Source organism: Cetobacterium sp. ZOR0034 (assembly GCF_000799075.1).
Taxonomy (GTDB): Bacteria; Fusobacteriota; Fusobacteriia; order Fusobacteriales; family Fusobacteriaceae; genus Cetobacterium_A.
In genome coordinates this window covers 57,672-115,342 of the sequence record NZ_JTLI01000008.1, presented here as the reverse complement: position 1 = coordinate 115,342, position 57,671 = coordinate 57,672, and the positions used below count along the sequence as shown (strand labels likewise).

Genomic DNA, 57,671 nt, shown 5'->3' with positions numbered 1-57,671 from the left:
GAAAACATTGTTGAAAAATATTCTATCTCTCGTGAAGAACAAGATTCTTTTGCTATATCTTCACAGGAAAAAGCAATCGCTGCAGTTCAAAGTGGTAGATTTAAAGATGAAATTGTTCCAATAGTAATAACTGATCGAAAAGGAACTGTTAGTATAGATACAGATGAGTATCCAAATAAAAATACATCTTTAGAAAAACTTTTACAGCTTAGACCTGCTTTTAAAAAGGAGGGCTCTGTCACTGCTGGAAATTCATCTGGCTTAAATGATGGTTCTGCACTTCTTTTACTAGCTTCTGAATCGGCCATAAAAAAATACAATCTTACACCTCTAGTTCAAATAATAGGTGTTGGACAAGGAGGAGTAGATCCTCTATTTATGGGACTTGGACCTGTTCCAGCTATACAAAATGTTCTACAAAAAACAAATTTAAATTTAAAAGATATGGATCTACTTGAACTTAATGAGGCTTTTGCTGCTCAGGCTCTCGGAGTAATTAAAGAGCTTTCTAAAATTTATTCTGTTGACCCAGAGTGGTTTAAAGATAAAACAAATATAAACGGTGGAGCTATCGCCTTGGGGCATCCTGTTGGAGCTAGTGGAGCTAGAATTTTAACAACTTTGATACATGAGATGAAAAAGAAAAATTCTGAATATGGTCTTGCTAGTCTTTGTATCGGTGGAGGAATGGGAACAGCTATAATCGTTAAAAATATTCAATAAAATATATTAGGAGGAAATAAATGGATTTTACTTTGACTAAATCACAAGAACTTTTTAAGCAGATGATCACAGCTTTTGCTGAAAACGAGGCAAAACCTCTTGCTGCTGAAATTGATGAAGAGGAAAGATTCCCCGAAGAAACTGTAAAAAAAATGTGTGATACTGGACTTATGGGAATTGTTATCCCTACTCAATATGGCGGTGCTGGTGGAGACCAAATCATGTATACTATGGCTGTTGAAGAGCTTTCAAAAGTTTGTGGTACTACTGGTGTTATCCTTTCAGCTCATACATCTTTAGGTGTTGCTCCTATCTTAGAGTTTGGAACTGAAGATCAAAAACAAAAATATCTTCCTAAGATGGCTTCTGGAGAATGGATTGGAGCCTTTGGTTTAACTGAACCAAACGCTGGAACTGATGCTGCTGGACAACAAACTACAGCTATTTTTGATGAGAGCACTAACGAATGGGTTTTAAATGGCTCTAAAATATTCATAACTAACGCTGGATATGCTCATGTATATATAATCTTTGCTATGACAGATAAATCTCTAGGTTTAAAAGGTATCTCAGCTTTTATTGTTGAAGCTGATACTACTGGTTTCTCTATCGGAAAAAAAGAGAAAAAACTTGGAATCAAAGGTTCAGCTACTTGTGAGCTAATATTTGAGAATTGCAGAATTCCAAAAGATAATCTTCTTGGTGCAATTGGTAAAGGATTTAAAATAGCTATGATGACTCTTGATGGTGGTAGAATTGGAATTGCTGCACAAGCTCTTGGAATCGCCGGTGGAGCTTTAGATGAAACTATAAAATATGTAAAAGAAAGAAAACAATTCGGAAGAGCATTAGGACAGTTCCAAAATACACAATTCCAAATAGCTGATATGTATGCGAAAGTTGAAGCTTCAAAACTTCTTGTGTATAAAGCTGCTTGGAAAAAATCTAGAAAAGAAAATTACTCTGTTGATGCAGCTACTGCAAAGCTATTTGCCGCTGAAACAGCTATGGAAGTTACAACAAAAGCTGTTCAACTTCATGGTGGATACGGATACACTAGAGAATATCCTGTTGAAAGAATGATGAGAGATGCTAAAATCACAGAAATATACGAAGGAACATCTGAAGTTCAAAGAATGGTTATTGCTGGTTCATTACTAAAGTAAATTGGGAGGATTAAAGAGAATGAAAATAGTTGTATGTATAAAACAAGTACCTGATACTACAGAGATTAAATTAGATCCAATAAAAGGAACTCTTATTAGAGATGGTGTCCCTAGTATTATAAATCCAGACGATAAAGGTGGTTTAGAGGAAGCATTAAAATTAAAAGATAAGTTTGGGGCTCATATCACAGCTATCACTATGGGACCTCTTCAAGCCGATGCAGCTCTTAGAGAAGCCATCGCTATGGGAGTTGATAGAGCCATTCTTTTAACTGATAGAAAGTTTGCAGGAGCAGATACACTAGCTACATCACATGCAATCTCTTCTGCTCTTAAAGAGTTAGAATATGACCTTATTATCGCAGGAAGACAAGCTATTGATGGAGATACTGCACAAGTTGGTCCACAAATTGCTGAATTTTTAGATATTCCTCAAATCACTTATGTAAAAGATATCGAATTTGATGGAAAAAATAGTTTTACAGTTAAAAGAGCTACAGAGGAAGGATATATGCTACTTGGAGTAGAATCTCCATGTCTAATGACAGTTTTAGCTGAAGCAAATAAACCTAGATATATGAATGTTAAAAATATTGTTGAAGCTTTTAATAAAGAGGTTGAAATCTGGGGTGTAGATAGATTATCTGATGTTGTAGAGGAGAAATTAGGATTAAAAGGTTCGCCAACAAAAGTAAAAAAATCATTTACTAAGGGAGTTAAAGCTGCTGGACAACTTCATGAAGTTGACCCTCAAGAAGCTGCAAAAATTATTGTTGAAAAGCTAAAGGAAAAATTTATAATCTAAAACTTTAAAAAAGGAGAATAGCATGAATTTAAATGAATATAAAGGAATCCTTGTTTTTGCTGAGCAAAGAGAGGGAGTATTACAAAATGTTGGTTTAGAACTAATTGGAAAAGGAAAAGAGTTAGCAGAATCTTTAAATGAGAAAGTTACTGCAGTACTTTTAGGATATAATATTGAAAATCTATCTAAAGAGCTTATCGCCTATGGTGCTGATGAAGTTATTATTGTAGATTCTAAAGAACTAGATATCTACGATACTGAAGCTTATACTCAAGCGTTTTCAAAAATTATAGATACTGTAAAACCTGAAATCGTTTTAATCGGTGCAACAACTTTAGGAAGAGACCTTGGACCTAGAATCTCGTCAAGAGTAGAAACTGGACTTACAGCTGACTGTACAATGCTAGAAATAGGTGAGAATAGAGAACTACTTATGACTAGACCAGCTTTTGGTGGAAATCTAATGGCAACAATCATATGCCCTGATCACAGACCACAGATGTCAACTGTTAGACCAGGTGTTATGACTAGATTATCAAAAGACTTAAATAGAGAAGGGGTTATAACTAATTTTAAAGTTGACTTTAATCATTCAAAAATGAAGGTTAAAGTTTTAAATATAATAAAAGAAGCTAAAGCTAAAGTTGATATAACAGAAGCTAAAATTTTAGTTGCAGGTGGTAGAGGAGCAGCTAATGGATTTGATAATTTAGAACTTTTAGCTAATGAACTTGGAGGAGTGGCTGCGGCTTCTAGAGCTCTTGTTGATGCAGGAATAGTTAACCACGATAGACAAGTAGGGCAAACAGGAAAAACTGTAAGACCTGATGTTTACTTTGCATTTGGAATCTCTGGAGCTATTCAACATTTAGCGGGAATGGAAGAATCTGAATATATTATTGCGATAAATAAAGATAAGGCAGCACCTATTTTTGGAAGTGCTGATTTAGGATTAGTTACTGATCTAGCTAAAACTGCAACATATTTAATAGAAGAGATTAAAAAAGCTAAGGCTGAGAAATAAAAAAAGGTTGCATAGCAACCTTTTTTTATTTATTATCTCTATAAACAAATAATCCTGTTAGTGTTAAAGCCACTGATATAGCCATATATGCTGGATTAGATATTGCTGCATATATAAATATAGAAGCTCCTCCAATTAAGGCTAATATTGGTACCACTGGATAGAAAGGAACCTTGTATGGTCTTTCTAAGTTTGGTTCTTTTTTTCTTAAAATAAATAACCCTAAAAATACTAGACAATAGAATAACCAGAACAATGCTACAGGAACATCTCCAAAAATATCTGGATTTCCAGTTGCTAACATCGCAATTAAGAAAAATATTCCCAATACATACATAACAATCGACGAGTTAACTGGTTGCTTATATTTTTCATCTATCTTAGAGAAGAACTCTTTCTTTGGAAGATGTCCTTCTATTGCTAAAGTATAAGGAATTCTTGTTGAAGCTAAAGTCATTCCATTTAATCCTCCAAAAGCTGAAATCATAATTCCTAAGAATATGAATTTTGCTCCCATAGGTCCAAATAACTTTGTTGCAACTCCAAACATACCTTGCTTTACAATCTCTTCAGCTGTAAATACATTTAAAAGTGCTACGTTCAATGCTACATAGAAAACAGCAATAAATCCTAATCCTAATATAATCGCTTTTGGAAGATCTTTTTTTACATTTTTCAAATCTCCGGCAATTGTTCCTACATATATCCAACCATCAAATGCAAACATTATTGGAACCAAAGATAATCCAAGAAGTACTAACGGCGATGATGATGTTGCCTCTCTTGTAACTTCTGTCATGTAAAATACTCCAGAAGAGTTATCTCCAGATAAGAATCCAAAAATAGTTATTAATAATAATGGAATTATTTTTGCTGCTGTTGCTGCTGTTTGAATTTTTCCACCTATATTTTTTGTAAATATATTTATTCCAAATAAGAATGTTATTGCGACAAAAGCTGTTCCTCCTAAAAATGCTGTGTTACTAGGATCTACATTTAAAAAGTTTCCTGTAAAAACTGCAAAATAATATGCTATTAAAGCTATTAAAGCTGGGAAATATATTATCAACTGAGCCCATCCAACTAAAAATGCAATTCTTTCACCATAAATTCTTTTTATCCAAGCTATCATTCCACCTGTTTCAGGAATTGCCGCTCCAACTTCTGCCGCTGTTAATCCTGATAAGATAGAAATTACTCCTCCAAGAACCCAAGCAGCTATTGCTATTTTAGGATTCATGTTTGCTGCGGTTAAAATCTGTCCTGCTTTAAAGAAGATTCCGATTCCAATAACAATTCCTACAACCATTGAAAATGCTACAGAAAACCCATATCTTTTTTCTAAATTTTCACTCATTTTTTTCTCCTTCATTATTCTGTTCTATTTTTTTAGTATCAACTTACTTATTTAAAAGCACTTTTCAATTAATTATTTTAGCATAAATCAACTTCTAAAACAACTGTTTTTTATTTCTTGCATAAATAGAAAAAGTGGTATATAATGATTTTTGTAAATAAAAGGGGTGAAGAAAAAATAAAATGCTAGACAAAAAAAGAGCTAATAATAACTCTATTGTAGATTATTCAGCAAAGTTCTATCTATTTCCACTACTTTTAATTGGATTACTTCTTAGAACTATAGATAATCTATTTTTAAAGTTAAAATACCAAAGATAAAAAAGAGAGCTTTCGCTCTCTTTTTTTTTATCTTTGATAGATATTAAATCTATCTGTTATTTTTTTCAGTTTATCTAATCTTTCAATACTTTCCTCTTTATTTTGCTTTCCAAACTTCAGAAGTAGCGCATTTAAAATTATTATTCCTGGAACAAAAGTATAAGCTTTTCCTCCATTTTTAGTTGTGATTACTAAGTCAGATATATTACCTAACACAGAATCCTTCTTATCCGTCATAGTAATTATTTTATTACCTTGCTCTTTAAAAAACTCAGTAACTTGACACGTGAAGTTTGTATATGGGTGGAATGATATTGTAAACAGCACATCATCTGGGCTCGAGTATAATAGCTTATCTGTGAAATCAGAAGCTCCTGATATCATCAACTCTACATCTTCTCTTAATTCCTTTAACATAAAGTATAAATAATATGCTAGTGCATAAGAACCTCTAGCTCCTAAAATATATAACTTTCTACTACTTTTTATCATTTCCATTGCTGACTCTAATTGATCTTCAATAGATGTAACATCCATCTCTTCTAAAAGCTCAATGTTTGTAGTTATGATCTCAGAAAGTATTCCATCACCTGACATTGAATCAATCTCTTCTCTAAATTCTTTCATTTGAGAAGTCGAAATTTCAACATCCTTTTGAAAAACTCTTTGGAAATCAGGATACCCTTTAAATCCTAAATTTTTTGAAAATCTTGTTATTGTAGCCGGACTAGTTCCTGTCTCCTTAGCTAACTCATTTATAGAAATAAATGAAACTATGCTCTGGTTATGTTTTATAAAATCTACAATTTTTTTAAAACTTTTACTATACGTTGAATAATTCTGCTCTAAATTAGCTAATACCGCCTTTTTCATCTCACACCTCTATAAACTATACGTTTGGATTTAATACAAACTCCGTTAAATCATTTACAAAATTCATCGTTTTTTCATTTTTGTCATTTACTGGATTAAACTCTACTATATCTACCGATGTGATAGAGTAATTCTTAAATAAGAATCTAAATGTTTTAAACATTTCCTCAGGTGTAAATCCGTTTCTTACTGGTGTACTTACTCCTGGTGCAAACTCAGGATCAACTGAATCTACGTCAAAACTTATATGAATATTATCAATTTTTAAGTAATCTCTAATTTCATCTAAAACATTTTCTAATCCTTTATGTACAACCTCATCGTAAGGAATTACTTTAACTCCTAACTCTTCAATTACTTCTCTCTCTTTTACATCAAGATCTCTAGCACCTAAGATTACAACATTCTTGCTTTCTATTTTAGCACCCTCATAGAAACAGTTAACTAAATCTCTATCTCCAGCTCCTTGTAAAAGTGCAAGAGGCATTCCATGAATATTTCCTGACATTGTTGTTTCATCTGTATTCATATCTCCATGAGCATCAATCCATACTACTCCAACCTCTTTTTCTAATGCAACTCCAGATATTGATCCTAAAGCGATAGAGTGATCTCCACCAACAGTTATTGGTCTATACCCATCTCTTACTGCTGCATTTACTGCTGTAGCTAACTTTTCACAAGTGTTTAATATAGTATTTTTATACTTTAATGACCACTCATTGAAGTTTTCTCTTTGTTTTTCTACATCTATATAAGTCATCTCTCCAAATGTATCTGGGAAATGCTCTTCTAATACTTCTGGTCCAAACTCGATTCCTGCTTTATTAGCTCCTAAGTTCATTGGAACAGCAAACATCTTATTTTTCATTTTCTCTGTATATAGGTATACTGCATCCTCTTCGTCTATAACTTTTATAAACTCTAATTCTGGATCTTCCATTCCTTGAACATGAAGTTTTGCTGCTTTCAGATTTTGAATATAAGTGATTGTATCTTTTGATATTCTTTCTCCTGGAGTGATTACTGGAATTCCTGGTGGATATGCCATTACCATCTCAGCACAAATCTTTCCTTCACTTTCTAAGAATTTAATTCTATTGTTTTCACTGTAGAATGCTTCTCTCGGAATTAAAACTGATTCTGGAATAGCTGGCATCTTTCCAACTGATTCTGCAATAGTTTTTCCCTTTCCAAAGAATCTCTTACTGATATCTTTTAAAGCTTCTAAAAGTCTTCCAGTACTTGTTTCATCATCTCCTAATGTTACTAATCCTAAAACATTATAGAAATCTGATAACTCAACTTGGATGTTGTAATCATCAACTAATAAAGTTTCTAATTCAAATCCTGTTAATCCTAACTCTCTTGCTGATATAGAAAGTTTTGTATCATCAAAGTCATGAATTCCATATCTTCCAACGATTTCTTTTCCAAATGAGAAAATTCCTGGGATTTTATTGATTTCAGCTCTTAAATCTCTCGCTAATTTCAATGTTCTTGTCAATAACTCTCTACCTTCAGTAGCTATCTGTCTTCTAGCACAGTCTAATGATGCCATTAACGGGTATGAAGGAGATGTTGTATGTAATAAACTTAATATTTGTTGAATTCTGTTAACGTCAACTCTTGTTGAGTTTACGTGTAACATTGACATTTGTGTCATCGCTCCAATTATTTTATGTGTACTTTGACAACAAATATCCGCTCCTGCATCTATCGCTGATATTGGTAACTCTTCATGGAAGTGTAAGTGAGCTCCGTGAGCCTCATCAACTATTAAAGGAATATCGTAGCTATGAACTATATCTGCAATCTTTTTAATATCAGTTGCTGCTCCATAGTATGTTGGGTTAATAATTAAAACAGCTTTTGTATCTGGATGCTGTTTCAGCATATTTTCAACAACCTCTGGTCTAACTCCATGAGCTATTCCTAATTCATCATCCACTTCAGGATTCATGTAAACTGGAATTGATCCACTTAATATGATTCCTCCAGAAACCGATTTATGAACGTTTCTCGGGACTAATATCTTCTCTCCTGGCTTTACAACAGACATTATCATAGCTTGAATTGCTCCTGATGTTCCGTTGACAGCGAAGAAGGTCTTCTTTACTCCATAAGCGTCAGCTGCTAATTCTTGTGCTTCTTTTATACAACTTTTTGGATTGTGTAATCCATCAACCATCTTAAAGATAGTTACATCAATTGAAAAGGGATTTGGTCCCATAAACTCGTAAAACTCTTTATCCATTCCCTTTCCTCTCTTATGCCCTGGAACATGGAATGGAACTATGTCTCTTTTCGCATATACGTCCTTCAGTGTTGAGAATATAGGTGTTTGATATTGATTTAATTTAGTCATCTTACCTCCTTGTTTAATAAATTTTGTTCTTAAAAAATGATATTAAAAAGTTACAAAATAATATATAATTTACATTATTAATTTCTTTTAAAATACGAGATATTGTAGAGCTTTTTAGAAATTAAGTCAACTATTTTTTGAAAGGAAATATAATTTTTATGAAAAAAATTTTAATTTTTGTCTCAAATGGCTTTGAAACACTAGAACTAGCACCATTTCTTGATGTCTTCGGTTGGAATAATATTGTAGGAAATAAAAAAATTTTTTCCACGATTTGTGCCCTTCATGATGAACTTAATGCAACTTGGAACTTAAAAATTGTACCTGAGATTAACTTAAGAACTACAGAATTACCTCTCAACGAATTTGATGCTCTTGTTATCCCTGGCGGATTTGGTAAAGCCGGATTCTTTAATGATATTCAATCTCATGAGTTAAAATCCTTGTTAAATCATTTTATTTTAAATAAAAAAGTTGTTATTGGAATCTGTACTGGTTCCCTTGCTATTGCAATTCATGGTTTTTTAAAAAATATTCCCGCAACTACTTATCTATTAGATAATGAAAGATATTTTAAACAGCTAAAGCAATACGGAGCTATTCCTATATCTGAAGATATAGTCATCTCTGACAACATCATTACTTCCTCTGGACCTAGTACAGCAATTGATGTTGCATTTTATCTATTAAAAAAGTTTACGGATGAGGAAAATTGTAAGATTGTCAAAAAAAATATGGGATTTTTTAAATAATTTAAGATTTTTAATGAAATTTATTCTATTTTATGCTATGCTTTAAAGTGTCAAATAACCCTATTATATATAGGGATTTTAGTGAGGTGTTTTATATGAAAATAGAAGAAGGAAAAGTAGTAACACTTGAGTTTAAAGTTTACGACAAAAACAACGGAGAACTTTTAGAGGATACACAAGACGTAGGACCATTTTTCTACATTCACGGATTTGGAAACTTTGTTCCTGCTATCGAAGAAGCTTTAGAAGGTAAAGAAAAAGGATATACTACTACTATTGAATTAACTCCAGAAGAAGGATACGGAGAATACGACGAAGATTTAATCGTTGAAATGGAAAAATCAGAGTTCGTTGAATTCGATGATCTTTATGAAGGGCTTGACTTCATAGCTGATATGGACGACGATACTGAGCAATCATTCATCATCACAAAAATCGAAGATGAAATTGTTACTGCTGATGGAAACCACCCATTTGCAGGTAAAAACTTAAAATTCGATGTTGTAGTTTCTGATGTTAGAGAAGCTACTGAAGAAGAGATTGAGCACGGTCACGCTCACTTCCACGGATTTGAAGACTAATCTAAAAACATTACTATAAGAGTTTAAGGAGTATAAATAAATGAAAATAGCTTTAGGTGCAGATCATGGTGGATTTGCTTTAAAAGAAATTGTTAAGAAACACTTAGAAGGAAAAGGATTTGAAGTTTTAGATAAAGGATGTTATTCAACTGATTCTGTTGATTATCCAACTTATGCAAAATCTGTTGCTAACTCTATTCTAGAAAAAGAAGCTGATTTTGGAATACTTATCTGTGGAACTGGAATTGGAATTTCAATTGCAGCTAATAGATTTAAAGGAATCAGAGCGGCTCTTTGCTCAAATACAACTATGGCTAAACTTACTAGAGAGCACAATGATGCTAATATTTTAGCTCTTGGTGCTAGAATGACTGGAGATATTTTAGCTCTTGAAATTGTAGATGAATTCTTAAGAACTGAATTCGAAGGTGGTAGACACTTAACAAGAATCGAAGCTATAGAACTTTAATTAAAAAAGGAGTGAACTTATGGCTACTATATTTACAAAAATTATAAATAGAGAGATTCCAGCTTCTATCGTTTTTGAAAATGATAAAGTAATTGCTTTTAAAGATATAAATCCTGCAGCACCAATTCATATTTTAGTTGTTCCCAAAAAGGAGATTCCAACTTTAAATGATATTACAGCAGAGGATTCAGAATATCTTACAGCTATGTATTTAGCAATTAAAGATATTACTAAAGATTTAAATATTTCTGAAGATGGGTATAGAGTAATTACTAATTGTAATTCTCATGGTGGGCAAGAGGTGTTTCATTTACACTTCCACATCTTAGGTGGTCAACACCTTGGACCTATGCTATCAATTTAATAGTAATAAGAAAAAGGTTGCCTGAAAGGCAACCTTTATTTTTATCTCACTATTTTATTTCTAACCATCTCTTTATATCATTAGAGTTCTTCTCTACAATCTCTTCAACAGTTAAAGTTGCTGGTAAAACTTTAGGGAAGAATTTAACTTTTACAGTTCCTTTCATCGGAGTTTTTCTATGAGCTGGGAACAGTTCATAAGCACCTTTAATTCCAAACGGAACTATATCTGCGTTTAACTCTTTAGCTAAAATTGCATAGAACTTTTTGAACTCCTTCATCTCTCCATCTCTAGTTCTTGTTCCCTCTGGGAATATAACTATATTCTTTCCTTTTCTTAAAGCTGTCGCTGCACTTTGTAGTGTCTCTGCTAAATTTTTATTTATATCTATTAACATCACATTTGAGTTTTCACCTAAAGATTTCATAAATCCTTTTTGGAAGTGAGCTACTTTCGCTAAATAATATGTATTATCTAATATTTTATTATCTACACTTTGATTAAATATAAATCCATCTAAGAAACTTTGATGATTTCCTATAAAGATAGTCGGCTTATTTACATCTAAGTTTTCCACTGTTTCTTTTTCTATTTTAATATATCCAGAGAATAAAGGTTTTAAAATTGTTTTTACTATTTTTCCGGCACAGTTAGATTTAGGGAATCCTTCTAAACTCTCCTTCTCTAATATTGTTTTCCAATCTATATCCTTTACTTCTAAACCTTTTGAATTTTCTTTTAAATATTCAGATATTGCTATAACCGTTGGATTTTCTGTTAAAATCTCTTCTGTTAAGTTCACTCCAAAACTACTTTGAACAAATGCCATAAATTCAACTAAATCTAGCGAATCCAATCCTAAATCCAATTCTAAATGTGCCTTAGATGTAACTTTTTTACTTTTTAAATTACTTAAATACTCTGAAATTACAACATATTCTTCAAATGTTGGAGCATTCTCCTCTTTTTCTATTTCAACTTTACCCTCTAACAAATCAGTAACCATAAATCTTCTTATTTTTCCGATTTTTGTTTTCGGCAACTCTTGTTGAACTATTTTTAAATCTAAAATCTTTTTATAATTTGGTGCAGTTCCATTATATTTATCAATAACTTCATTTTTTAATGTTTCAGCTATATTTGTAACTCTATGCTCCTTCACCTTTGCAAAGTTAGGATATACAACTGCTGTTAATAAAGCGTTATATTCAGTTACAACCATCTCTTCTATTAAATCAGTATTCGACATTATCCATTGTTCTATCTCAATAGGATTGATATTTTTTCCATTTGATAAAACTATCATCTCTTTTTTTCTTCCAGTTACATACAGATACTCTCCTTTTACCTCTCCTAAATCTCCTGTATGGAACCAACCATCAGTATCTATTACTTCTGCCGTTGCCTCTGGTTTATTATAATATCCTTTCATTAGGTTTCTTCCTCTTGAAAGAATCTCTCCATCTTCAGCTATCTTAACTTCTACTCCATCCATTATTTTTCCAGCTGAACCTGGTACAACTTGATTTATCGGAGTAAATGATATCATCGGTGCCGTCTCTGTAAGTCCATATCCTTCACAGACATCTATTCCTAAAGTTTTAAAATCTCTTGAAACTTCTGGATTTAATTTTGATCCTCCCGATACAAAGAATCTTATATTTCCTCCAAATCCTTCATGAACCTTTTTAAATAATTTCTTACTGAAATCTTTACTATCTACTTTCTCTGCAGCTTTAAACAATGTTTTTATAACTTTATTTGAGTTAATTTTCTCCATTATTTTTTTATGAAGCATCTCCCAAAGTCTAGGAACTCCTATCATCATAGTTATTTTATAGTTTTTTAACGCATCTACCATAGCTTGTGATGATAACTCTTTTAAAAATGCTATAGTTGCTCCTTGTTGTAATGGAACTATTCCAGAACCCAAAAGTGGGAATATATGATGCATCGGTAATAGAGCTAATACTCTATCTGTTGGTTGATACATATTATACTTATTAAGACCTTCTATATTTACTAAAATATTATCAAATGTTAGCATTACTCCTTTTGGACTTCCTGTTGTCCCCGACGTATAAAGGATTAAAGCAACCGCATCCCCATCTGGAGAATAGATTATCCCCTCTTTATTTGCATTTGATAAATCAATTTTATCTACATTTAAAATTGTTGTATCCACGCCAGAAATCTCTACTGCTTCCCTTGCAACCTCATAAGTATTCTCTGATACAAATATGTACTTTGGCCTACAATCCTCTATAAAGTATTGAAACTCAGAAACTTTTGAAGCTGCATCTAAACACACACATGTTCCTTTTTTATCCCAGATTCCTAAAAAAGCATATAGTAATTCTGGCCTATTTTCCATAAATACTACGGCTTTCCCCTCTTTTTCTAAATCTAGCATAGTAGCATATTCTTTTGCTCCAGCTATTAACTCTTTATATGAATATTCTCTACCCTCATAAAATATCGCTGTTTTATTATGATTTTTTACAAATTCCAATTTTTCCTCCCAATTATTACAGGTGTTTTTTTAATCTCAGAATGATTATAACATACTTGTGTTATTATTTCAACTCAATGAAATAAGGAAAGCTGAGAGTATCTTTTTTCTCTCAGCTTTATATTTTATCTCTTATTATGAATTTAAGCTATTCATAATCTCTTGCTTTGTAAGTTTTAAAATCTCTTCAACCGTCTTATTTTCAGAAGATACTTTATCTAATATTGTTACACTCATTTTTCCTGAAGATGGTTTATTCTTTCCATACGGCATTAACTCATAAGCCCCTTTTATTGCAAATGGAACTACTGGAATATTCAACTCTTTTGACAATATTGCAAATGTCTTTTTAAATTCTTGAATCTCTCCATCTCTAGTTCTTGCTCCTTCTGGGAATATAACTAAATTTTTACCCTCTTTTAAAACTTTTGCTGCTATCTTCAATGTTTCTTTTAGATTTTTATTCATATCAACTAATATTACATTTCCATTTTGCGCTAAATATTTTTTCACTTTTCCTTCGAAATGAATATTTATTGCTAAGAAATATGTATTTTTCAGAATATCCTTTGGTAAAGTTTGACTAAAGGCAAATGCATCTAACATACTTTGATGATTTCCAACATATATAACTGGTGAGCTACCTTGAAGTTTACTCGTATCCTTTTCTAATTTTATATAATGAGTAAATAACGGTTTTAAGATATTTGTAATTGGTACGACAACCTTTGAAGTTGGCATATCTAACTCAACTGGTTCATCAAATATCTTTTTCCAATTTACTTCACCCTCTTCAAAATTTCCACCCTTCTCTCTTACGAACTGACATAACGCTTCTACTGTTTTTATTCTTGCAAAATCCTCCTCTGCTATAGTTACTCCAAATGTATTCTGAATATATGTTATAATCTCAACTATATCCAAAGAATCCAACCCTAAATCAATTTCCAAATGAGATTCTGGTATTATATGTGCATCATCGTGCAAAGTATTTATAAATTTAGAAATCTGTTTAAACTCTTCTGTATTTATCTCCTTTGAAGTTGATATTTTTTTCTCAACAGTTTTTGAAGGCGCAATTTCATCTTCTGATCCCTCGATTTTCGCAGTCACTCCAGCTACTAAATCTTTTAACATAAATCTTCTTAATTTACCTAATTTTGTTTTTGGAAGTTCTTCTTTTACTACGACTATATCCAATATTTTTCTGTAAGCTGGAGCTGTTACATTATATTTATCAATAACCTCCCATTTAAGAGCATCTTTTGCATTTGCTATTCCTCTCTCCTCTAAAACTTTAAAGTTAGGATATACAATCGCTACCAAATGTTTATGGTACTCAGTTACTGCAACCTCTTCAATCAAATCTGTTTCTCTTATAATTTCAGCTTCTACATCTGATGGATTTATATTTTTTCCATTTGATAAAACTATCATCTCTTTTTTTCTTCCAATTATTTTTAAATGGTCTCCATCAAATTGCCCTAAATCTCCTGTATGGAACCATCCATCCTCATCTATAGCTTCTGCTGTCGCTTCAGGTTTATTATAATAGCCCTTCATTACGTTTCTACCCTTAACTACAATCTCTCCATCTGTTTCTAACTTTACTTTTACTCCAGGTAATGGCACTCCTACTGTTCCTGGAATAATATTATCTTTTCTATTAAAAGATATAATTGGTGATGTTTCTGTTAACCCATACCCTTCTAACATTTTAAATCCAAAGGCATTGAAGTCCTCGCATATCTCCTTATCTAACTTCGCTCCTCCTGAAACTAAAAAGTTTATATTTCCTCCGAAAGCCTCTTGAATTTTTTTAAATATTATTTTGTTTAATGGAATAATATTTAAAGATTTACAAATATTAAATAGTTTATAAGTAACTGGACTACTTTTTATTTTACCCATTATTCCCTTATGGAACATCTCCCATACTCTAGGGACTCCTATTACAATAGTGATTTTATATTTTTGTAAATTTCTTTTTATAGCTTCTGAAGAAAGTTCATCTAAAATAACAACAAAACATCCAAAATTCAAAGGCATCAATACTGTAAATGATAATGGTAATATGTGGTGAAACGGTAATAAAGCTAATAATCTATCTTCTGCCCCTACCATTTTTATCTCTTTAATTGCTTCAACATTAGACATTATATTATCAAATGTTAACATTACTCCTTTAGGGTTTCCTGTTGTTCCAGATGTATATAACATAACCGCTACTGCCTCTTTTTCCAGACACTCAATTGCTACATTTTCCATTCTTATCTCTTTTTTTATATCAATTTCATCTACATTTAAAATAATTATGTCAGAATTTGAATTTAACTTTGCTATATTTACAACCTCTATATTCTCATTAGACGTTATTATATACTTAGGATGAGAATCATTAAAAACATACTCCAATTGATCTGAATTATAACTAGCATCTAAATTTGTACACGTTCCTTTTTTATCCCATACACCTAAAACAGCAGCCATATATTCAGGTCTATTCTCCATGAACACAACAACCCTATCTTCTTTTTCTATGTTTAATAACTCAGAATATATTTTAGCCATTTTAATAAGTTCATAGTATGAATATTCTTTATCTTTATAAACTACTGCAGTTTTTTTTCTATCATATATAAAATTCATAAATTTCAATCCTCCCTATTTTGCTTAGAAATAATAACCTATTTTATAATAACTTACAGCAATTGTCTACTTTTTCCTCTTAGGATGTTGACTTTTTACTGTTTATGAAGTAGTATTGATTTAAAATGTTAAGGAGGTTTTTTATGTTAGATGAATTACTATTAAAGACTCGTTCTTATAGAACATTTGATTCAACAGAGATTGATTTTGACACTTTAGAAAAGATGATTAATGCTGCTAGATTAGGTGGCTCAGCTAGAAATAGTCAAACATTAAGATATACTCTTGTAAACTCTGCAAGCTTATGTCACAAAATATTTCCACATACAGCTTGGGCAGGAGCAATCCCTTGGAGCCCTACTTTAGAAGAGGGACCTAAAGCCTACATCCTTATTAGTAGCTTAAAGGATTCTCCTTTACCTCCGATTACTTTAGGAATGGATATTGGAATCGCTTCGCAAAATATTCTCTTAAAAGCAACTGAGCTTAATTTAGGAGGATGTTTAATTGGTTCTTTTAATAAGATGGAAATTCCTAAAATCCTTGATTTAGACCTTGAGAAATACTCTCCTCAAATTCTTGTAGCTTTAGGTAAACCTACAGATAGAGTAGTTCTTACTGAAGGAAATGAAGATAATTTAAAATATCATAGAGATTTAGAAAATAATATTCATTATGTTCCTAAATTATCATTAAAAAATTTAATATTAAAAAAATTCTAGGAGGTTTTAATCATGAAAAAGATAGTAACTTCTATTTTCATTTTAGCATCTTCTGTAGTTCTTGCTAATGATACTCCGACAATATCCGTTACAGGAACAGGAACTGTCTCTGGAAAACCAGATACATTTTCACTTATAGCTACCGTTGAAACTTCTGATAAAGAATCTAAAACAGCTATAACTGAAAACACAAATATCATCAACAACACAATAAAGCTTCTAAAGAAAGCTGGACTAAAAGATAGTAACCTAAAAACCGAAAATTATACTTTAAATTATAGAACTGACTACAATACAAACAGCAATTCTAATAACGATATGAAATATTTTGTTAGAAATCAAATAACAATAACAAGCAACGATTTGAAAAACGCAGGTGAAATTTTAACAGCTTTAAATAAAGGCGGAGTAAATAATATTGGAGAAGTAAATTTTTATATTGCAGATAGAAAAGAGCTTGAAAATAACGCTTATAAATTAGCTTATGAGGATGCAAAATCTAAAGCTTCTTTAATTGCAAACTTAGAAAATTTAAAAATAACTCCTAAAAATATCGATTTAAACTTCAATTCACCTAGACCACTTCCATTTATGCTCAATGGAACATTCAAAGGTGATAGTGCTCCAATTCCAGTAACTGTTCCAAGTAACATCGAAGTTACTGCCAGTTTAAACGTCACTTTCTATATGGAGAAATAATTTTAATTCAAATTTAATAAAGCTAGACAAGTTTTAGTCACCTTGTCTAGCTCTTTTTAACTTTGATAATATAAAGTAATCCCCAAATAAAAATCCAATAAAACTTGAAATATTATCCCTAAAAATACTATTAAGGAAACACCCAATAAACTTGTCCCACAATCTTTATCTTCGGGTTCAAACTCACACTTTTCAAGAATTTTTTTTGCTCTGTTATAATATATATCATTTGCTTTAAAACCTAAAAAAATTCTAATTACAAGGGTTAATAACATTCCTCCCATGTAAAACTTAGTTTTTATAAGAACCAAAAATGTCAATAGATTTATTGAAATATTTATTGTCAACAAGACAAATGCCCAATCATACATTTTTCTATAAGCAAACCACAGAGCTTCAAATAAAAATGCAGCGAAATTAAATTTTATTTTGTCACTTCTCCAAGTTTCTAAATAATATTTTGAACTCCCTCTTACAAAATCCTCTAAACTTCCGAGGTGTTTATCTACATAGTCTATCCTACTCTCCATGGCCCCTCCTTAAAAATAATTAAAAGTCTTGGTTAAAATAGTTTATTCTCTTCTTAAATATTCTACTTAACATCTCCTCTTTATCCTTATTTTTTATATAAAAACTTTCTATTTTTTTTAAAGAGTTAAAATCTCTAAATCCATAAGCCATGACTGTGAAATCTCTTATGCTTAAACTTATATCAAATTCACCTTCTGTTTTTTCTACATTATTTTTTCTTACTTTATATACCCCTGTATTTTCATGTATGTAGTTATCTTGAATATAAATAGTTAAGTCTTCACCATCAAACATCTCCTTTGAAAGCCTATTTAAAGTCTTTTCAACTCTTAAAATTCTAACTTGAATTTTATTCTTCGAAGTTTTTCTTATTTGGTTTTCACTTTTAAAGTAATCTTCTAAATATGTGTTTTCAGGTAATATGATTTTAATTTCATCTGCGTAATCCTTATATCCATAAACAACCGATAGTAGTGTTTCTAACGCAGCTTTCTCTTTAAATAAAAGCTCTTTTATAAATATACTCTCATCTCTGAGTATACTCATATACCCATTTATTTTCCCACTTATATCATAACTTAGATAAACATTTCCCTCTTCACAAAATATCTCTGATAAAATATTTTTATAGTCATCTTTCTCTCTAGCCACACTTATGTAAAACTCTTTTGTAATCTCTCTATAAAATTCTTTTAAATCTATTAAAAGTTTTTCATCATAATTCTCTTCTGAAATTTTTTGAACTCTAAACTCTTTTTTCATATCTTCTAGTTTAAAAAAAGGTAGATTATACATCGAAAGTTTTGATATAAATCCAAATCCAAATCTCTCATAGATATTTTTATCGATTGGAGTCAAATATATAAACTCTTCTCCATATTCATAAGCTTCTTTCATGGTTTTTAAAAGAAGAGATTTCATAACTCCCTCTCCTCTTTTTTCTGGCGTTACCCCAACCCCAACAAGATAACGTCCTAAAAACCTATCTCTATCTATGGATAAATGATAATAGTTTTGATATAACATACCTACTAATATCTCATTTTCTAGGGCTACATTTGTAGTTTTCTCTTTATAAATCCTCTCAAAATACCAATTTATGTATTCAATTTCATCACAAAAAAGATCTCTCCACATTTTTTTCAATTGATTTTCTATCATGAAAATTTCACCACCTATAAAATTAAAGGTGAGCATAACTTTCTTATCTCACCTTTTAAAATTTTTATCTATTTTTTACATAAGAATATAAAGCTTTTACTCCTACACCTGTTGCACCTTTTTTAAGCCATTTAACACTACTATTAAATGAAGTTCCCGCTATATCCATATGTATCCATGGTAATCCTTCAGCAAATCCTTCTAAGAATTTAGCCGCTGTTACAGAACCTCCCATTCTTCCACCTGTATGCTTGACATCTGCAACTGTAGATTTTAATTGTTCTGCATACTCCTCAAATAATGGCATTCTCCAAACTTTTTCTCCATGGATTTTACTTGCCTTTTCTATCATATTATATTTCTCATCACAATTTGAGAATACTCCTGTAGTTAAACTTCCTAAGGCTACCATTATCGCTCCAGTTAGTGTTGCTATATCTACAATCTCAGTAACCTTTTCATTTCTTACAGCATAAGTTATTGCATCCGCTAAAGCTAATCTTCCTTCTGCATCTGTATTTATAATCTCTACTGTTTTTCCATTCATTGATTTTATAATATCTCCAGGTCTATAAGCATTTTCATTTATAGCATTTTCACAAGCTGGAACAATCGCTATAACATCTCTCTCCACTTTTCCTGCTGCAATAGCACACATAGCACCTATAACAGAGGCTGCTCCTGCCATATCGCTTTTCATTTCAAACATAGAGTCTGCTGGTTTTATACAAAGACCCCCTGTATCATAAGTTAACCCTTTTCCTATCAATCCTATTCTTTCATTCTTGTCTTTTCCATTTAAATATCTCATCACTATTAATCTAGGTTTTGTTATTGACGCTCTTCCAACAGCTAATAGTAGATTCATATCTAATCTCTCTATATCATTTTCATCTAAGATCTCTACTTCAAATCCGTATACAGCTCCTAACTCAACCACTTTTTGTGCTAAAGTAACTGGATTAATAACATTTGCTGGTTGATCAACTAAATCTCTCGCTATATCCGTAGCTTCTCCTAATAGAACAGTTTCTGAAATGTTTTTCTCCTCTCCTGAGATGAATAATTCTACTTGTAATTTTTCAGCTTTCTTCTCTTTGAACGAATCAAATGAATAGTTAACATTAGATACTATCTCTCCTAAGATTTCATAATTTGTAAGAATAGTTTTATCTGAAGATATTAAAATAGAACCTTTCTCTTTAGATAAGAAATCAAACATCACTTCTCTATAGATATCAAGGCTAAACTCATCCTCTTTTCCCATTCCAAGAAAAGCCATTGAAATCAGATACTCTCCCTCTAAAAAATCTACTTTTAATAACTCGCCTTTTTTCCCTGTAAACTCTTTTTTATCTATCAACTTCTTTATTAATTCCCTATTCCCTGCCGAGATATGCTCACAAATCTCCACTTCACCTTCAAATGTTAAAGCAACATTTAAATCATAACTTTTCCCTATCTTATTAATAACGTTAAACATAAATTACCTCCTCAGCTCTTGTATTATCTTACATACTATATTTTTTTAAAAATTTAATCGGTTGATATGACAATTTAGCCTCTCTCAAACCTAAGCTTCCAAAGTCATCCTCTCTATTTAAAAATTCAACATCTGGAAACTCCTCTCTAGCAAGAAGCATATTTATCATCTGATAACTTCCCATGTATTCAAAGTCTCCCTTCTCTATATGAACGACACCCATATTTTCTGTTAACTTCTCACCAATTGCATAAGCTACAATCCTGTTATCTACCTTTAAAACTCCACCTCTCAACTTCAGTTTCTCATAGTTATTTAAAACTCCTTCAATTCCTAGAGTTTCAGATAAAATTATCTCATCATCTTTTCTATTTTCACTCCATTTTTGTTGAAAAGCTCTAACCTCTTCAATATTACTATCTGAAATTTTTTCATATGTATACTCATATGTTTTTATAAATTTATTTACTTTATTTTTTTTCGAAGAAAATTTTCTTCCTTTTAAAAATGCTAAATCTTCTCTTAGATAGATATAATCAAAGGAATCTCTCTCCTCTTTCAATTCAAAATCACCTTCTAAAAACTGTGCATACTCCTCAGGAATAAATACTAGTTTTCCATTTTGGTTTTTTATCCATTTAACTGCATCTATTATTTTTTTCTGATTTCTCTCTCTAGAAATTGGTGCAAAGTAATACTCTTTTCCTTCGTAATAACCTCTTATATAAAGAACATCATCTTGAATTGCGTATTCTATATTTTCGCTAAAACTCCATAAATAAAAATTTGTAAAGTTTAGATCTGATGTCTCAAATCTATTTTCTAAAAATTCATTAATTTCAGCTCTACTTTCTGTTAACAATCTCTTCCAGTTCATTATTCTACACCGCCTTTATATACTATTGAAAGTATATAACAATATCTCATCTGTTGTCAAATAAAAAGAGCCAGATTTAAATCTAGCTCAAACTTATTAATTCATCTCTTCTAATCTTCTTATTCTTTCAGCTGTACTTGGATGCGTACTAAATAAATTAGCCATCTTATTTCCAGCTAGTGGTGATACAATAAACATATTTTCTGTTGCCGGTGCTGCATCCATTGGAATTCTTGTTGAGTATGATTCCAACTTTCTTAAAGCATTAGCTAGATATCTTGGATGTCCCGCTACTTTTGCTCCAAACTTATCAGCTTTATACTCTCTACTTCTTGAAATAGCCATCTGGATCATCATTGCTGCTAATGGTGCGAAAATACTTATCGCTAAAAGACCAAAAATTCCACCATGATTATCATCATCATCTCTTCTTCCACCACCAAAAATTGCAGCCCATTTTGCCATGTTAGCCATATAAGCAATAGCTCCAGCTAATGTCGCAGCTACACTTTGAATTAGTATATCTCTATTTGATACATGGCCTAACTCGTGACCTATAACTCCTGCTAGCTCATTATCATCCATCAATTCTACCAATCCTCTTGTAACAGCAACTGCTGCATGGTGCGGATTTCTTCCTGTTGCAAATGCATTTGGCTGACTTTCGTTTATCATATAGACCTTGGGCATAGGTAATCCTGCACTTTCAGCTAATTTTTTAGTTATCCAATATACTTTATGATTCTCTGGTAACTCTTGTGCTCTATACATAGATAAAACAATTCTATCACTAAACCAATATGATACAAAATTCATTACTCCTGCAAAAACTAAAGCGATTGTCATTCCATTTCTTCCACCTATAGCTCCACCTATAAATAGCAATAGGAAAGTCATTACTAGCATTAATATAAATGTTTTAAATCCTTGCATTTTTAACCTCCAGATTCTTTTTGACTTTTCTATAAAATACCATACTTTTTATATTTTGTAAATTTGCTTTTTTTTAATAAAAATATTATACTTTATATAGTGTAACAACAAAAAAGAAAAGGAGAGTTCTATGAAAAATTTAGTTATGAAAACCTCTATAAATTCATACGACATTCTTATTGGACAAAATACAATAAATAGACTTAATGAGTTTACTGAAAATTACGACAAAATACTACTTTTAACAAATAAAACTATCGGAGATTTATATGCTCATAAAGTTTTATCTAATCTACCAAAAAAGAAAACCTATACATATAAAATTGAAGATGGTGAGATTCATAAAAATATGGATACCACTATGGAGATATATTCATTTTTAATAGAAAATAATTTTTCTAGAAACTCTTTAATCATCTGTGTCGGTGGTGGAGTTATCTGTGATTTAGGTGGTTTTATCGCCTCTACATTTATGAGAGGTCTAGATTTTTTACAAGTTCCAACATCTTTATTGGCACAGGTTGATGCTAGTATTGGTGGAAAGGTTGCTATTAATCATCCACTTGGAAAAAATTTAATCGGTGCTTTTAAACAGCCAATAGCTGTAATTATTGATATTGATTTTTTAAAAACACTTCCACAGTGTCAATTTAAATCTGGAATGGGAGAAGTTATAAAGCATAGCATAATTTCTACAGATAAATCTTATCAAAAATTCCTTATAGATTCATACCGAGAGATTCTAAAATTAAAGCCTGAAGTTTTAATTGAGATGATTTATGAATCTTGTAAAATTAAAAAAGATTTTGTTGAAAAAGATGAATTTGAAAAAGCCGATAGAGCATTTCTAAATCTTGGCCACACTTATGGACATGCACTAGAAACACTTTTTGACTATGAACACATGTCCCATGGTGAAGGGGTTGCAAAAGGAATTGTATTTGAACTTCAAATATCAAAACTTTTAGGTTTTACAACTGATGTATATATAAATTCTATCATTGAACTTTTTAAACTATATAGAATCGATTCAAATCCTATCTATATAGATGAAGAGATGTTAATCAATGTAATGAAAAAAGACAAAAAAAATAGTTATAGCAAAATTAAATTTATTATAGATAAAAATGGAGTTTTTGAAAATCTACCTGTTGAAAAAGATATTATTTTAGAAGCTAATAGACATTTCAAAAATAGGATTTTAAAAGGTGTTATCGATATTGGAACTAACTCATGTAGAATTTTTATTGCTGAAGTTGAGAAGTCTAATAATAAAATTGAGATAATAACTCCTATTTTTAAAGATTTAGAAGTTTCTAGATTAGGAAAAAATCTAAATCAAACTGGTGTATTATCTAAAGAATCTATTGAAAAAACTTATGAAATAATTAAAAAATTCAAAGAAAAATCTGATTCTATGGGAGTCACTGAACTTATCGCTTTTGCTACGGCCGCTACTAGAGAAGCTAGCAATGGAAGTATGTTTGTTCAAGGAATCAAAAATGAATTTGATATAAATACTCTTGTTATTCCTGGCGAGATCGAAGCGAAGTTAAGCTTCAACGGGAATAGCAATATATACAGAGAAAAAATTGCTACTATTGATGTCGGTGGTGGAAGTAGCGAAATAACTATTGGTAACTACAATGGAATAGATTATGTTAAAAGTTTTCCAATCGGAGTTGTAAAATTAACAGAGATGTTCTTTGCTGGTGAAAACTATAACGAAGAGACACTACTTTCAGCTCGTAACTATTTAAAAGGGTTTTTCAATGAATTGAGTAAATTTAGTCAAAATTCATTTAAAATTATTGGAGTGGCTGGAACAGTAACCACAAATGTCAGTATTGTCAAAAGGCTTCCTAAGTTTATAGAAAATGAAGTTAATGGCCATGTTCTTACTAAATTCGATTTAGAAGAAAATCTTTTCCTATTTTTAAGTAAAACTTTAGATGATAGAAAAAAGATAATTGGATTAGAGCCTAACAGAGCCGATGTGATTATCGCTGGAAATTTAATTTTATTGACACTTTTAGAAATTCTAAATAAATCTAGTATCACTGTTTCTACTGTTGATAATTTAGAAGGTGGTATGGTATTAAACATATAAATATGGTATAATTTAAAAATTCATTTTAATGATAGAGGAGGTTATAATGAAACTTTTATTAGATAGATGTTCAATCGGTGGTTGAGCGAGTAAAATAGGACCGGAGGTTCTTTCAAATTTATTAAAAAATCTTCCGAGTGTGGAAGATAAAAATCTTATTGTAGGATTTGAAAAATCTGATGATGCTGCTATATATAAATTAACAGATGATATAGCTTTAATACAAACTTTAGATTTTTTCACTCCTATGATTGACGACCCGTATATATTCGGGCAAATCGCTGCTGCGAACTCTTTAAGTGATGTTTATGCGATGGGCGGAGAACCTAGAACCGCAATGAATATCGTTTGTTTCCCTGAAAAGGAAAATATTGAAATCTTAGGTGAGATTTTAAGAGGAGGAGCAGAAAAAATAGCTGAATCAGGAGCTGTTCTAAGTGGTGGACACTCTATTCACGATCCTGAAATAAAGTATGGATTATCTGTAACTGGTTTAGTACATCCAGATAAAGTTTTTAAAAACTACGGTTCTGAAGATGGGGATGTTTTAATTATTACAAAACCTTTAGGAACTGGTATTATATCAACAGCTACAAAAGTGGAAACTTTATCTGAAGATGTAAGAGAAGAGTGGATTGAAGTTATGACTACTTTAAATAAATACTCTGCTGAGATCATTAAGAACTATCCTGTTTCTGCATGTACAGATATCACAGGATTTGGATTCTTAGGTCATGCTTACGAGATGGCTGTCGCATCAGAAAAAACATTTACTTTAGAACAGGAACTTATTCCATATATTGATATTGCAAAAGATTTTGCTAAAGAGTTCTATATAAACTCTATGGGACAAAAAAATAGAAACTACTTAAACAATAAAGTAGATATATCCTCTGTTCCATTCTGGCTACAAGAGATTATGTTAGATCCACAAACATCTGGTGGACTACTATTTTCTCTTCCTTCAAAATATGCTGCAGAAGTTATGCAAAAACTAAATAACTTAAAAATAAAATCAGCTTTAATTGGAACTGTTGATAAATTTACTGGAAAATATATTGTAGTTAGATAAGGGGAAAATTATGAATAACAAACAAACTCTTTTAAGAAACCTACCAAAAGTAGATAAAATAATTGATCTACTTAAAGAGAAAGAGTTTTTTAAAGATAAACCATATAAAGAAATTTATGATGCTGTAAATGAAAGCATTAATCTTTTCAGAAAAAATATTTTAAATGAAACTATCTCTAGCTATTCATTAGATGATATAGAGATTGAGATTACTAAATCATTATCAAAAAATTTAGAATTCAACTTAAAAAGAGTTATAAATGGAACTGGAACTATTCTACATACAAATTTAGGTAGAGCTCTATTTTCTAAAGAACTAATTGATCATCTAGCTAATTCACTTGCTGGATACAGTAACTTAGAGTTCGATCTAAAGACTGGTGAAAGAGGAAGCAGATATTCTCATGTTGAAGACCTTATAGCCAAGGTAACTGGAGCTGAAGCAGCTCTTGTTGTTAATAACAATGCTGCTGCTGTTATGTTGTGTTTAAATGAATTTAGTAAAAACACTGAGGTTGTTATTTCAAGAGGAGAACTTGTTGAAGTTGGTGGTTCTTTTAGAATTCCAGATATTATGGAATTATCTAACGCTAAGTTAGTTGAAATTGGAACTACAAATAGAACTCATCTTATCGACTATGAAAAAGCTATAAATGAAAACACATCTATGCTTTTGAAAGTACATACATCGAACTACCATATCTCCGGATTTACCAAATCTGTTAGCAATAAAGAGATTGCTGATTTAGCAAAAGATAAAAACATAATCTCTATGGAAGATTTAGGTAGTGGTGTACTTGTTGATTTTTCGAAATATGGAATAAAAAAAGAACCAACTATTTTTGATTCTATCCAATCAGGAATGGATTTAATAACTTTTAGCGGCGACAAACTTCTTGGTGGTCCTCAATGTGGAGTTATTATAGGTAAAAAATCTTTAATCGATAGACTTAAAAAAAATCAATTTTTAAGAGCTTTTAGAGTTTGTAAAATGACTATAACAGCTCTTGAGTTTGTTTTTAAACAATATTGTGATGAAAAAGTGGCTGTTGAAAAAAATCCTACTTTAAATAGAATCTTAGAACCTCTAGAAAACGTTTTAGATAGAGCCAATATTTTAAAAAGTCTATTAGAAACTCTTAACATTGATTGCGACATCATCAAAACTTCTGCAATTATTGGTGGAGGTTCAATGCCTGATGCAAGTATTGAAAGTTATGGTGTTCTTATAAAATCTCTAGATTCTGTGCAATTGAATAGGTTTTTCTTAAAAGCTTCTACACCAATCGTAGGTAGAATTCAAAATGATCATTTTATTATAGATTTAAAAACTATTCACAGTGATGAGTACTCAATTATTTTAAATAGTTTTAAAGTTTTTTTAGAAAGTAGAAGTTTATGAGAAACTGGGTTATAGGAACTGCTGGTCATATTGATCACGGTAAAACAACTTTAGTAAAAATGTTAACAGATATAGATACTGATAATTCAAAAGAGGAAAAAGAAAGGGGCATGACCATTGATCTTGGTTTTGCCCCTCTCCTTACACCTGATGGAAAAACTATAAGCATAATTGACGTTCCTGGACATGAAAAATTTATAAAAAATATGGTTGCTGGAGCTAAAGGAATTGATTTTGTTCTTTTTCTTATTGCTGCTGATGATGGAATTATGCCACAAACTATTGAACATAAAGAGATTTTAAAATTATTAGGAGTTGAACACGGAATTATCGTTTTATCAAAAAGAGATTTAGTCAGTGATTCTAGAGTTTCAGAACTCAAAGCTGAAATATCTCAAACTTTTTCAGATGGTTACTTTAATAATTTTCCAATTATTGAAGTTAGTTCAAAAGATCCTCAAACCTTTAAAACTCTTTATAACTTAATTATATCTGAATTAAGTTTATTCGAAACCTCTAAACAATCTACTTCGAAGAGTTCTGATTTCTTCAGATTGGATATCGATAAAATCTATTCTCCTAAAGGAATTGGAACTATTGTTAGTGGGACCTCTATTGGAAATATTCGAAAAGGTGATATTTTAACTATTTTTCCACAAGGGCAAAAAGTTAAAATTAAAGGAATTCAAGTTCATGGAAAAGATGTCGAACAAGTTTTCTCTCATCAAAGATGTGCTCTGAATATTAGTAATATAAATGCAAAAGATGTTAAAAGAGGGGCGATTCTTAGTAATGGTTCTATTATTTATACAAAAATATTAGATGTCTTATTCTCTAAAATATATAATGGTGAAACTCCAAAGAATAATACAAAAATAAGATTAAATATAGGAACTGCTGAATATTACGGTAAGCTAAAATATCTTAAAGATGAATATTCAGATTCTATTTTCTTTCAATTAATAATGGATGAGTATATCTGTGTTGACTTTGACGATATTGGAATATTAAGGAGCCTTTCTCAGTCTACATTATTAGGTGGTATTCGTATTTTAAACCCAAATGCTGTTCCAACTAAAAAAAATAATTTAAAATATCTCAAAAAGTTAAACTATTTTTTAAATAAAAAAATCAATTTCTCTGAATATCTTTTAGATGAAGGTTTTTTCGTTTCAATTCAAAATCTAAAAAAAGAGTTTAATTTAAAAGAGATAGATCTTTCGAAAGAAAAAGATATCCTTTTATTTCATGATGAAGATCTATTGATTCATAAAAATAATTTTGAAAAAATAAAGTCAAACATATCTCTTTACCTAGAGAATTTCCACAAACAGAATCCTCTAAGTCTTGGAGTATCTTCAGCCACTATTAACAGTATCTTTTTTAATAATCTAAATATAATTAAACTTTTTCCAGAATATTTTAAAGAGGTTAATGGATTCGTTTCTTTGGAAAGTTTTAAAGTTAAATTATCTAAAGACGAAAAAAATATGAAAGATGAAATTTATTCTATTTTAAAAAAAGAAAAATTTAATGGCATTAACAAGAATAAATTAAATGACCTCTTTAAGAATAAATTGTTTAAAGATATTTTCATATATCTTTTAAAAAATAATTTTATAATAGAGATTGGCGAGATTTTTATTTTAAATGGTTTTTATAAAGAAGCTTTAACTCAATTAAATCTCTTTTTCAATAACAATGACAAAATTACTCTTGCTCAATTTAAAGATCTTTTAGGCTGTAGTCGAAAAATTGCTTTAATATATCTTGAAGAATTTGATCATAATAAAATAACTAAAAAAATAGATGATTATAGAGTTTTACTATAATTAAAAAAATAAAGGGTAGTATAATACTACCCTCTGTTTTTACTTATTTCTATTCTCTTTTGCTTTATGACTCTTCTCACTTAGATACTTAATTGATATTCCAATTAACATAAACATCAATAAACCACCATAATATAATTTAATTTTTTCCATCTGTTGAAGAACTGGAACAGTAAAATTATATCCTGCAAAAATAAAGGCTATAAATGTCATCGCTGATACTGAAATTCCAGCAAATATTGATAATGTATCATTTTTAGAAATTTGGAATGGTGATTTAATCCCTTTCTTTCTAAAGAATATGTAACTTATTCCCAAACAGAAGTATGGAACTATCAATGCCATTGTTGTCATATCATAAACTCTATAATATAACTCTCCTGCTGCCTCTCCTCCGAAAATCGTTAAAGCTATAAATAAAAATGCTAATATTGTTTGGAATACCAAAGCGTTTATTAAAATTCCTGTTTTCTCAGATTTTTTAGTTAACCAATCCGGGAATGTTCCTTCTGGTGCCTCACTGAATACTCCCGCTGCTAATGATGTACTCCATAAAATCAATGCCACCAATGTTATCAACGTGTATGCTAACCCCATCAGTTTAACAAACCACATTCCTAGTCCAATTTTATCTCCCATAAATTTAAATCCTGCTAAAACTGCATTTATTAAAGATATTTTCGAAAAATCTTCTTGAGTTCCAAACGCTGAAACAGAAATGATTCCAATCACATAAAGAGCTCCTATTAAAAGTGATGCTATTAATAATCCTTTTACAAAATTTTTCTCAGGTTCTTTTACTTGATTTACATATGGACCTACAACTTCTCCTCCTCCAAATGCAAATAGTATCCAAGAGAATGACCCCAAGGCTTTTGCTAGCTCTGTTTTAGAAGATACATCTATCGTAAACATATCAACTGTTAACTCAGTCGCACTTCCACCTGTCATATGTAAATATACTCCCGCTAATAAAAATATTAAAACTGTAAATAAAGAGATATATCCAACTGGTTTTGATAAAGCCCCTATTGCTTTCTGATATTTAACTCCAATAACCAATGATATAACTAATGCTACAAGTGATAACAACGCTGTCTCTGAATTTGACATGTTAGCATCACCAAATAATCCAAAACTTAAATATGTAGGTACTCTTGTTGCTAGTGTTGGTAGATAAAATATATTTGCTATAAAATATGACCATATCGCAAAATATGCCATTTTCTTTCCTAATCCAATCTCTATCCATGAGTATATTCCACTTGTTCTATCTTTAGCATAAGATCCAAATTCAGCCATTATCAAACATAGTGGTAAGAAGTAAAAAACAATTCCGATAACTAACATCGTGGCGGAAGACATTCCTACTTCTTTAAAATTATTGGCAATATTTCCAAATCCAAATACTCCTAAGAATATCATCATTACTAAAGATGATACAGATAGATATTTCTTGTTCATTCTCAACTCCTTATTTTTTATATTATCTTTTAAAAACAGCCTTTATAGTACCATCTTTTACATCAAAAATCAACGATTTTATTTCACTAAGTTTCTTAATTTAAAAGTATAATTTTTGTTTTAAATATTGTATAATTAAACGTATATAAATAATTATGAGGAGGAGTTTTATGATAAAAGTTAATGCAATTGGGCAAACTTGTCCTATGCCAGTTATTATGACTAAAAACGCTTTAAAAAATATAACAGAAGGTACTATCGAAATATCTGTCGACAATAAAATCTCTAAAGAAAATATTGAAAAATTCTCTAAAGAGATGGGATATTCTTTTTCTTCTAAAAGTGAAGGCGATATCTTTTTAATCCAAATAGAAAAAAAATCTTCACTTTTAAATGTAAATGAATCTGTTAAATTAGAAAATGATGATACTGTTATTGTTATAGCTTCTGACAAAATGGGAGATGGGGATTCAGCACTAGGAGAAACACTTATGAAAGGATTTATCTACACCCTTACAGAGATGGAAAATCTTCCTAAAGCTATTCTCTTCTATAACAGAGGTGTATTTTTAACAGCTTCAAATGAATCAACTATAAAAGACTTAAAAACTTTAGAGGAAAGAGGAGTCGAAATTTTATCTTGTGGAGCTTGTCTTAATTTCTATCATTTAGAAACATCTTTAGGTACTGGTTCAGTAACTAACATGTATAATATTATAGAACAACAAATAAAAGCTAAAAAGGTGATTAGACCATAATGAATATTGAAAAATTTTTAATTATAACCTTTGATTCTACTCATTTAGTTATGAAAATTGAGAAATTTTTACTTGAAGCTGGAGTTTCTGTACAAATAATTCCACTTCCTGGAGAATTAAAGTCTAGTTGTGGATTTTCTATTAAAGCTGAAATAGAAGATATACATAAAATAATTTCACTTTTTAAAGAAAATGATATTGAAGAGAATATATACAGTATCTATCTTTGTGAAAAAATTGGTTTTAAAAAAACTTTTTCCCCTTTTAATTTTTAATTTTTTATGCTATAATAATTTTATAAATTGGAAGCGGGTGAGCTACTGGTGTACTCAGCAGTCTTCAAAACTGTCTTGGCGAGTCAAATCGCTGGTAGGTTCGATTCCTACACGCTTCCGCCAATTTAAAAAATTTCAGCCTCACTAAATAGTGAGGCTTTTTTTATTACAATAAATTATATAAAAAAAGAAGACCCTGGGAATGGTCTTCATTTTTTTGACTAATTTTTTGGTTGGCGTAAATAACAACATTTACACCGTATTGTATTATATAACTGTTTGTTTGTCAAACTTTTTATATTAAATATTTTGTAAACCTTGAAGTTTGTTTATTGCATATAAAAAATTAGAATCCTCTATATGTTAAAAAATGGTTGAATTATTTATGAATTTATGGTATTATCTCTCATAAATAAACGTTCTTAAATTCACTAATTTTCATTAAATTTTATTTTAAAATTACACTTTAAGAGCAATATTATTAAGTTAATAAATACCCTTGATAAACTCAAGGGAAATTAAAGAATTACTCATATATATCCGTAATATCCATTACTTTTTATTCTATTCTATACAGTTTATTTTGCTTGATTTTATTGACTTTATCTTTTTTTCGATAGTTCATTCTACTGTTTTTTAAAATTTTTGAGTGCATTTTAAGTGCAGGCAGATAGAAATTATATATAAAACAAAAAAAGAGCTTTTCAAGCTCTTTTTATTATCCAATTTTCTTATCTATATCCTCTAATTTCTTAACTATACTGTCCATTGTTTTTTCAAAGTTTGAAACTGTTCTTTCTAACAGTTCATCTTTTTTCTTATTTGATTCCATTAAATTTTGTACTAATAAATCGTTCTGGGCATTCTGTTGTACATCTTTTGAGACATACAATTTAAAAGCTAAGATAGCTATTGCCCCCAGTAGTCCAACCTCCCTAATCATTCCCACATCTAGCTGCATTAATTCCCTCCAAATAGGTAAGCAAGTACCTTTTCTGTATTCTCATACCACCATGGGCTTACCTCAAGCGATGGTATAAGCTCATTTAAACTACATACAGCTACAAATATCAATGCTATTATAGCTATAAACAATTTAAATTCATCTATTTTTTTTATCTCAATCTCTTGTCCTTTTTCCCCTGATTTAACTCTTTTAGTAAATAGTTCTAAAACTTTAATGATTATACTACTTTTTATAAAATCACCTCCTAGAACTTTTATGGAATATATCTATAATTTGCGAAGCTTGTTGTTTATTTAATTCATCTATACTAGATACTCCAAATTCTGTTAATTTAGAATTTATTGTATCTTTTAAGTTTGATTCCAATTTATCCCTTAACAAAACTTTTTGTTTATCTGTTATACCACCTGCTGCACTTTTCTCTGAAGCAGTTGGAACAGTTGGAACAATTCCAAGTTCCTCAAATATAATTAACTTTTTTAAATTTATAATTATATTATGAAGCTCTGTATTCAATTCTAAAGGCTTACAAATGAAAGGGTATACTTTTACCTTATCTTGTAAGTTCAAGCTGATATTACCAAACACATGCGTCTCTGTGACGCTTGTAACATCAACTCTCTCAACATTAAGTTTAATACTGTTGTCATTCATCTTCTTGTAGAGCTTGTTAAATTTAATTTTATCATTATCCTCTTCAGATATGATATAGTTGAGATTTTCTTTTATATTATCCATTTTTTATAATTCGTACTCCTCTGGAATAAATTCCATTACCCAATCAGGGTTATTAACTCTAATAACAAAAGGTTTCACTTCTTCAACCTCTACACCATTTTCCTCCATTGCAACTGGGAAAAATACTAATTTGCATTCATATTGGTCCTCTGTTCCTGGTAAGAACTTTCTTTTTAAAATAGCTCCTTCATGTAACTCTGTTTCCCCAACTGTAACGACATTGGGATTTAGTGCGTAAGAATAATTATTCATACTTTTTTACCTCCAATTTTATATTTTTTATCTCACTTTCGTGATTGTAATAACTTTTTCCCTGTAACGGCTCAAAATATTTTTGGTTAAATCTATAACTATCACAATGTTTAGTCCATCCAAGGTAGCTGTTCAATGAACAGACATCTGTAAAACTAAGAACTCTTTTATTTTTAATCTTGCTTATTTTTCTTTTTAATTTTTTTGCTGTTCTTTTTCTAAGAAGAGCATAATTTCTAAAGAAACGATAACCTAAAAAATCAATCCCTCTAATATTCACAGGGAACACTTGCCAATTCTCTTTTAGTGTGAGATTTAAATTTTCACTTATATATCTTTGAATCTCTTTTCTGAGTTCGTGCAGATATTTTTTATCACTATGTAAAATTACAATATCATCACAATATCTATAATAGTATTTAATTCTGTAATTCTCTTTTATATGATGATCTAATCCACTCAGATAGTAATTTCCAGCATATTGTGACCAGAGCGACCCGATTGGCTGACCTTTGTCTCCAACTGAAAATATTATAATTTTCAAAAGTCTTAGAAGTCTTTTATCTTTTATCTTTTTTTCTAAAAGATTATATAAAATTTTATTATCTATAGATGGATAGAATTTTTTAACATCTATCTTTAAACAATACTTTGTTGCTTCTTCATTTTTTAAATCTCTCTTTATAATATCAGCTGCTCCATGTAGACCTCTTCCTGGTATGGATGCAAAAGTATTATGTATGAAATGCTTTATTAGTATGTGTTCTATCTGTAACATCACTGCCCATTGTACGATTCTATGAGGGTAGTAACTTAATTTTTTAAGTTCTCGCTCCTTTCCTCTGTCTACTATTTTCTGAATTCTATAATCAGAAGCAGTAACATAGTAAGTTTCATTTTTTAAATGCCATTCTAAATTTTTTAAATACCCCTCTGGGTCTTCGTTTAATTTCTTAACTTCTCTATAATGAGCCTTTCCTTTACGTGCCATCATATGAGCTTTTAATAGATTATCGTAGCTAGATATTCTATCATATAAATCACCAAACCTTTTCATTGTTCAAGTATCTCCTTTTGTGTTGAAAGTTTTCGTGAGTTTTCGATTTTTCATCTACCAACACACTTTTTTGTACTCTTATGTTTTGCCAAGAGGCAAGGTTTTAAAATTTAATTCTGTTTTTTTAATACACTCAACATAAGTGTGAGCACCGATATTCACATTCGCATTCGAAGCGACATTATTCCAATTCCAGTAGAACACGCCACAATTCGAGCCATTATTCCAATGACCACCGAACAGGGCGAATATTTAATATTTTTCTATTGTCATAATGTGTAGGTCTCCCACAATTTTAAAAACCTATTTTATACCACTCTAGACTTTTAGGAGTCTAGAGTGGTACTTTGAAAAAATAAAACCGCTGCTGCCGCTGCTACTCAGGACGGAACACAAGCCGAGCACCGAGATACACATGCGCACTCGAAGCGACATGAGTCCAAGCCCAGCAGAACACGCCACAAGCCGAGCCATAATACCAAGAACCACCGAACAGGGCGATATTGGTTTGCCCTTTACGGTGCGACCAGAAATTGTCGCAATAGTACGTAGAGGCAGCTCCGCCGATTGCGTTAGGCAGGAAATCAAAATCTAAAGCAGATATTCTCTCCATCCCTGTAACATATCCAGATACCTCTTTACCATCCTCAACACCCATAAGCGGATTAGCCTTAGTCAACGTATATGAACCAATTGTTCCAAACTTTGTGTAATCTCCAGTGTGATGATACCCTTCATCAGTAACATAGAATCCTGTCACATGTCTCCAAATACCACCGTAATAATCTTCAATACCTCTGTATGACATTGAAGTTTTACCATTAGTCTCTCCTCTAACTTCTAAATAACCAGTTCTATCTCCTAGAGCTATTGTGTCTCCTGTCGTTAGTTCAACATATCCATTATCAACCACAGTTTGATAATCATAGTCTACTTTTCCTCTTCCCGCAACATCTTGAGAATTAAGAGATTGGAACTCAACTAAGAACAGAAGTGTTACTGCTGCTATTCCATATTTGCAATCTATACTAAATCTAGTATTTCTACCTTGTCTAGATTTATCAAGTGCAGCCGCTTGTGTTATAGACCTTGTAGGTATAACTCCAGCTATACTTCTCATTTGATTATTTGCATCAACATAACCAGGGAATGCCCCCATTGTTCTATAAGGTGCAACTGAGCCATCTGGATTCTTGAAATAAGGATGAACCTTAAATCCTGCTCTTATGTTACTTCCGTATTTATCAGGAACAGTGGTATCTACTTCATATCGTGGCTTTCCAGTTGAACTATATGTAACTCTATAAGCGTAAGCTGGTATCTTAACCATTACGTCTCCATCTGTTCCAGTTAGATTGGCAGCACTGCCATCTGTCTTCTTAGATGAGTCAGTTTTGTGAAGCTTGTACTTTAAAGCTCCAGTTGTTGTATCTGCAACCCATCTACCCATATCTTTCCAAGGGTAAACAGAGTCAAAATTTGATGAGTAAGTTTGATTCAAATGAGGCAGATGTGCCTTAGTTGGTACTGTTAAATCTATTATTGCCATTATTCCTCCTTAATATACAAATCCGCTTGGATTTGCTTCTGTTGTATCGTGAATTGGTGTATATAAACTTTCTACTTCTATTAACTTTGGACTAGAATTTATATCCTCTATCATGCTAGATATTAGAGCAGGATCCGCAGAGTTTTGAACTTCTACAGTAACTATTCTAATATCTTTATGAATGCTAAATCCAACTGTGTAGTTTTCACTAGCTATTCTAACTCCACTTTCTAGCTCTACTCCAGCAACTGGAGCTGAGTGTGGCATGTTTAGATAGAAAGGTGATTCCACATCTCCATTCAGTGTTTTTAAACTTCTTTCTGAAGTTTTTTCCACAAAATTTTGAAGCCCTGGGCTAGAATTGTCTGGAACTTCTGCTCCTATAGATATTATTTCATCTTTGAAATAAACATCTCCTAAAAGATATTCTCCATTCTGATATGTTCCTTTGTATCTAGAACCTATGAGCCTTTTGTAATCATCGTGCATATGAGCATTAATAGCATCCTCTAAATCATAGATAGTTACATAGATTTTCTTTTTATCTAGAACCACTGTCACTGTTACATTATCTGTGATTCCAATTATAAAGTCTCTTGCTTTTTCTACGATATTTCCTGAAGATCCTGGAGGATATATCTCTCCTGTTCCATCATTTACATAAGCAAATAGAGTTTCTGAAACTCCATCTATCTTTGCAAATAATCCCACTTCACGAATATTTACAGAGGTTTTGAAATCCTCATTTGTAAAAGCTCCTCTGATATTAGTTTCACCACTTTCAGTTTTAGTGACTGTAGTAATTCCGATGTCCATATATGTGTTTATCAATTTTGTTAAAGTCTTAGCTGTTTCTATTGTTATAAGCTCTCCAGTTCCTATTTTCATAGTTGTAAACTGCAAAGCCTTTCCTGCAACAATAGCATCATTTAAAAGCTTTAATCCGCTATTCGTTATAACTATTCCACCTGTTTCCACTATTTCACCTCCCTGTTTATTGTCCTACCATACGTATGAACTACACCATACGTGTTGAGAGAAGAGTGGTCTTTTTGAATAAATATTATCCCATCTAATGTTGACCTTGCATTTTTAAAAGCATTAGCTAATTTAACTAATTCTGTTATATCTCCGTTAGCTGGAACTTTACTTCTAGAAAGAATTCTAAATGTAAATGGCTCTCCATTATAATGAAACCACTCTAGAACTTCTGCATCTCCAACGATTGTCTTTATCGCAGATTCTACTGCTCCAGCGGTTCCTTTTCTAACATGATGTTTATATGATTTTTTTATCATGTCTATTTTTTTCTCTTGTGTAAGATTTGGATTGTAGAACTCTACATAATGTTGCCATGCTAATTCATCTAGAATAGAATCATTTAACTTCTCCATATCTTTATAGGTATTCAAAGTTTCTATTGCAGGTTCTATTTTTTCTAAAACTTCAGAAAATGCAACGGTAACAGCATTCAAATTTTTATATTTCTTTAAGTTTTCTGGAAGCAAGAAAACCACATCACTTTTATTCAATCTCCTTACCTCCATACTTAATGTTTTTAGACCCTAGACTAGCAACCTGTGTCTTGCTTAAACTCACACGAACAGGTGATACTATGTCAACCCTTTTAGCTCCTGCTGCGATAATTAAAGCTGTTAGTCTATCAGGGTTTATATCTCTACCCAGTTTTTCGCATTGCCACTTTATATAATTCTCTACTGAAGTTTCTATTGCAGCCCTAATTTCAACTTCATTTATAGAGCTGTCGTCAACTATATAATATGTTAAATCAATGTTATAACTAACCGCACCAGGCTTTGTCGGCTCAACATAATCAGTTAAAGGCCTGACTTCTTTTGCATTCAATGCAGAACCAACAATATTGAGAACTTCCTGAGATGGAATCACTCCATCTTCAAGAAGAGGATACACTTTAACAATTCCAGTCCCTTTAATAGTATCTATATGTACATCAACAATTCCATGATGGGCATTTTTGGTATGATAGATATATGCCGCCTCCGGACCTGCAACGCTTTTAGAGGCGGGATTTGTTCTAGTTTTTTCTCTCAAACTATCGTCCGATTCCACATCTACACCGCCAGCCGTTTCGGTTAAGTTTGAAACTTTTTGCAAATAAGCAATAGGATCTACTATATTGACAATTTCTCCAATTCCAATCCCGTTCCCAGAAATACCCTTTGTTGAGCACTGGCACTCTATATCTATTTCTTTTTGCCCGATTCTCAGCTCGGAATCGTTCATCGTTTCAAAATACAATCCAAACGCTTCTGTTTTGTGGCGTTTTGGTATAACAACAACTCCATCGAACGATTTCGAGAATGTATATCTAATCGTTGTTATAGCTCCTTTTGCATCTTCTCTAGCCTCTCCAACATTCTCGGCGATAGCTTCTAAATATTCAGCTTTTGAAAATCTCAAAAGATTCATTTTTCCACTGTTGTCAATTTTTGATAACACTAAGCAAAATATAAATGTTATATAATCAAGAAAGTCTGACATTGGGTCTCCTTGCTCAATCTTGCTTCCAAATATATTTATATAAGCTTTTTCAAGCTCATTTCTAATTACTGCAGGGTCATAATCAACAAACTTAAAATCACTCATCTATTATTTCACCCCTTACAATCACAATCATTTTTCCATCACTCTCGCTACTAGTATCGTAACTGATACTATCTACTTTGAATCTAGTTTCATCGCGTTCTATTTCATCCATTACGATAGATGCCAACACAGTTTTTATATAATCCGTATTTTCATCAATTAACTCCGAATCAATCCCTTTACCTCTATTCAACGGCACATTTCCTTTTACTCGTGATAAAATATTTTCAATATTTTGAACTATTTCTTCACTTCTGGTTTTTTTAAATTTGTAATTTCTAGTAGATGAAATATCGAAGTTTATCTCTATCATTAGTTATACTCCTTCAACGTGACTTCCAATTCCATAAACATAACAGTTCCAATTGGCGAAAACTTTTTATGAATTTCTTTCAAATCGGTAATAACAAATTTACCCTTGCTTTGCATTCCTAAAACAAATCTCAACACTTCGCCTTTAGTCATGTATCCTTCTAATTCTTTTGCCGCACCAAGAGGATTCACTCTAAAAGTTGCACTAAGAATGATTTTAAATGTTAGATCACTCAATCGTGGATTTAAATATTCTAGTTTAGCTTTATTTTTTATTATTTGATGACTCGCATACTCTACACCTCTTGAAACAGCTAGGTCATTTATTGTCTTAACATATTCAGAACTAACTACAAACACGGTTTTTCCTAAAGCTCCAACTATCATTTCGGTACTCCTGTATCACTTGGTCCACCTTGAACTCCTCCATGGATGTGTTTAATCAACGATATTGCTTGAGCTATCACATCTTCTAAAGATTTGATTATTCCTTTAGCTGTTATGGTATCTGTATTCTCTTGTGGCCCTTCTATTTTTATTAAATTTGATTTCAATAGAATTTCATTTTCAGCCTCTATAATAATTTTATTTTTACTATATATTCTAAATGTTGAATTTTTAGCATCGAATTCAATTAAGCTCCCGTCTTTGAATTTTGCTACTTCTTTATCTTCTATGCCTTCGTCTGGTTTTGGAAATGCTTTAGTATAGCCACTACCTATATAATACCCAGCTCCATTTTTATCCAACAAACAAACACCAACTTCTTCTAGCTCTGGCATCGAGTAGTCCATTCTACCTGTTGTTCTGCCCATCACTACAACTAATTCTCCGGACTGTTCACCTGTATCAGGAAAAACACACCTCACAGAGCCCTTATCATGATTCAAAATAGAAACTTTACCAGCTCGCCACATTAATATCCCTCCAAACATCTTCTTATAGTTAGAGTTTGTTCATATTGAGCAAACTCAGTTGTTATATCCGTTATAATGTAACTCCCATCAAACCTTCCAAAACTATGCAAAGATATAACATCTGAGGCACTCAGTTGTGTTTCTGTTCCCATCAAAGTTACACTTCCTAAAGTTTCTGATTTATTTTTTTCACGCAACTCCTTTTCAGCAACTTTAAGCAAATATTCTTTTTTTTGTTGTAAAGTTTCCCCTGGAACAGCTGCATCATAATTTAGAAATAAAACTCTTTGAGTATTTTTTTTATATCCTACTCTATTTTTAGTTTTAAAAGTGTGCTCTATGTTTTCATCGAGAATATAATCATAGTATGATATTTTGCAAGAACTATAAGTGTCTGCATCTTGGATGTTAAAACTATAGTCTTTGCAATCTAATTTAGATAAGCTTATCTGAGGATCTCGTTTTTCATACTCCGACTCTTCAAACAATATCAATCTATTGCTATAAAGTTTTACCGTTACACCCGCCTCTCGACACAACCTTTTTAGTAAAGTGTAATCACTTTCTAATTTCTGCTCAACTCTTTTATATGTTCTGTTAAAATCGAAATCACATTCAACTTCTATTCCACATTTTTCAGATATATCTTTAGCTATCTCTTCAAGAGTTACATCTTCCCAGCTTTTATACTCTCTAGAATCCATTATATTAGATGCTATATCTACACTGACTCCTCTCAAAGTAACGACTTGAGGCGGACCATTATATCCAATATCATCAATATAGAAATCGCCTAAATTATGCTCGATAATTCCTGTTTTTTTCCAATCAATCATTTGAAATTTCACTTGTAGTTTATCGCCTTTTAGCGGAGCCCACGAACCCATCCAAAGACCTTTACGGTCCTCAAGAGTCAATTCTATCGTGTCAAACTCATTGATAGAATCTCTATATGAGCATCCTAATATTGATTCTGTTATTTCAGAAGTTATATCTTGACCTTCATATATAATTATTAATTTACTACGCCTAGCATACTGCTCAACGCCTCCAAGGTGCAATATTTCCATTCTCAATCACCTCTTCGCTAGCTGGAATCAAAAGTTTTACTCCAGCTTCAAAAATAAAAGTTCCAGAATATTCTGTATTCGCTTCTATTATTTTACTCACAGCTTTGCTATCTGAATAAACTTTATAAGCGATTATGTCAAATGTATCTCCGAAAACTGTTGTATAAACTTTATCTGCCATTCCCTCTCCTTTTTTTAGCTTTTTTCATCTCTTCATACCTTTTCTCAAACTCTCTAGCACTAATTTCTCTATCTTTTTTTAATACCTCTGCAACTCCTTTTGAATCATTTGCATAAATAACTGGTGCATAAGTGTAATTGATAGAATCAGAGTAAGAGTTGCTTGTATCTCCTTTTTTATCAAATGCTCCTATTAACTCTCCAGTTTTTTGCCACAATCCAAAACTTCTTTCACTATTATCGTGAGGTATTATAGTTTCTGAATAAGCTCCTTCTCCAACCATAGCAAGTGTTGGAGCTGATACAAATACACCTTCTGCAAACCCAGGTATATTTTTTAAAAAAGATTTTCCTGCTTCAGCTTTATCAGAGAAAAAACTAAAAGCTTTCTCTTTTAAATCAATCAACTTTTGAAACTTTTCAGTCATCCATCCAAATACTCCGTCAAGTGCCTCTTTTAATCCATCTTTAAAGAGATGAGCTTTATCTACCCAACTTTCAAAAACATCTGATGCTTTACCTTTTATAGTGTCCCAAAGTTCCATAACTGGCTGACAATACTCGATTACAGATTGCCATAGCTCAGCACCTTTAGCTTTTATTTTGTCCCAGTTTTTATACAGAGCATATCCAGCTCCTATCAATGCAACTATAGCTGCGATATACCAAGTTATCGGATTAGCTAAAAGAGCTATACCAAATTTTGCTATTGCAGCTCCAGCAATTTTTAATCCCGATGCTGTAGCACCTCCTACTATTTTAAATCCTGCACCTATTTTACTTAACCCAGTAAGCATATAACCACCTGCAAGTTTTGCTCCGCCGACAATTTTTCCTATACCTCCGATAACAGTATTTCCTAAACTTTTAAACCCACCTGCAACCTTGCCGATTCCACTTAGAATCTTTGTTCCGAAAGCCTTTTCAGTTGCAAATCCAGCTATCTTGGTATAAGTAGCATAAGCAGATATTCCTAGAGCAACAACCTTTAAAGCTGCCCCTAAAGCTATCAGTGAAACAGAACCATACGTAAACACTTTGAATAGTGTGCTGAATGTTTTTGGATTTGCTTTTTGGAACTCATATATGCCATCCATAAGTCTATTTATATTTATAATTAATTTTTCTAGCTCTGGAAATATAGCTTCACTTGCTCTTCCTGCAGATAGTTTAAAGTTAGCTATTAAGTTTTTCATTTTGTTTTCAATCGTCTCTGCACCTGTATCGTACTCTTCATCTACCGACCCTTTTGCTTGGTCACCCTTGACTTTACCTAAGTTATTTTTTAGATTATCCAGAGATGTAGCTATATTAGAAACACTTGTTATTGATTCTTTACCAAAGAACTCTTGCAATATCGAAAGTTGAACGTCACTTTCCTTTATATTTCCTAATCTTTCAAAAAAATTAACAAGTGTCCCTTCTCCATCTTTTTGCATATTTTTAGCCAAGCCTTTTGGAGTCAACCCCATTCTGTATAATATATCTTTTTGTTTGTCCGTTGCATACTCGCCTTTTGTAAAAGATGTTATTATATTCTTCATCCCTGTTGCAGCTTTATCAGAGTCAATACCCATATCCATTATTGTTGCTCCAATTGCAGATGTAACTGATTTTGACATTCCAGCTTTAGTCCCTGTTGCTCCAAGCCTTTTTGCAAAATCAATCAGTTCAGCTGCTCCTGCTCCAGTTGTATTACCTAAATAATTCAACTGATCCGCAAACTGCTCTAGCTCTGAATAAGATAGCTTGAATATTTTTTTTAGAGCTACAAAATTACTTATAGCTTCGTCTCTAGCCATATCCATAGCTATTCCACCTTTAACACCGAGTTCAACTATTTTCATAGCTTCATCTTTATCTGTTATTCCAGCTTGTCCAACAGAAGCTGCCCCTACAAAAAGCTCCTCAATATCTACAGCCATTTTCTTTTCTCTGATTAAATTTTCTAACCTTGCTTTGAACGCCTCTTCATCTTCCTCATTTTCAAAGTTAAACATCCTTTTAACTCCTGAAAATGCAGCTTGTTGCTTAATTCCTTCATTTGCCATCAAACTGACAACTCCAACGCCAGCTGTTCCAGTTGCAATTGATTTTGTTCCAGCCGATGAAAGTTTCTGTGAACGCTCTTGCAATCTTTCTGACTTTGAGTATAAGTCTCTAGCTTTTTTAGCTCTATCTATCTCACTTGTTAAACTTTTATATCTTTTCTCTAGCTCCTCTAACTCTTTAGCTTCTTTTGACATGTTATCTTTAGCTTTTTTATGAGCTTCACTATTTTTTTTATAATTTTCTTCAACCTTTTTCAATCCGTTTTCTAATTTTTTATGCTCTGTTGATAATTTTTTATTCTCTTTTATCGTGTTACCAATTTGTTGCTCTAACTTTTTATTTTCAGCACGTGAATTTGTGAGAGCTTCTTTTTCTTTCTTCAAAGCTTCGCTGGAGTCTTTTAACTCTTTTCTATTCTGCTTATATCTCTCTTGATTTTTCTTTAAAGATTCTGTCAATAAAGCTTGCTCTTTTCTCAGTTCTCCTGTAGGGTCAGAGGTATTCTTTATTTCGTTTCCTAGTTCTTTTAGTCTATCTTTTGTTTTATTGATTTGGTTAGCTTCATTTGATAAAGATTCTTTTAAATCATTATGCTTTTTCTTTTTTTCTTCATATGCACTATTTAACGACTTAATCTCACTCTTTGACATTGCATGTTGCTTATTCAAAGTTGCTATCGTCTCTGAATTTGACTTCATTACCTCTTCCAATTGAGACATCTTATTTTTAGTGAGCTGAATCTCAGCCTCTGTTTTCTTTAACTCTTCGCCCCATTCAGCATACTTTTTAGGGTCTACACTTCTATTCAATCTTTCCATCGCCACTTGAGTTTCACTTTGCTGTGCCTCTAATGAACTTAAATGCTTATTTAAAGTTTGTAAATTGTCGCTAGCTTTTGAAAATGCAGTTGAAAATCCAGCTCCTATCGTTGCTCCAATCCCAAAAGATATTGCCATTTTTTTCATAAAAACCTCCAAATAAAAAGCTACCCAGTTTGCCTGAGTAGCTAAATACTACACCACTCTATTTATTTATTTTTTTTGCAACTTCTATAATAGGATCTATCCACTCAACGAGGTTATATATCGGCATTTTCAACCACTCTGAAATACTACTATTTCCCTCTTTTGCTAAAATTATTATTGTTTCTCTAAGATTTTTGATATTAGATCCTCTACCGCAGAACCTGAGAAAAAACCCCTCACTCTTGATGTTATTGCTAAAAAGTCCTTTCCAGAAAGTTTATCTCTAAAATCGTTATAGTTATATTCAGTCATTTTCGCTGCAACATAAAGTAAGAACGCTTTCGATTCTTCTAATTGTCCCGTTGGAAATATTCCACCAGTGACAAGAAACTCTTTTTCTGCATCAATTATAACTCCGGCAGTAAATTTACTTTCGGTAATATCTAACTCTGTAATTGTTTTTTCCCCAATCGTTATTGGAGTAGCTAGTTTTAACATTGATTTCAACTCCTTTTAATTTTTACCCATAGCTGCTCTAACTTCTGCTAGATAGTCAGTTCCATCAACTATATGTTTCATATTTAATTTATCTATCTCTATATGAGTTTTTCCTTTTCTTGTAACTTTTATAAAGTCAACAGTAAACTCGTTATTTGTATCTGTTGTTTTAGCTACAGCCATTTTACCCAACCCAACCTTTTTAGGCCATGCTCTAACAGCTATCGTAACAGGAACTACAGCTATCTGCTTTGTAGAAGGATCAGTTTCTTGAAGTGCTCCTCTAAGTTCTAAGGCGTAGCATTTAGGTGCTGTAAAGCTCAAATTTTGGTCCGTTTGAGTTCTAAAATTCAAACTCATTGACATTGCGTCGGTGTGCCCCAGAGTTATCGACTCTATAACCCCGGCTATTCCAGCCCCCTCGATACTCTCTGTCATGAACTGGATGTCAGGAAGGGTTGCATCAACCATTCCTGCTAATACAGTGCTTCCATCCACGAAGCACTGAAAGTTTATTATTTTTTCTGGTACATTTGCCATTTTTCATCCTCCTATCCGAATAGTGTGCTGAAGTAACTTACATCTAACTCTTGCATAAACAGTATATCCTCGCCAGGTGATGGAGGAGTAAAGTATATTCTAAACACCATCTTCCCATCCATAAGGTCTGTAGAAGGATTGTCTTCGTCTCTAAACTCTACCCTCGCTCCTAATAAAACACCTTTATTTGTCAAGCCGTTCAACCAGATATTCGCACTATCTATTATCGTTTGAACCAACACTTTATTCGCAGGATCATCTATCTTTTGCCAGTATGTTTGAACCAACGAGTTCCCAACCCAGTTAAACATCATTCTTGTAGATATAAACGAGTCTTTTGGGTCTGTCACATCTGGATAACAACCCGTTCTATTTCCCCAGCTATTCCATCCGCCGATGAAGTTTAGAGCTGTCGTTATTCCATTTCCGTTTAAGTAATTAGCTTCGTCAACTCCAAGTAGTACTGCCTCTCCAGTCTTCAAACAAGCTTTGTCAGCTTTTAAAGATTTGTTCGAAGGTGATTTATATGGAATGTCGTCATTCTCAAAAGATAACTTTTGAATTATACAAGCTATTTGAGTACTTAAATGATATTGGCTATCGCCTAGTGCAACCTTTGGATAATTCACACTCATAAACGTTGATATTAGATTGTTTGATGTTTTTTCAGCTGGAGCATCCGTATATGTTTTTACCGCATCTGTGTCTATATCTACAAGTGCAAACCCTTTGAAACATCCATTTATTAAACTTGCTTTAGTCTCCATCACCGCAGCTACTGCTGAATCTGTTGAAAACTTCGGTGCTAAAATTAAAGTTGGTACAAGCCTATACTTCGGGAATACAGAAGATATTAATTCCAATCCTTTTTTCTTCCCTGTCCCAACCTCTATTCCACCAATTATATTTGCAGGAGTCACAAGTGTTGTATCCAACATGTCATAACTAACAGTTATCTCTCCTGGCAAATCAATAGTTTTAACTGCTCTTCCATGAACCTCAACTCCAAACTCTGTACTTTTAACCTCCACTACTGGAGTTATTAACATGTATCCTTCATCATCAAACTCTTTTATTAGATCGTTATAACCTGTTACCTCGACTGTATCTGGCAAGACTCCTAAGTTGGTGATTTTATACACTCCATTTAATCTTTTTACTTTTTCATCTGTAATGGTTTTCTTATGCGTCTTCGGGTCTAACACGTTTATCATTACAATCGGGGCCATTCCAAATTTACTGAAGTGTGCGTCTATAGCTTCACATAGAGTGAACTTCTCAAAGTCAGTACTTGCACCAAAGTTTTTTACAGCCTCAGCATATGAATAACATAATATAGGTTCATTCACATTGTGCTTTTCACACATATTTACTGGAGCTGTTCCAACATACACCGGAGTTACTCCAGATGTAACGGAAGCTATAACCGAAGTTGGATTCTCTTGAGTTCTTATTCCGTGATTCATTACTTGCCTCCTAATTTATTTAATGTTTTTTTAAAAACAATATTTTCTATAGTTCCATTTTTTTTAATCAACTGTTTCGCTAAGCCCAACTTACTTACAGGAACAAACAAACAACTTATTCCATATTTCTCCACAAGAGCATTCAATCTATTATCGAACTCTCCTGCAAATACAGTTCCATTATTCAATCCTTCGTTGAATAATGTGGGCCCTACATACACGAAAGCTTCAGCTTCTACTTTTTTTTCTTCTACTTTTTCTGAAACTTCAACCTCTTCTGACGTTTTTCTCTTCGCCATCTCATCCTCCTGTATAATCCACTCTAGGTGAACTAAATTTCATTCTTGCATTAGCTACCCAATAAGGATATGGTTGTTCATCATCTACCACAAACTCTGCAATATCTTCATATGCAAAGTAATCCCCAATTATTTTTTGCTTAGTTATTTCATTTATAACCCTCTCCACTAACAACACCAACCCTTTATATCCATCAGTTGGATTTTTGTTGTAGATTGCAAAATAAAAATCAAAGTATAAATATCTTTCTTCTGGTGCATCCGAGCCCTTGTTAAACCTTATAGCTACAGCCGGTATCTCATCTGTTGCTGTATTTGGTGGTAAAAATCCACTAAATATCTTTGCAGGTCTCTCGCCTTCATGCTTATCCTTTGTTGGAAATTTTAAATCTTTTGTTTTTTCTTCAATAAATATTTTTAAAGCATTTTCTAAAGTCCCTATATTCATCTTTTATACCTACCCAACATATATTCAACCTCGCGGCTTAATCTAACTTCTAGATTTTTACTAATAAATTCATCCAGCTCTTTAGTTATGTTTTGATTTCCAATCATGCCAGGAACCGAGGCTCCATATTGGAGCTGTATCGGTAACCTTGCTTTTCCTTTTCTTTTGAAAATTCTGATACTTTTCATGCCACTTGGATTTTTCCCAAAGTCTTTAACACTTGAAATAAAAGCTTTTTTTCTTACTGTGTAACCTTCAAGTTTACTTACTGCAACTTTTAATTCTGTGCCACTTGCTGCTATTTTGAATTTTCCTAATGGCAACACTGGAGACCTTGAAGTTATCGACGCAAAGGGATTGTTCCATGTAGCTTTTTTTATATCCAAAGTTTTCTCTACATCTTGATTTTTGATATGATACCCTTTTGTTACTTGCTTTTTGATATGATTTTTAGCTTTTGCTGTAGTGTGGTTAATGGCTCTTGCTGCAACTCTTTCCATGCCATTTTTTATTCCGCCCAACATTTTTGCAGCTTCCATCAAATTATTTCCCGATACTTCAACCATAAAACCTCCATTTCGAACGCGTTCGAAATTAAAAACTTAATATCCTTCAATTTCCTCAAGTTTGAATTTCATCATGCCAAACTCTACACCTCTATTTGTAATTAGATATTCAACACCATTAACCTCCATAGACCTATGTGGCTTGTATCTATTATATATTTTTTCATCGTATCTTAAAAATAAAGAGTTTCCATCAGTTTTTGTCAATCCCTCTTTAGAAATTTTTCCCTTTGCTGACATTTGGGATTCCATTATTAGAATCCCGTTTATTTTGATTTCATCAATTTCTAATTCTTCCATCATCTCATCAGAATCCATAAATATATCCACATCTTCCTCAAACAGCTTATTCAGTTTCAATTTCTTTACCTCTGCCTTTCCCTTTACCTCTACTCCCTTTATTATTTTTTACAACTTCTTCTATACCTTCTGTGATTTCTTCAACTTTATTGTTACTTATATTTTTATCGGTGCTATTGTTTTCGTTGTTTCCCAATTCTTCCAACACTTCAATAGCTCCAAGAATTTCTAACCGTATAGCTTCATCTTTTTCTAAAATTAATTCAGAGTTTTTCTTATAAACATCCCCTTTATAAAATACCTGTTTTAAAACTTTTACCTTTTTCACGGTTACCTCCTTATAAAACTCTCATCATTGCCCAACCTTGAGCGTCATTCGGTATTATTAAAGGTGATGAATAATATCTCAATTCGTCATCTTCCTCATCTTTAGTTCCGTACTGAACTTTTACATATTCCGTAGCTACAATAAGCGTCTTTCCAGTCCCAACTTTTGCTCTTACTGGAATCGCTCCATAATGAGTTCTGAAACTCTTTTTCTTTACCATTAAAGCTGTCCCTGTTGGTAATAAAGCTTCCTCCGCTTCACCTTCAACTTGGCTCCAATCCATATAAGAAAATATTCTTAGATTTAATTCAGGAATAAATCCGATGTAAGCTACACTATCATCAACTTTATCAGGGTCAAACACAAAAGAGTGACCCGTTGTACTTTTCATAGCTTCTTTTATTCCGTTATTAGCTAAGAAATGTCCAACCACATCTGGTGTTATAATTAGATGATCTGTTACAATTCCTGTATCTTGCTGAATTTTCAGCTGTCTTTCTCTCAGTTGAGGAACGATAGGAGCATCTGGGTCAGACCACTTCTCTCCCGTGCTCATTATAACTTCATTAAATTCTCCATATGATATACCCTCAGCTTTATCAGTCGGAAGAGTCCCTGTTGTTAACAATTTTGCTAACATCCAAATTTTAGTTCTTAGCCCTATTTCCTTTAATTCTCTTATATCTTCCTTTAGCCCTTTCAGTTGAACATTTGTGTACGAAGCTGTTGTTCCATACTCAGTCTCTCCGAATTTTTGAGCTAATAAACTTTCTTCTGTAATCGGTTTATAAGGTTTAATCATCCCTGGTTTGTATAAAGCTTGTTCGAATGCTTCATTTCTAACTAATTTCCCATTTTCTCTTCTTCCAACTAATGGAACTCTTAACCTAGAAGCTGATTTAGTTTGAATTTCGAATTTTTCTGTTTTTTCTGGTTTTTCTGCTCCTATTAATAAATCATATAAAAACATCACCGGTGCTTTTACTTGTTTAAGTGCTAATATTAGTGTTTTTTGATCCATTTTTCCTCCTATTTTTTTAATTTATTCAGCAAAAAATATTCCTGTTTCTTTTCCTCTAACAATATAATCTAGAATTGTTTCGCCATCTACTTCTGGACAAACACATTCTTTGAAGTCAAATCTCCCCTTAACATAAACAACTAACTCATTATTTTTTAGGTTAACTTCCGAATCGTCTGCGACAATTCCAAACATATTTGCTGCTGTTGTTGCTTTTTTCATTTTTTTTGCCATTGAATCAAATTCAACAATTGTTCCTGCTTCATAAATTCCAACTTCTGCAGGTAATCTGTATACCGCTGGAGTAATATCATTTCCAACCACAAGTTCTTTTGTTTTTATTACCGTTTTCAACATGTTTTACATCCTCCTTACGCTTCGTTAAAATCTTTTAAAAATTTAGCCATTTTCTCATCATCTGAAAGCTGAGTAGAACCTTGTATTCCACCTAGATTTAAAGCATCTTGTGCTCTTGCCCCTAAATTAAGGGGATCTACTCCACCTTGATTCGCAATGTTTACATCTTGAGACTGCACTTTCATTTTTCCGTTCAATAAAATATCTGCAGATACTTCTTCTAAACTTTTAAAGTTTACATACTTAGCATTTTCTATAAGTGCAGGTGCATTTTCGATATTTATAACCACTGCATTATTTGAGAATTCATCTAATTTTTTAATTCTCTCTCTTTCTTTTGCTTGACCTTGCGTTTCTCCCTCTCCAAATATTTGATTATAAACATCTGGGTGTTGAGATTTAAGTTGTTCTTTTGTCATAAATTCCTCCGTATCTTTATTTTTTATTTTTACATAGTTTAAATAATCTTGCATATGAGTTAGCATTTTCATATTTGTGTTGCCGTTGTTAGATGTTTTGTTAACCTCTGTTATAAATCCTTTTTCTAAAGCTTGTTCCGGAGTTAAATATGGCTCTTCGTCCATCAATTTTTCTAGTTCTGCTTTATCCAGTTTTGTTACATCGCTATAAATTTGCACTACATCATTTTTTATTTGATTTAAACGTTCTATTGATTTTTCCAACTCTTTAACTCCACCAAAAGCCATCGTGAGAGGATTATGAACATAGAACATTGTTGCTGAGTTCATAACTCTTTTCTCTCCACACATTGCTATAACCGTAGCTATCGAGCCACATATCCCATCTATTTCTACAATTTTTTTAGCTTTATGATTTTTAAGCGTGTTATATATTGCAATACCAGCACTAACCAATCCTCCTGGAGAATTAATTCTAATTGTTAATTCATCTATTTCTCCATATTCTAAGAGCTCTTCCGCTAATACTTTTTCCGAAACCCCCTCTTCCGAGAACGTTTCACCTATAACTCCATACAGCAATATCGTAGCTTTCTTTTCGCCGGTTTTATAAAGACTAAATGCTTGACTCATTTTTTAACTCACCTCTCTTTTCACTTTCGATATGTCTTTGCATATTATTGGCTTCGAAATCTCCGCCATTCAACTCTCTAGTTTCTCTTTCTAAAGTTGAAATCCCAACTTTAACTTTTGTCACCGCAGCATTAACTTCTTGAACTGGATTTAATTGACCTTGAACAGGTCCATACCATTCTGCCTTTTGATAACACTTTCTATATAAAATATTTTCATAACCAGGTAGCTTAAGCATTCCTTTAGCTACACATTCATCTAGAAATTCCTCATAAATAGGTTTGCAAAAGTCAGATACAAGCCAACTACGTCTCATAGAATACATTTTCCATACTTCAAGCAGTGCTGCTCTGGAAGCTGAATAACTCGCCGTAAAATGTGTTAACAGAATTTCATAAGGAATCTCTAGTGCTGCTCCAAGCTGCCTAAGAAGAGTTTTCACAAATTCTTCAAAACCAGCTCCATTCCTATTTGGAGCCGCTAGAACAATATCCTTCCCTGGCGGAAGTTCATTAATTGTTCCATAACCCATTTTCACTATATAATCCTTATCATTTTCTTTATCAGTCTCAACGTTATCTAGCGGGTCTTGACCTTCTGGTGTAAATGTATCTTCCGAAGCGTTTTTTATAAATACTGAAAATAGTGCTGCGACTGAGGCAGAAGTGATTTCTGTAGCTGTATATTCAGACAACTGGTATAGTAGCTCTATAACAGGAGCTAAAATCGGCACTCCTCTTCTTTGCCCTATTCTTTCTTTCTCCATTACACACAATACATTTCTTCTCCCTGATTGTTTACCTCGAGGTTCAACTCTAACTGTTTCAGATGATGTATTTGACTTGGTGAAATGATACCCAATTATCTCTCCATCTTCTGATATTTCAACACCATTTTTTATTCTATCGCTTGCTCCACTAGGATTTTGACATCTAGTTGAATCCACAAGCTTTATCTTTAAATCGAATAATTGTCCCTCTCTTTTTTTCAGAGGCAAAAGTACAAATGTTTCACCATACACAAGTTGATTTATGAGAACAAGTGATTGTATTTGATAAAAATTTGAAAAATTCTCTATATCGCATTCATCTGTAAACATTTCCCATAATATGCTTATTTCCTTATGAATTCTATCTACATCCTCTTGTTTCAAACCTAAAATTTCATTCGCTATTGAAGGTTTCACTCTCAAACCTCTTCCTATGACATTTGTTCTAATTTTTTTTATCGCTGCAGCTCCTATAGCATTGTTCATATATAAATATGATGATCTAGCCATTAGCAAGTCTTTTGATTCTCCAATATCTTCATCCGCTGTGTTAATTTCATCTCTTGTTTTTTTGTATATATTTTTTATTGGAGAAGCGGCACCTTGTGCATAGTTCAGAATTTTAACTTCTTTCACCGGTGGAGGTAGCCGTTGTTTTGTTGCTACTTTATTTTTAAAAAAATTAAACACACTTCTCCTCCTTAATCATTCTTAATTTGAACTCTATAGCTTTTAATTCTAGTTTTATTTTTTCCCTCATATTTTTTTTCCCAAAATTCTATACCTTTTCTAATCTCGGGCAAATCAGCTCTAGTTACTCTTCTCCCTTCTAAAGTGTATTCTTGTGCAGCCAAAACCTTTTCCTCGGCGGCTAAATACTTCTCGAGCTTTTCTTTTGCTATTTCTCGAGTTATAGGACTAGTCATACTTATTTACACCTCCCTCTATTTTTATTTTATGCTTTTTCTTCTGTGAGATTTTATACTCGAAAATCTCTCCTAATTGCTCTCTTCTCAACTTGGCCAACTTGTTCATATCCAACTTCGTAAATATCTCTTTAGCAGCTAAAGCGTAGTTTCTACAATCGAGTGCTTCATTTCTTTTTCTAACTTGTGTCCATGTGACTTTCCAGTTCTTTTTATTAACCGTTTTAGTTTCTGCAGTTAGAGCCTTAAAATACCTCTCATCATATTTTAATATCGGATCAAGCGGGTAGTGACAATATCCAGGTCCTGGTTCAGAAATTTTTAATCTACCCATAGTCATATCTTTTAATGCGTTAACACCTAACGACAACAGATTTATTTTTTTATTTTTTGTTAATCTAAATCCATTTATAATCGGTACATTTTCTCCGCCTAAACCTTTGATTCCAAATATTCTTCTGTGGGTTTCACGAGGTTTTACAAAATCATAAACTGCTTCTGTATGATGTCCTCCAGTATCTATACATGTAGAATAAATATTGATACCTGTGCCATCTTCATAATAAAATTTTTTAGATAAAAACTCGTCTAGTTCTTCCCAAATCTCTGATTTTTCTAAATTGCCAGATAATATCTTATATTGAATACCCCAAGTTTCGTTATCCATTCCATGCCCAACAACTTCTATTGCTAACCAGCCATCTTGTACGTCGACACCAGCTGTTAATAACAATACTCCTTCTGGAACCTCAGCTTCATAAGTTTCACGTCTCTGCATTAGAATCTCATGGTCCAATATCTCTCCAAGTGTTTGTTCGTAGGATTCTCCTAAAACTGTATTTACAAACGATATTAATTCTTGTTCGTTATCTTTTTTTGATAAATATTCTTCCACAATACTTTTCCAATCCCTCATTACGCTTGCTAAAGCTGATAACTTATATGAAAGGGTTGTTCTTTCAGGATACTCATGAATCCATCGCCCCTTTTCATCTTTCCAAGACTCTTCATCTGCTCCACATCCACAATGTTCGCAAATCATTTCAACTTTATCAACTTTCAAAATATCATTCTCATTTAAATCCCAACTTAGATTATCAAACAACAACTCATTATCATCTCCGCATATTGGACAAGCTACAAAATATCTAGCCATAGAGCCTTTTTCATATTCTGTTTCTATCTCAGACTGCCCTTTTATAGTCGGAGTTCCAGTTATTATAATTTTGTGATCGTCATAAGTCTGCACCCTTTTTTCTGCAAGTGTAATTGGTGACCCCTCGTCTCCAGATGATTTAGGGTATCTGTCCACCTCATCCATGAACAAAACTTTAACTGGCTTAGAAGCTAATCCAGCAGGAGAATTCGCGCCCTTAAAGGCCAAAAACCCACCAGGAAACATCTTGTGTGTTACTGTGTTTCCGCTGTTCTTTTTACTAGAATCTTTTATCAGTTCCCTGAGAACTTCACAATCACGTATCATAGGAGCTACTCTTTCTTTTGAAAACTCAGAAGCTAATCTATCCGTCGGTTGAACAACCATCATGGGACAAGGATCTAAATTAGCATACCAACCAAAGCTATTCAATATAAACTCTGTCTTTGCCAATTGTGATCCGAACTGTAAAACAACCTTCCTTACACGTGCTTTCATAACGCTATCATATATTTCTAGCATATATGGTGTTCTTGAAGTTACCCAATCTCCATGCTCGGCTGACGACTCTTTCGATAATTTTCGATTCTTGTCACTCCATTCTGTCAAAGATAAGTCTGGAGGCATTTTCAAAGCGTGAGATATGGCTTTAAAAAACATTTCTCTTCTATTCATCCTTTTTCTCCTTTATTTCCAAGTAGCCCTTCAATTCTCCTATTGCATGTTTCAGATGTTTTTCAATTATTTTTTCCTGCTCTCCTGCTGATTTGCTCTTTTTTAAATCCAACATTATTTTCTTAGGTAGCGACATAATTTTTGATTTGAAATTGAAGAGCATAGTTGAGACTGATTCTACCGCTTCATCCACAGATATATATTCTTTTTCAATTATTTTCAATTTTGCATCATTTAAAGCCACTTGAGAAAGCTTATATCGCTTCTCACTCTCCACTAACTCACTCCTATCATTCGCAACCTTAACACTAGAAACAAATATCTCTATAGCTTTTATCAAGTCATATTTACCCGGAGAGATTTTTGCAGTTTTATAATTTTCTCTAATTGTTCTATCTGAAATCTGAAGTAATCTTGTTAATTGATTTTCCGTTGCTGTAATAGCCATCGCATATAACCTCCAAAAATAATTTGGCACGAGCCCTAGAAAAATTCTGAAACGGCAAAACTCCCAGGCCTCTCGGTCCCCCGCAAAGCCTTCTATTTTCTCCCGGGAGGACCCGTTTAATAATCTAGTTCTACATTGCCCTCGCCGCCCTTTAGTTCATCTTCTAACAACTCTTTCCTTAGCTTCTCGTTCTTCAATCTTAAATTCTCTTTACCAACAGTCGTCTTAGTATCTGTATCTTTGCTCTTTAAAAGTAATTTACGTTCTTCCTGTAAATCCTTCTGTGCTAAAGCTCCAGATATTTCACTTCCTAATATTCTCTCAAGTATTGAATAGTAGTTCTTGGCATCTCCTGAATCTGGATGTATTCCACTGTCCGAATATTCTATACCTTCTTTTGTAAAAGAGAATATTACTCTCTCTTGGAGACCTAAGCTTTGCCTTAGTCCTGTGCTAACTCCCCTTACTAGCTCCTTTGTTGTTATGGCACTCTCTTTCAAAAGCTCTAGTCTTCTAGTTAAAAGATATTCTTTTACTTCTAATTCATTAAACAACTTCCAAGCATAAGCACTAGGATTTTTTATAGATGGATCTATCTCTTTGACTGCTGAAGTTTTATCCTTTGGATTTCTTAAATACTCTTCGATTATCATAATCTTTTTTTCTGTTAAAGCTATCTCCATCACCTCCTAATTTTTTTAAATAATGCTAGGGATAAAATAACCTAAAATAAACTAAAACTTTTAAAGGAAAGTAGCTCTCTTATTATTACGTGCGAGAAACACATCATAAAACCTTGAAAACATTGGAATTTTCAAAAATCGACACCCCCAAAAACGGCAACTTTTATTGCACTTTTTGACATTAAAAAACTTGGATTTCTCCATTTTTTGTTAATTTTATTTCAAGTTTTATTCCAAAAAGAACTCTTAAATACTGTTCTAATCTCTTTATATTTTTTGTATTACTTCTTTTGGGGCTATTCGATTTCTCTAAAGCAACAAGTTTATCCCGTGCTGTTTTTTGACAAATTCTAACCATTCGTTCTGATTTTTTATTTGATAGTTTATTTTTTAAGATGCAGTTAAACCAATCGTAATCTAGTATCCATTCATTATTCTCTGTTACAAATAACTGGATATTTCTAGGTGTTAAACTATCTAAAGCATCCAATCTTTTTTCTATTTCGAGTTGATTTTTCTTCAATTGTTCAATCACTGCATTTTTTATGCACAATCCCACGCTTTCTGATATTTGTTCTCTTATAGCATTTAAGTTTAAAGTTTCAACTCCTGAAGACCCAAATATATTTTTTAAAGTCGTTTTTGTAAACTTAAACTCATTTTTCAAAGATGATTTATTTACTTTATCGAGTTCATCTATACTTTTTTTATTATTTTCTAAACTTTTATTATAAGTTTCAAAAGTCAGTCCATCTTTAAAAGAAAAAACAAAACCCGTTGTAAAAAATCTATCTAAAACTAATGAGTAATCATAAAAAACTTTGCCTGATTTTTTAAAATCTTTATTTAGATGTAAAGCTTTATAGATTAAATACATCACATTCGTATAGTCTGAAAATCTTTTTACTTCCATCTGCTCAGCAACTTCAAGGAAAGAGTATTCGTAAGTCATCTTTGATATATCCACTTCAGTTATTTCAGATAAAATTATCAATATATTCAAATCTACATTTTCTTTTTCTTTCTGAGTTTTCATCAAATCGAAGTTTGTATTTCGATAATATTTAGTATAATTAAACTCTATCTCAACAGAACATAATTGATTATTAATGCCAATTTTAATGAAATTTATAAACTTAAAAGCTTTTTTTATTCCATCTTGGTCTCCAATATAAATCTTTTCACCGTTGGATGTTTTTATATCTCCTCTTATGCTGAATTTTTGTAATATATTGAACTTCAACTGTTCTGGAGTGATATTAATTCGCTTTATGCTTACTCTTGCTCTATCTAAACCTATCACGTCATAAATACACCTCCTCATTAGAAGCTACCATGCGGGGGGCGTATGATAACCTCTAATGAAGAGGACACGAAGTCCTCGTTTGCCGTCCCCTATCCCGAACCTACCTGTGGTTTACACATTGGTTCAACCTAATTATTTTATTTATAACTCATTCTTTTCCAAATATTCTAAAAGCTCTATAACAGATGCTGCTGTTTTATCCATATAATCCACCAATTCCGACATCGTCTTTACTGAATCTAAGAAGAACGGTTCTATCAGTATGGCTACTGGCTTAGTTTTATTTAGTATAGATCCTCCTCTCATATCTGGAGAGGTAGACTTTAAACCTCTATCTCTAAGTTTTAAATTTTTAACTAAAATATCCTGAGCTATTCCAGCTAATTTTTTACCCTTTGTACTTTTGCTAGAGTGTAACACCTCTGTTCCTTGAGCCACTCCATTAGCTGCATTAAAATGGCAACTAATTAATATATCTGCATTTAAGCTGTTGACCTCACTAACTAAGTCTCTATAATTATTTCTTGCTTTAGCAACTAAATCCACATTCATTAATCTTTCTTTTTTAAAAACTTCAGCAACTAACCAAGTTGTTAAATTGAACTCTGTTATAACCGCTCCATCTAATTTAACCTGACATCCTTGGTCTTGGAAGTTATGTCCTGCAAGTAAAACTACTCTTTTCATAAACACCTCCAAATATTTTTACAAAAAATAAAAGAGCCGAGAACTTGGTCACCCAAGCCCCGACTCATAAAGTCATCCTATCATATTAAATTTCCTCGGAATTAATCCGTATATTTGTCATGAGTATAATACATAAAAAATCATATGTCAATATTTTTTTAGAATCTTCTATTTGTA

Annotated in this window: 60 protein-coding genes and 1 tRNA gene (1 of these 61 only partly in view); 18 read left to right on the top strand and 43 right to left on the bottom strand. The window is 32.1% G+C overall.

The genetic code is table 11. The features are described from left to right. The 4 genes in view from L992_RS03365 to L992_RS03350 are tightly spaced (at most 22 nt apart) and all read left to right on the top strand, a layout consistent with a single transcriptional unit that may run on beyond the window. A protein-coding gene (locus tag L992_RS03365) for an acetyl-CoA C-acetyltransferase (protein ID WP_047394410.1) crosses the window boundary here: on the top strand, positions 1 to 723 show its 3' portion. It extends 486 nt beyond the left edge of the window; only the last 723 of its 1,209 coding nucleotides appear in the window; the start codon falls outside the window, past its left edge; the stop codon is at positions 721 to 723. Positions 724 to 743: 20 nt separating this feature from the next. Next, on the top strand, positions 744 to 1,889 hold the full coding sequence (locus L992_RS03360; RefSeq protein WP_047381942.1) for an acyl-CoA dehydrogenase: 1,146 nt from the start codon (positions 744 to 746) through the stop codon (positions 1,887 to 1,889). A gap of 19 nt (positions 1,890 to 1,908) precedes the next feature. Next, positions 1,909 to 2,694, top strand: a complete 786-nt coding sequence (locus L992_RS03355) for an electron transfer flavoprotein subunit beta/FixA family protein (protein ID WP_047381944.1) — start codon at positions 1,909 to 1,911, stop codon at positions 2,692 to 2,694. A gap of 22 nt (positions 2,695 to 2,716) precedes the next feature. After that, positions 2,717 to 3,718, top strand: coding sequence for an electron transfer flavoprotein subunit alpha/FixB family protein (locus tag L992_RS03350; RefSeq protein WP_047381945.1), 1,002 nt, complete (start codon positions 2,717 to 2,719; stop codon positions 3,716 to 3,718). Positions 3,719 to 3,743: 25 nt separating this feature from the next. Here L992_RS03350 and L992_RS03345 read toward each other — a convergent pair whose 3' ends face one another. Next, on the bottom strand, positions 3,744 to 5,075 hold the full coding sequence (locus L992_RS03345) for an APC family permease (RefSeq protein ID WP_047381946.1): 1,332 nt from the start codon (positions 5,073 to 5,075) through the stop codon (positions 3,744 to 3,746). 182 nt (positions 5,076 to 5,257) lie between these two features. Between L992_RS03345 and L992_RS13445 the strand changes: the two genes are divergently transcribed. Then, positions 5,258 to 5,395, top strand: coding sequence for a hypothetical protein (locus L992_RS13445; protein WP_156110638.1), 138 nt, complete (start codon positions 5,258 to 5,260; stop codon positions 5,393 to 5,395). A 27-nt stretch (positions 5,396 to 5,422) separates the two neighbouring features. Here L992_RS13445 and L992_RS03340 read toward each other — a convergent pair whose 3' ends face one another. Next, positions 5,423 to 6,268: a MurR/RpiR family transcriptional regulator gene (locus L992_RS03340; protein WP_047381948.1), complete on the bottom strand. Its 846-nt coding sequence runs from the start codon at positions 6,266 to 6,268 to the stop codon at positions 5,423 to 5,425. Between the two features lie 16 nt (positions 6,269 to 6,284). Further along, positions 6,285 to 8,636, bottom strand: coding sequence for an aminotransferase class I/II-fold pyridoxal phosphate-dependent enzyme (locus L992_RS03335; protein ID WP_047381950.1), 2,352 nt, complete (start codon positions 8,634 to 8,636; stop codon positions 6,285 to 6,287). Between the two features lie 137 nt (positions 8,637 to 8,773). On the opposite strand from L992_RS03335, the gene L992_RS03330 reads away from it, so the two are divergent. The 4 genes from L992_RS03330 to L992_RS03315 all read left to right on the top strand — a co-directional run bounded on the left by L992_RS03330 (position 8,774) and on the right by L992_RS03315 (position 10,802). Next, positions 8,774 to 9,388 carry a DJ-1/PfpI family protein gene (locus tag L992_RS03330; RefSeq protein WP_231549753.1) on the top strand — a complete coding sequence of 205 codons (615 nt, stop codon included), beginning with the start codon at positions 8,774 to 8,776 and terminating at the stop codon, positions 9,386 to 9,388. 95 nt (positions 9,389 to 9,483) lie between these two features. Continuing rightward, the gene (locus L992_RS03325) at positions 9,484 to 9,969 is read left to right on the top strand and encodes a peptidylprolyl isomerase (RefSeq protein WP_047381955.1); all 486 of its coding nucleotides are present in this window, start codon (positions 9,484 to 9,486) and stop codon (positions 9,967 to 9,969) included. A gap of 40 nt (positions 9,970 to 10,009) precedes the next feature. After that, positions 10,010 to 10,438 (top strand): ribose 5-phosphate isomerase B, encoded by a 429-nt coding sequence (gene rpiB, locus L992_RS03320; RefSeq protein ID WP_047381957.1) that lies wholly within the window; start codon positions 10,010 to 10,012, stop codon positions 10,436 to 10,438. Positions 10,439 to 10,457: 19 nt separating this feature from the next. Then, positions 10,458 to 10,802 (top strand): histidine triad nucleotide-binding protein, encoded by a 345-nt coding sequence (locus L992_RS03315; RefSeq protein WP_047381958.1) that lies wholly within the window; start codon positions 10,458 to 10,460, stop codon positions 10,800 to 10,802. A 49-nt stretch (positions 10,803 to 10,851) separates the two neighbouring features. Here L992_RS03315 and L992_RS03310 read toward each other — a convergent pair whose 3' ends face one another. Together L992_RS03310 and L992_RS03305 are read right to left on the bottom strand one after the other, a co-directional pair. Continuing rightward, positions 10,852 to 13,314 carry an AMP-binding protein gene (locus L992_RS03310; protein WP_047394407.1) on the bottom strand — a complete coding sequence of 821 codons (2,463 nt, stop codon included), beginning with the start codon at positions 13,312 to 13,314 and terminating at the stop codon, positions 10,852 to 10,854. Positions 13,315 to 13,449: 135 nt separating this feature from the next. Continuing rightward, the gene (locus tag L992_RS03305) at positions 13,450 to 15,963 is read right to left on the bottom strand and encodes an AMP-binding protein (protein WP_047381960.1); all 2,514 of its coding nucleotides are present in this window, start codon (positions 15,961 to 15,963) and stop codon (positions 13,450 to 13,452) included. A 143-nt stretch (positions 15,964 to 16,106) separates the two neighbouring features. Here L992_RS03305 and L992_RS03300 point away from each other — a divergent pair, with 143 nt between their 5' ends. After that, positions 16,107 to 16,685, top strand: coding sequence for a nitroreductase family protein (locus L992_RS03300; RefSeq protein WP_047381961.1), 579 nt, complete (start codon positions 16,107 to 16,109; stop codon positions 16,683 to 16,685). 12 nt (positions 16,686 to 16,697) lie between these two features. After that, a complete protein-coding gene (locus tag L992_RS03295) occupies positions 16,698 to 17,384 on the top strand; it encodes an SIMPL domain-containing protein (protein WP_047381962.1) in 687 nt (228 codons plus the stop codon). Positions 17,385 to 17,440: 56 nt separating this feature from the next. Here the strand turns inward: L992_RS03295 and L992_RS03290 are convergent, their stop codons facing one another. From L992_RS03290 to htpX, 5 genes are all read right to left on the bottom strand, one after another. Continuing rightward, a complete protein-coding gene (locus L992_RS03290; protein WP_047381963.1) occupies positions 17,441 to 17,914 on the bottom strand; it encodes a DUF2628 domain-containing protein in 474 nt (157 codons plus the stop codon). A 19-nt stretch (positions 17,915 to 17,933) separates the two neighbouring features. After that, positions 17,934 to 19,076: an enhanced intracellular survival protein Eis gene (eis, locus tag L992_RS03285; RefSeq protein ID WP_047381965.1), complete on the bottom strand. Its 1,143-nt coding sequence runs from the start codon at positions 19,074 to 19,076 to the stop codon at positions 17,934 to 17,936. 64 nt (positions 19,077 to 19,140) lie between these two features. After that, a complete protein-coding gene (locus L992_RS03280) occupies positions 19,141 to 20,559 on the bottom strand; it encodes a leucyl aminopeptidase (protein ID WP_047394405.1) in 1,419 nt (472 codons plus the stop codon). A 28-nt stretch (positions 20,560 to 20,587) separates the two neighbouring features. After that, a complete protein-coding gene (locus tag L992_RS03275) occupies positions 20,588 to 21,436 on the bottom strand; it encodes a DUF2156 domain-containing protein (protein WP_047381967.1) in 849 nt (282 codons plus the stop codon). Positions 21,437 to 21,532: 96 nt separating this feature from the next. Beyond that, positions 21,533 to 22,369 (bottom strand): zinc metalloprotease HtpX, encoded by an 837-nt coding sequence (gene htpX / locus L992_RS03270; RefSeq protein ID WP_047394402.1) that lies wholly within the window; start codon positions 22,367 to 22,369, stop codon positions 21,533 to 21,535. Positions 22,370 to 22,499: 130 nt separating this feature from the next. Between htpX and aroB the strand changes: the two genes are divergently transcribed. From aroB to selB, 4 genes are all read left to right on the top strand, one after another. Next, entirely contained in the window at positions 22,500 to 24,479 is a 1,980-nt protein-coding gene (aroB, locus tag L992_RS03265) for a 3-dehydroquinate synthase (protein ID WP_052191684.1), read from the top strand. 94 nt (positions 24,480 to 24,573) lie between these two features. Further along, positions 24,574 to 25,551 carry a selenide, water dikinase SelD gene (gene selD, locus L992_RS03260; RefSeq protein WP_197053376.1) on the top strand — a complete coding sequence of 326 codons (978 nt, stop codon included), beginning with the start codon at positions 24,574 to 24,576 and terminating at the stop codon, positions 25,549 to 25,551. 10 nt (positions 25,552 to 25,561) lie between these two features. After that, positions 25,562 to 26,953: an L-seryl-tRNA(Sec) selenium transferase gene (gene selA, locus L992_RS03255; RefSeq protein ID WP_047381972.1), complete on the top strand. Its 1,392-nt coding sequence runs from the start codon at positions 25,562 to 25,564 to the stop codon at positions 26,951 to 26,953. After that, entirely contained in the window at positions 26,950 to 28,785 is a 1,836-nt protein-coding gene (selB, locus tag L992_RS03250; RefSeq protein ID WP_047394399.1) for a selenocysteine-specific translation elongation factor, read from the top strand. The genes selA and selB overlap by 4 nt, the downstream gene beginning before the upstream one ends. 39 nt (positions 28,786 to 28,824) lie before the next feature. On the opposite strand, the gene L992_RS03245 is transcribed toward selB, so the two are convergent. After that, complete coding sequence (locus L992_RS03245) at positions 28,825 to 30,249, bottom strand: amino acid permease (protein ID WP_047381977.1); 1,425 nt, start codon at positions 30,247 to 30,249, stop codon at positions 28,825 to 28,827. 170 nt (positions 30,250 to 30,419) lie between these two features. On the opposite strand from L992_RS03245, the gene yedF reads away from it, so the two are divergent. From yedF to L992_RS03230, 3 genes are all read left to right on the top strand, one after another. Further along, entirely contained in the window at positions 30,420 to 31,007 is a 588-nt protein-coding gene (gene yedF / locus L992_RS03240) for a sulfurtransferase-like selenium metabolism protein YedF (RefSeq protein WP_047381979.1), read from the top strand. Further along, positions 31,007 to 31,282 (top strand): DUF3343 domain-containing protein, encoded by a 276-nt coding sequence (locus L992_RS03235; protein WP_052191685.1) that lies wholly within the window; start codon positions 31,007 to 31,009, stop codon positions 31,280 to 31,282. Before yedF ends, L992_RS03235 begins: the two co-directional genes overlap by 1 nt. 29 nt (positions 31,283 to 31,311) lie before the next feature. Further along, positions 31,312 to 31,405: transfer RNA gene (locus L992_RS03230), tRNA-Sec, on the top strand. A gap of 595 nt (positions 31,406 to 32,000) precedes the next feature. Here L992_RS03230 and L992_RS03225 read toward each other — a convergent pair. From L992_RS03225 to L992_RS13085, 32 genes are all read right to left on the bottom strand, one after another. Continuing rightward, positions 32,001 to 32,243 carry a hypothetical protein gene (locus tag L992_RS03225; RefSeq protein ID WP_047394396.1) on the bottom strand — a complete coding sequence of 81 codons (243 nt, stop codon included), beginning with the start codon at positions 32,241 to 32,243 and terminating at the stop codon, positions 32,001 to 32,003. A gap of 243 nt (positions 32,244 to 32,486) precedes the next feature. Next, positions 32,487 to 32,903 (bottom strand): hypothetical protein, encoded by a 417-nt coding sequence (locus L992_RS03220; RefSeq protein ID WP_156110637.1) that lies wholly within the window; start codon positions 32,901 to 32,903, stop codon positions 32,487 to 32,489. An 87-nt stretch (positions 32,904 to 32,990) separates the two neighbouring features. Continuing rightward, the gene (locus L992_RS03215; protein ID WP_047394391.1) at positions 32,991 to 33,239 is read right to left on the bottom strand and encodes a hypothetical protein; all 249 of its coding nucleotides are present in this window, start codon (positions 33,237 to 33,239) and stop codon (positions 32,991 to 32,993) included. Beyond that, the gene (locus L992_RS03210) at positions 33,232 to 34,296 is read right to left on the bottom strand and encodes a reverse transcriptase/maturase family protein (RefSeq protein ID WP_052193894.1); all 1,065 of its coding nucleotides are present in this window, start codon (positions 34,294 to 34,296) and stop codon (positions 33,232 to 33,234) included. Before L992_RS03210 ends, L992_RS03215 begins: the two co-directional genes overlap by 8 nt. Before the next feature lie 376 nt (positions 34,297 to 34,672). Next, positions 34,673 to 35,845 (bottom strand): hypothetical protein, encoded by a 1,173-nt coding sequence (locus L992_RS03205; RefSeq protein ID WP_047394388.1) that lies wholly within the window; start codon positions 35,843 to 35,845, stop codon positions 34,673 to 34,675. A 9-nt stretch (positions 35,846 to 35,854) separates the two neighbouring features. Further along, positions 35,855 to 36,823, bottom strand: coding sequence for a hypothetical protein (locus L992_RS03200; RefSeq protein ID WP_047394385.1), 969 nt, complete (start codon positions 36,821 to 36,823; stop codon positions 35,855 to 35,857). Next, entirely contained in the window at positions 36,823 to 37,377 is a 555-nt protein-coding gene (locus L992_RS03195; RefSeq protein ID WP_052193893.1) for a phage tail protein I, read from the bottom strand. The genes L992_RS03200 and L992_RS03195 overlap by 1 nt, the downstream gene beginning before the upstream one ends. After that, positions 37,370 to 38,473: a baseplate J/gp47 family protein gene (locus L992_RS03190; RefSeq protein ID WP_047394382.1), complete on the bottom strand. Its 1,104-nt coding sequence runs from the start codon at positions 38,471 to 38,473 to the stop codon at positions 37,370 to 37,372. The genes L992_RS03195 and L992_RS03190 overlap by 8 nt, the downstream gene beginning before the upstream one ends. After that, positions 38,466 to 38,786, bottom strand: coding sequence for a hypothetical protein (locus tag L992_RS03185; protein ID WP_052193892.1), 321 nt, complete (start codon positions 38,784 to 38,786; stop codon positions 38,466 to 38,468). Before L992_RS03185 ends, L992_RS03190 begins: the two co-directional genes overlap by 8 nt. Next, on the bottom strand, positions 38,786 to 39,172 hold the full coding sequence (locus L992_RS03180) for a phage tail protein (protein ID WP_047394379.1): 387 nt from the start codon (positions 39,170 to 39,172) through the stop codon (positions 38,786 to 38,788). The genes L992_RS03185 and L992_RS03180 overlap by 1 nt, the downstream gene beginning before the upstream one ends. After that, the gene (locus L992_RS03175) at positions 39,169 to 39,702 is read right to left on the bottom strand and encodes a hypothetical protein (RefSeq protein ID WP_047394376.1); all 534 of its coding nucleotides are present in this window, start codon (positions 39,700 to 39,702) and stop codon (positions 39,169 to 39,171) included. The genes L992_RS03180 and L992_RS03175 overlap by 4 nt, the downstream gene beginning before the upstream one ends. Further along, a complete protein-coding gene (locus tag L992_RS03170) occupies positions 39,702 to 40,772 on the bottom strand; it encodes a phage late control D family protein (protein ID WP_047394373.1) in 1,071 nt (356 codons plus the stop codon). Before L992_RS03170 ends, L992_RS03175 begins: the two co-directional genes overlap by 1 nt. Further along, entirely contained in the window at positions 40,744 to 40,953 is a 210-nt protein-coding gene (locus tag L992_RS03165) for a tail protein X (RefSeq protein WP_047394371.1), read from the bottom strand. Before L992_RS03165 ends, L992_RS03170 begins: the two co-directional genes overlap by 29 nt. After that, positions 40,943 to 43,969 (bottom strand): phage tail tape measure protein, encoded by a 3,027-nt coding sequence (locus tag L992_RS03160; RefSeq protein ID WP_047394369.1) that lies wholly within the window; start codon positions 43,967 to 43,969, stop codon positions 40,943 to 40,945. The genes L992_RS03165 and L992_RS03160 overlap by 11 nt, the downstream gene beginning before the upstream one ends. A gap of 174 nt (positions 43,970 to 44,143) precedes the next feature. Further along, the gene (locus L992_RS03155; RefSeq protein ID WP_047394366.1) at positions 44,144 to 44,467 is read right to left on the bottom strand and encodes a hypothetical protein; all 324 of its coding nucleotides are present in this window, start codon (positions 44,465 to 44,467) and stop codon (positions 44,144 to 44,146) included. Positions 44,468 to 44,482: 15 nt separating this feature from the next. After that, positions 44,483 to 45,007 (bottom strand): phage major tail tube protein, encoded by a 525-nt coding sequence (locus L992_RS03150; protein ID WP_047394363.1) that lies wholly within the window; start codon positions 45,005 to 45,007, stop codon positions 44,483 to 44,485. An 11-nt stretch (positions 45,008 to 45,018) separates the two neighbouring features. Next, positions 45,019 to 46,473, bottom strand: a complete 1,455-nt coding sequence (locus L992_RS03145; RefSeq protein WP_047394362.1) for a phage tail protein — start codon at positions 46,471 to 46,473, stop codon at positions 45,019 to 45,021. Then, on the bottom strand, positions 46,473 to 46,772 hold the full coding sequence (locus tag L992_RS03140; protein ID WP_047394360.1) for a hypothetical protein: 300 nt from the start codon (positions 46,770 to 46,772) through the stop codon (positions 46,473 to 46,475). The genes L992_RS03145 and L992_RS03140 overlap by 1 nt, the downstream gene beginning before the upstream one ends. Before the next feature lies 1 nt (position 46,773). Further along, positions 46,774 to 47,220, bottom strand: coding sequence for a hypothetical protein (locus L992_RS03135; protein ID WP_047394357.1), 447 nt, complete (start codon positions 47,218 to 47,220; stop codon positions 46,774 to 46,776). Continuing rightward, on the bottom strand, positions 47,217 to 47,786 hold the full coding sequence (locus tag L992_RS03130) for a phage tail protein (protein ID WP_047394354.1): 570 nt from the start codon (positions 47,784 to 47,786) through the stop codon (positions 47,217 to 47,219). The genes L992_RS03135 and L992_RS03130 overlap by 4 nt, the downstream gene beginning before the upstream one ends. A 36-nt stretch (positions 47,787 to 47,822) precedes the next feature. Continuing rightward, positions 47,823 to 48,146, bottom strand: a complete 324-nt coding sequence (locus tag L992_RS03125; RefSeq protein ID WP_047394352.1) for a hypothetical protein — start codon at positions 48,144 to 48,146, stop codon at positions 47,823 to 47,825. Further along, the gene (locus tag L992_RS03120) at positions 48,133 to 48,414 is read right to left on the bottom strand and encodes a hypothetical protein (RefSeq protein ID WP_047394349.1); all 282 of its coding nucleotides are present in this window, start codon (positions 48,412 to 48,414) and stop codon (positions 48,133 to 48,135) included. The genes L992_RS03125 and L992_RS03120 overlap by 14 nt, the downstream gene beginning before the upstream one ends. A 10-nt stretch (positions 48,415 to 48,424) precedes the next feature. After that, positions 48,425 to 49,435, bottom strand: coding sequence for a major capsid protein (locus L992_RS03115; protein ID WP_047394345.1), 1,011 nt, complete (start codon positions 49,433 to 49,435; stop codon positions 48,425 to 48,427). A 21-nt stretch (positions 49,436 to 49,456) separates the two neighbouring features. After that, entirely contained in the window at positions 49,457 to 49,792 is a 336-nt protein-coding gene (locus L992_RS03110; RefSeq protein WP_047394342.1) for a hypothetical protein, read from the bottom strand. Between the two features lie 14 nt (positions 49,793 to 49,806). After that, positions 49,807 to 50,844: a head maturation protease, ClpP-related gene (locus tag L992_RS13090; RefSeq protein ID WP_052193891.1), complete on the bottom strand. Its 1,038-nt coding sequence runs from the start codon at positions 50,842 to 50,844 to the stop codon at positions 49,807 to 49,809. Next, positions 50,828 to 52,303, bottom strand: a complete 1,476-nt coding sequence (locus tag L992_RS03100) for a phage portal protein (protein WP_047394341.1) — start codon at positions 52,301 to 52,303, stop codon at positions 50,828 to 50,830. Before L992_RS03100 ends, L992_RS13090 begins: the two co-directional genes overlap by 17 nt. An 11-nt stretch (positions 52,304 to 52,314) precedes the next feature. Then, on the bottom strand, positions 52,315 to 52,539 hold the full coding sequence (locus tag L992_RS03095) for a DUF6148 family protein (RefSeq protein ID WP_047394340.1): 225 nt from the start codon (positions 52,537 to 52,539) through the stop codon (positions 52,315 to 52,317). After that, the gene (locus tag L992_RS03090) at positions 52,532 to 54,370 is read right to left on the bottom strand and encodes a phage terminase large subunit family protein (protein ID WP_052193890.1); all 1,839 of its coding nucleotides are present in this window, start codon (positions 54,368 to 54,370) and stop codon (positions 52,532 to 52,534) included. Before L992_RS03090 ends, L992_RS03095 begins: the two co-directional genes overlap by 8 nt. Next, positions 54,363 to 54,818 (bottom strand): hypothetical protein, encoded by a 456-nt coding sequence (locus tag L992_RS03085; RefSeq protein ID WP_047394337.1) that lies wholly within the window; start codon positions 54,816 to 54,818, stop codon positions 54,363 to 54,365. The genes L992_RS03090 and L992_RS03085 overlap by 8 nt, the downstream gene beginning before the upstream one ends. Before the next feature lie 116 nt (positions 54,819 to 54,934). Beyond that, positions 54,935 to 55,501: a hypothetical protein gene (locus L992_RS03080; protein WP_047394335.1), complete on the bottom strand. Its 567-nt coding sequence runs from the start codon at positions 55,499 to 55,501 to the stop codon at positions 54,935 to 54,937. A gap of 181 nt (positions 55,502 to 55,682) precedes the next feature. After that, positions 55,683 to 56,804 carry a hypothetical protein gene (locus tag L992_RS03075; RefSeq protein WP_047394333.1) on the bottom strand — a complete coding sequence of 374 codons (1,122 nt, stop codon included), beginning with the start codon at positions 56,802 to 56,804 and terminating at the stop codon, positions 55,683 to 55,685. Positions 56,805 to 56,948: 144 nt separating this feature from the next. Next, entirely contained in the window at positions 56,949 to 57,494 is a 546-nt protein-coding gene (locus L992_RS13085) for an N-acetylmuramoyl-L-alanine amidase (protein WP_052193889.1), read from the bottom strand. Positions 57,495 to 57,671 lie beyond the last annotated feature (177 nt).

What these genes read in the sequence shown, in the direction of transcription:
- L992_RS03210 (WP_052193894.1), bottom strand. Translation starts at nt 34,296, where the DNA reads ATGAAAAGGTTTGGTGATTTATATGATAGAATATCTAGCTACGATAAT.
- L992_RS03235 (WP_052191685.1), top strand. Translation starts at nt 31,007, where the DNA reads ATGAATATTGAAAAATTTTTAATTATAACCTTTGATTCTACTCATTTA.
- eis (WP_047381965.1), bottom strand. Translation starts at nt 19,076, where the DNA reads ATGATAGAAAATCAATTGAAAAAAATGTGGAGAGATCTTTTTTGTGAT.
- L992_RS03095 (WP_047394340.1), bottom strand. Translation starts at nt 52,539, where the DNA reads ATGACTAGTCCTATAACTCGAGAAATAGCAAAAGAAAAGCTCGAGAAG.
- L992_RS03090 (WP_052193890.1), bottom strand. Translation starts at nt 54,370, where the DNA reads ATGAATAGAAGAGAAATGTTTTTTAAAGCCATATCTCACGCTTTGAAA.
- rpiB (WP_047381957.1), top strand. Translation starts at nt 10,010, where the DNA reads ATGAAAATAGCTTTAGGTGCAGATCATGGTGGATTTGCTTTAAAAGAA.
- L992_RS03300 (WP_047381961.1), top strand. Translation starts at nt 16,107, where the DNA reads ATGTTAGATGAATTACTATTAAAGACTCGTTCTTATAGAACATTTGAT.
- L992_RS03220 (WP_156110637.1), bottom strand. Translation starts at nt 32,903, where the DNA reads ATGAATGACAACAGTATTAAACTTAATGTTGAGAGAGTTGATGTTACA.
- L992_RS03290 (WP_047381963.1), bottom strand. Translation starts at nt 17,914, where the DNA reads ATGGAGAGTAGGATAGACTATGTAGATAAACACCTCGGAAGTTTAGAG.
- L992_RS03180 (WP_047394379.1), bottom strand. Translation starts at nt 39,172, where the DNA reads ATGATAGTTGGAGCTTTAGGAAAAACCGTGTTTGTAGTTAGTTCTGAA.
- L992_RS03315 (WP_047381958.1), top strand. Translation starts at nt 10,458, where the DNA reads ATGGCTACTATATTTACAAAAATTATAAATAGAGAGATTCCAGCTTCT.
- L992_RS03295 (WP_047381962.1), top strand. Translation starts at nt 16,698, where the DNA reads ATGAAAAAGATAGTAACTTCTATTTTCATTTTAGCATCTTCTGTAGTT.
- aroB (WP_052191684.1), top strand. Translation starts at nt 22,500, where the DNA reads ATGAAAAATTTAGTTATGAAAACCTCTATAAATTCATACGACATTCTT.
- selA (WP_047381972.1), top strand. Translation starts at nt 25,562, where the DNA reads ATGAATAACAAACAAACTCTTTTAAGAAACCTACCAAAAGTAGATAAA.
- L992_RS03135 (WP_047394357.1), bottom strand. Translation starts at nt 47,220, where the DNA reads ATGAATATAGGGACTTTAGAAAATGCTTTAAAAATATTTATTGAAGAA.
- L992_RS03110 (WP_047394342.1), bottom strand. Translation starts at nt 49,792, where the DNA reads ATGTTGAAAACGGTAATAAAAACAAAAGAACTTGTGGTTGGAAATGAT.
- L992_RS03215 (WP_047394391.1), bottom strand. Translation starts at nt 33,239, where the DNA reads ATGAATAATTATTCTTACGCACTAAATCCCAATGTCGTTACAGTTGGG.
- L992_RS03185 (WP_052193892.1), bottom strand. Translation starts at nt 38,786, where the DNA reads ATGATAGAGATAAACTTCGATATTTCATCTACTAGAAATTACAAATTT.
- L992_RS03130 (WP_047394354.1), bottom strand. Translation starts at nt 47,786, where the DNA reads ATGGTTGAAGTATCGGGAAATAATTTGATGGAAGCTGCAAAAATGTTG.
- L992_RS03360 (WP_047381942.1), top strand. Translation starts at nt 744, where the DNA reads ATGGATTTTACTTTGACTAAATCACAAGAACTTTTTAAGCAGATGATC.
- L992_RS03155 (WP_047394366.1), bottom strand. Translation starts at nt 44,467, where the DNA reads ATGTTAAAACTAGCTACTCCAATAACGATTGGGGAAAAAACAATTACA.
- L992_RS03305 (WP_047381960.1), bottom strand. Translation starts at nt 15,963, where the DNA reads ATGAATTTTATATATGATAGAAAAAAAACTGCAGTAGTTTATAAAGAT.
- L992_RS03335 (WP_047381950.1), bottom strand. Translation starts at nt 8,636, where the DNA reads ATGACTAAATTAAATCAATATCAAACACCTATATTCTCAACACTGAAG.
- yedF (WP_047381979.1), top strand. Translation starts at nt 30,420, where the DNA reads ATGATAAAAGTTAATGCAATTGGGCAAACTTGTCCTATGCCAGTTATT.
- L992_RS03245 (WP_047381977.1), bottom strand. Translation starts at nt 30,249, where the DNA reads ATGAACAAGAAATATCTATCTGTATCATCTTTAGTAATGATGATATTC.
- L992_RS03355 (WP_047381944.1), top strand. Translation starts at nt 1,909, where the DNA reads ATGAAAATAGTTGTATGTATAAAACAAGTACCTGATACTACAGAGATT.
- L992_RS13445 (WP_156110638.1), top strand. Translation starts at nt 5,258, where the DNA reads ATGCTAGACAAAAAAAGAGCTAATAATAACTCTATTGTAGATTATTCA.
- L992_RS03170 (WP_047394373.1), bottom strand. Translation starts at nt 40,772, where the DNA reads ATGGAAATATTGCACCTTGGAGGCGTTGAGCAGTATGCTAGGCGTAGT.
- L992_RS03225 (WP_047394396.1), bottom strand. Translation starts at nt 32,243, where the DNA reads ATGCAGCTAGATGTGGGAATGATTAGGGAGGTTGGACTACTGGGGGCA.
- L992_RS03150 (WP_047394363.1), bottom strand. Translation starts at nt 45,007, where the DNA reads ATGGCAAATGTACCAGAAAAAATAATAAACTTTCAGTGCTTCGTGGAT.
- L992_RS03350 (WP_047381945.1), top strand. Translation starts at nt 2,717, where the DNA reads ATGAATTTAAATGAATATAAAGGAATCCTTGTTTTTGCTGAGCAAAGA.
- L992_RS13090 (WP_052193891.1), bottom strand. Translation starts at nt 50,844, where the DNA reads ATGAGTCAAGCATTTAGTCTTTATAAAACCGGCGAAAAGAAAGCTACG.
- L992_RS03080 (WP_047394335.1), bottom strand. Translation starts at nt 55,501, where the DNA reads ATGGAGATAGCTTTAACAGAAAAAAAGATTATGATAATCGAAGAGTAT.
- L992_RS03325 (WP_047381955.1), top strand. Translation starts at nt 9,484, where the DNA reads ATGAAAATAGAAGAAGGAAAAGTAGTAACACTTGAGTTTAAAGTTTAC.
- L992_RS03275 (WP_047381967.1), bottom strand. Translation starts at nt 21,436, where the DNA reads ATGAACTGGAAGAGATTGTTAACAGAAAGTAGAGCTGAAATTAATGAA.
- L992_RS13085 (WP_052193889.1), bottom strand. Translation starts at nt 57,494, where the DNA reads ATGAAAAGAGTAGTTTTACTTGCAGGACATAACTTCCAAGACCAAGGA.
- L992_RS03140 (WP_047394360.1), bottom strand. Translation starts at nt 46,772, where the DNA reads ATGGCGAAGAGAAAAACGTCAGAAGAGGTTGAAGTTTCAGAAAAAGTA.
- L992_RS03115 (WP_047394345.1), bottom strand. Translation starts at nt 49,435, where the DNA reads ATGGATCAAAAAACACTAATATTAGCACTTAAACAAGTAAAAGCACCG.
- L992_RS03205 (WP_047394388.1), bottom strand. Translation starts at nt 35,845, where the DNA reads ATGGCAATAATAGATTTAACAGTACCAACTAAGGCACATCTGCCTCAT.
- L992_RS03345 (WP_047381946.1), bottom strand. Translation starts at nt 5,075, where the DNA reads ATGAGTGAAAATTTAGAAAAAAGATATGGGTTTTCTGTAGCATTTTCA.
- L992_RS03190 (WP_047394382.1), bottom strand. Translation starts at nt 38,473, where the DNA reads ATGAGTGATTTTAAGTTTGTTGATTATGACCCTGCAGTAATTAGAAAT.
- L992_RS03160 (WP_047394369.1), bottom strand. Translation starts at nt 43,969, where the DNA reads ATGAAAAAAATGGCAATATCTTTTGGGATTGGAGCAACGATAGGAGCT.
- L992_RS03145 (WP_047394362.1), bottom strand. Translation starts at nt 46,473, where the DNA reads ATGAATCACGGAATAAGAACTCAAGAGAATCCAACTTCGGTTATAGCT.
- L992_RS03175 (WP_047394376.1), bottom strand. Translation starts at nt 39,702, where the DNA reads ATGTGGCGAGCTGGTAAAGTTTCTATTTTGAATCATGATAAGGGCTCT.
- htpX (WP_047394402.1), bottom strand. Translation starts at nt 22,369, where the DNA reads ATGCAAGGATTTAAAACATTTATATTAATGCTAGTAATGACTTTCCTA.
- L992_RS03280 (WP_047394405.1), bottom strand. Translation starts at nt 20,559, where the DNA reads ATGTTTAACGTTATTAATAAGATAGGGAAAAGTTATGATTTAAATGTT.
- L992_RS03085 (WP_047394337.1), bottom strand. Translation starts at nt 54,818, where the DNA reads ATGGCTATTACAGCAACGGAAAATCAATTAACAAGATTACTTCAGATT.
- L992_RS03165 (WP_047394371.1), bottom strand. Translation starts at nt 40,953, where the DNA reads ATGGCAGATAAAGTTTATACAACAGTTTTCGGAGATACATTTGACATA.
- selB (WP_047394399.1), top strand. Translation starts at nt 26,950, where the DNA reads ATGAGAAACTGGGTTATAGGAACTGCTGGTCATATTGATCACGGTAAA.
- L992_RS03340 (WP_047381948.1), bottom strand. Translation starts at nt 6,268, where the DNA reads ATGAAAAAGGCGGTATTAGCTAATTTAGAGCAGAATTATTCAACGTAT.